Source organism: Bradyrhizobium tropiciagri, from assembly GCF_001189845.1.
GTDB classification, from domain to species: Bacteria; Pseudomonadota; Alphaproteobacteria; order Rhizobiales; family Xanthobacteraceae; genus Bradyrhizobium; species Bradyrhizobium tropiciagri.
In genome coordinates, this window is record NZ_LFLZ01000027.1 from 1 (window position 1) to 57,102 (window position 57,102).

General features: G+C 65.4%; 47 protein-coding genes and 4 pseudogenes (1 of these 51 only partly in view). 19 read left to right on the plus strand and 32 right to left on the minus strand.

The annotated features are described in order from the left end of the window. Nucleotides 1–59 precede the first annotated feature (59 nt). The 3 genes from AKN84_RS21625 to AKN84_RS21635 are packed head-to-tail and all read right to left on the minus strand — an operon-like array spanning nt 60 to nt 2,088. A complete protein-coding gene (locus tag AKN84_RS21625) occupies nt 60–704 on the minus strand; it encodes a GNAT family N-acetyltransferase (protein ID WP_050422651.1) in 645 nt (214 codons plus the stop codon). A 1-nt stretch (nt 705) separates the two neighbouring features. Then, the gene (locus AKN84_RS21630) at nt 706–1,356 is read right to left on the minus strand and encodes a 3-oxoacid CoA-transferase subunit B (protein WP_050422652.1); all 651 of its coding nucleotides are present in this window, start codon (nt 1,354–1,356) and stop codon (nt 706–708) included. Between the two features lie 24 nt (nt 1,357–1,380). Then, a complete protein-coding gene (locus tag AKN84_RS21635) occupies nt 1,381–2,088 on the minus strand; it encodes a CoA transferase subunit A (RefSeq protein ID WP_050422653.1) in 708 nt (235 codons plus the stop codon). A gap of 244 nt (nt 2,089–2,332) precedes the next feature. On the opposite strand from AKN84_RS21635, the gene AKN84_RS21640 reads away from it, so the two are divergent. The 4 genes from AKN84_RS21640 (at nt 2,333) to AKN84_RS21655 (ending at nt 7,781) form a co-directional block, all read left to right on the plus strand. Beyond that, nucleotides 2,333–4,297 (plus strand): AsmA family protein, encoded by a 1,965-nt coding sequence (locus tag AKN84_RS21640; RefSeq protein WP_050422654.1) that lies wholly within the window; start codon nt 2,333–2,335, stop codon nt 4,295–4,297. 188 nt (nt 4,298–4,485) lie between these two features. After that, entirely contained in the window at nt 4,486–5,871 is a 1,386-nt protein-coding gene (locus AKN84_RS21645) for an ABC transporter substrate-binding protein (protein WP_050422728.1), read from the plus strand. A gap of 192 nt (nt 5,872–6,063) precedes the next feature. Then, the gene (locus tag AKN84_RS21650; RefSeq protein ID WP_050422655.1) at nt 6,064–6,933 is read left to right on the plus strand and encodes a carbohydrate ABC transporter permease; all 870 of its coding nucleotides are present in this window, start codon (nt 6,064–6,066) and stop codon (nt 6,931–6,933) included. Then, nucleotides 6,930–7,781, plus strand: coding sequence for a carbohydrate ABC transporter permease (locus tag AKN84_RS21655; protein ID WP_050422656.1), 852 nt, complete (start codon nt 6,930–6,932; stop codon nt 7,779–7,781). Before AKN84_RS21650 ends, AKN84_RS21655 begins: the two co-directional genes overlap by 4 nt. A gap of 103 nt (nt 7,782–7,884) precedes the next feature. Here the strand turns inward: AKN84_RS21655 and AKN84_RS21660 are convergent, their stop codons facing one another. From AKN84_RS21660 to AKN84_RS45820, 4 genes are all read right to left on the minus strand, one after another. Beyond that, complete coding sequence (locus AKN84_RS21660; RefSeq protein ID WP_050422657.1) at nt 7,885–8,700, minus strand: ABC transporter permease; 816 nt, start codon at nt 8,698–8,700, stop codon at nt 7,885–7,887. Further along, a complete protein-coding gene (locus tag AKN84_RS21665) occupies nt 8,700–9,614 on the minus strand; it encodes an ABC transporter permease (protein ID WP_050422658.1) in 915 nt (304 codons plus the stop codon). Before AKN84_RS21665 ends, AKN84_RS21660 begins: the two co-directional genes overlap by 1 nt. Beyond that, nucleotides 9,611–10,711, minus strand: coding sequence for an ABC transporter ATP-binding protein (locus AKN84_RS21670; RefSeq protein ID WP_244485370.1), 1,101 nt, complete (start codon nt 10,709–10,711; stop codon nt 9,611–9,613). Before AKN84_RS21670 ends, AKN84_RS21665 begins: the two co-directional genes overlap by 4 nt. A gap of 370 nt (nt 10,712–11,081) precedes the next feature. Then, complete coding sequence (locus tag AKN84_RS45820; RefSeq protein WP_128971053.1) at nt 11,082–12,551, minus strand: cytochrome-c peroxidase; 1,470 nt, start codon at nt 12,549–12,551, stop codon at nt 11,082–11,084. Between the two features lie 864 nt (nt 12,552–13,415). Here AKN84_RS45820 and AKN84_RS21690 point away from each other — a divergent pair. Continuing rightward, nucleotides 13,416–14,645, plus strand: coding sequence for a tetratricopeptide repeat protein (locus AKN84_RS21690; protein WP_128971060.1), 1,230 nt, complete (start codon nt 13,416–13,418; stop codon nt 14,643–14,645). 7 nt (nt 14,646–14,652) lie between these two features. Here the strand turns inward: AKN84_RS21690 and AKN84_RS21695 are convergent, their stop codons facing one another. The 3 genes and pseudogenes from AKN84_RS21695 to AKN84_RS21705 form a co-directional block, all read right to left on the minus strand. Beyond that, entirely contained in the window at nt 14,653–16,119 is a 1,467-nt protein-coding gene (locus tag AKN84_RS21695; RefSeq protein ID WP_050422664.1) for a glycerol-3-phosphate dehydrogenase, read from the minus strand. 270 nt (nt 16,120–16,389) lie between these two features. Then, nucleotides 16,390–17,924 (minus strand): annotated as a pseudogene (locus tag AKN84_RS21700) (ABC-F family ATP-binding cassette domain-containing protein). A gap of 352 nt (nt 17,925–18,276) precedes the next feature. Beyond that, nucleotides 18,277–20,964, minus strand: coding sequence for a sensor domain-containing protein (locus AKN84_RS21705; RefSeq protein WP_050422665.1), 2,688 nt, complete (start codon nt 20,962–20,964; stop codon nt 18,277–18,279). 255 nt (nt 20,965–21,219) lie between these two features. Here AKN84_RS21705 and AKN84_RS21710 point away from each other — a divergent pair, with 255 nt between their 5' ends. Next, nucleotides 21,220–22,326 (plus strand): NAD(P)/FAD-dependent oxidoreductase, encoded by a 1,107-nt coding sequence (locus AKN84_RS21710; protein WP_347337359.1) that lies wholly within the window; start codon nt 21,220–21,222, stop codon nt 22,324–22,326. A 93-nt stretch (nt 22,327–22,419) separates the two neighbouring features. Here the strand turns inward: AKN84_RS21710 and AKN84_RS21715 are convergent, their stop codons facing one another. Continuing rightward, the gene (locus AKN84_RS21715) at nt 22,420–22,605 is read right to left on the minus strand and encodes a YdcH family protein (protein ID WP_050422666.1); all 186 of its coding nucleotides are present in this window, start codon (nt 22,603–22,605) and stop codon (nt 22,420–22,422) included. A 240-nt stretch (nt 22,606–22,845) separates the two neighbouring features. On the opposite strand from AKN84_RS21715, the gene AKN84_RS21720 reads away from it, so the two are divergent. The 3 genes from AKN84_RS21720 (at nt 22,846) to AKN84_RS21730 (ending at nt 23,755) form a co-directional block, all read left to right on the plus strand. After that, nucleotides 22,846–23,052 (plus strand): YdcH family protein, encoded by a 207-nt coding sequence (locus tag AKN84_RS21720; protein ID WP_024583705.1) that lies wholly within the window; start codon nt 22,846–22,848, stop codon nt 23,050–23,052. A gap of 199 nt (nt 23,053–23,251) precedes the next feature. Then, nucleotides 23,252–23,461 (plus strand): hypothetical protein, encoded by a 210-nt coding sequence (locus tag AKN84_RS21725; RefSeq protein WP_050422667.1) that lies wholly within the window; start codon nt 23,252–23,254, stop codon nt 23,459–23,461. Between the two features lie 42 nt (nt 23,462–23,503). Then, complete coding sequence (locus AKN84_RS21730; RefSeq protein ID WP_050422668.1) at nt 23,504–23,755, plus strand: hypothetical protein; 252 nt, start codon at nt 23,504–23,506, stop codon at nt 23,753–23,755. A 125-nt stretch (nt 23,756–23,880) separates the two neighbouring features. Here AKN84_RS21730 and AKN84_RS21735 read toward each other — a convergent pair whose 3' ends face one another. Next, complete coding sequence (locus AKN84_RS21735) at nt 23,881–24,627, minus strand: GGDEF domain-containing protein (RefSeq protein WP_050422669.1); 747 nt, start codon at nt 24,625–24,627, stop codon at nt 23,881–23,883. 145 nt (nt 24,628–24,772) lie between these two features. Here AKN84_RS21735 and purE point away from each other — a divergent pair, with 145 nt between their 5' ends. Both purE and AKN84_RS21745 read left to right on the plus strand, forming a co-directional pair. After that, nucleotides 24,773–25,261: a 5-(carboxyamino)imidazole ribonucleotide mutase gene (gene purE, locus AKN84_RS21740; RefSeq protein WP_050422670.1), complete on the plus strand. Its 489-nt coding sequence runs from the start codon at nt 24,773–24,775 to the stop codon at nt 25,259–25,261. After that, nucleotides 25,258–26,367, plus strand: a complete 1,110-nt coding sequence (locus tag AKN84_RS21745; RefSeq protein WP_050422671.1) for a 5-(carboxyamino)imidazole ribonucleotide synthase — start codon at nt 25,258–25,260, stop codon at nt 26,365–26,367. The genes purE and AKN84_RS21745 overlap by 4 nt, the downstream gene beginning before the upstream one ends. 161 nt (nt 26,368–26,528) lie before the next feature. On the opposite strand, the gene aqpZ is transcribed toward AKN84_RS21745, so the two are convergent. After that, nucleotides 26,529–27,251, minus strand: coding sequence for an aquaporin Z (gene aqpZ / locus AKN84_RS21750; RefSeq protein WP_050422672.1), 723 nt, complete (start codon nt 27,249–27,251; stop codon nt 26,529–26,531). 263 nt (nt 27,252–27,514) lie between these two features. Between aqpZ and rpsU the strand changes: the two genes are divergently transcribed. Then, a complete protein-coding gene (gene rpsU, locus AKN84_RS21755) occupies nt 27,515–27,811 on the plus strand; it encodes a 30S ribosomal protein S21 (protein WP_021078544.1) in 297 nt (98 codons plus the stop codon). A 113-nt stretch (nt 27,812–27,924) separates the two neighbouring features. Further along, a complete protein-coding gene (locus tag AKN84_RS21760; RefSeq protein ID WP_050422673.1) occupies nt 27,925–28,581 on the plus strand; it encodes a tetratricopeptide repeat protein in 657 nt (218 codons plus the stop codon). Nucleotides 28,582–28,833: 252 nt separating this feature from the next. Here the strand turns inward: AKN84_RS21760 and AKN84_RS21765 are convergent, their stop codons facing one another. The 9 genes from AKN84_RS21765 to AKN84_RS21805 all read right to left on the minus strand — a co-directional run bounded on the left by AKN84_RS21765 (nt 28,834) and on the right by AKN84_RS21805 (nt 37,912). Then, complete coding sequence (locus AKN84_RS21765; protein WP_050422674.1) at nt 28,834–29,712, minus strand: hypothetical protein; 879 nt, start codon at nt 29,710–29,712, stop codon at nt 28,834–28,836. Between the two features lie 251 nt (nt 29,713–29,963). Further along, nucleotides 29,964–30,248, minus strand: a complete 285-nt coding sequence (locus AKN84_RS21770; protein WP_028340624.1) for a cupin domain-containing protein — start codon at nt 30,246–30,248, stop codon at nt 29,964–29,966. Nucleotides 30,249–30,285: 37 nt separating this feature from the next. Continuing rightward, on the minus strand, nt 30,286–31,383 hold the full coding sequence (locus AKN84_RS21775; protein ID WP_050422675.1) for a calcium:cation antiporter: 1,098 nt from the start codon (nt 31,381–31,383) through the stop codon (nt 30,286–30,288). 53 nt (nt 31,384–31,436) lie between these two features. Then, nucleotides 31,437–32,243, minus strand: coding sequence for an alpha/beta hydrolase (locus AKN84_RS21780; protein ID WP_050422730.1), 807 nt, complete (start codon nt 32,241–32,243; stop codon nt 31,437–31,439). Nucleotides 32,244–32,553: 310 nt separating this feature from the next. Beyond that, nucleotides 32,554–33,951, minus strand: a complete 1,398-nt coding sequence (locus AKN84_RS21785) for an NAD(P)(+) transhydrogenase (Re/Si-specific) subunit beta (RefSeq protein ID WP_050422676.1) — start codon at nt 33,949–33,951, stop codon at nt 32,554–32,556. A 45-nt stretch (nt 33,952–33,996) separates the two neighbouring features. Beyond that, complete coding sequence (locus AKN84_RS21790) at nt 33,997–34,314, minus strand: proton-translocating transhydrogenase family protein (RefSeq protein WP_016841609.1); 318 nt, start codon at nt 34,312–34,314, stop codon at nt 33,997–33,999. A gap of 11 nt (nt 34,315–34,325) precedes the next feature. Then, on the minus strand, nt 34,326–35,450 hold the full coding sequence (locus AKN84_RS21795; protein WP_050422677.1) for a Re/Si-specific NAD(P)(+) transhydrogenase subunit alpha: 1,125 nt from the start codon (nt 35,448–35,450) through the stop codon (nt 34,326–34,328). Between the two features lie 142 nt (nt 35,451–35,592). Next, complete coding sequence (locus tag AKN84_RS21800; RefSeq protein WP_021078552.1) at nt 35,593–35,745, minus strand: aa3-type cytochrome c oxidase subunit IV; 153 nt, start codon at nt 35,743–35,745, stop codon at nt 35,593–35,595. Between the two features lie 250 nt (nt 35,746–35,995). Beyond that, a complete protein-coding gene (locus AKN84_RS21805; protein WP_050422678.1) occupies nt 35,996–37,912 on the minus strand; it encodes a M3 family oligoendopeptidase in 1,917 nt (638 codons plus the stop codon). A gap of 142 nt (nt 37,913–38,054) precedes the next feature. Between AKN84_RS21805 and AKN84_RS21810 the strand changes: the two genes are divergently transcribed. From AKN84_RS21810 to AKN84_RS21820, 3 genes are all read left to right on the plus strand, one after another. Next, on the plus strand, nt 38,055–39,545 hold the full coding sequence (locus AKN84_RS21810) for a sigma-54-dependent transcriptional regulator (RefSeq protein ID WP_050422679.1): 1,491 nt from the start codon (nt 38,055–38,057) through the stop codon (nt 39,543–39,545). A 306-nt stretch (nt 39,546–39,851) separates the two neighbouring features. Continuing rightward, complete coding sequence (locus tag AKN84_RS21815; RefSeq protein ID WP_050422680.1) at nt 39,852–42,101, plus strand: L,D-transpeptidase family protein; 2,250 nt, start codon at nt 39,852–39,854, stop codon at nt 42,099–42,101. Between the two features lie 265 nt (nt 42,102–42,366). After that, nucleotides 42,367–43,968: a peptidoglycan L,D-endopeptidase MepK gene (locus AKN84_RS21820; protein ID WP_050422681.1), complete on the plus strand. Its 1,602-nt coding sequence runs from the start codon at nt 42,367–42,369 to the stop codon at nt 43,966–43,968. Nucleotides 43,969–43,998: 30 nt separating this feature from the next. On the opposite strand, the gene AKN84_RS21825 is transcribed toward AKN84_RS21820, so the two are convergent. The 3 genes from AKN84_RS21825 to AKN84_RS21835 form a co-directional block, all read right to left on the minus strand. Continuing rightward, complete coding sequence (locus tag AKN84_RS21825) at nt 43,999–45,762, minus strand: adenylate/guanylate cyclase domain-containing protein (protein WP_050422682.1); 1,764 nt, start codon at nt 45,760–45,762, stop codon at nt 43,999–44,001. Between the two features lie 143 nt (nt 45,763–45,905). Further along, nucleotides 45,906–46,178, minus strand: a complete 273-nt coding sequence (locus AKN84_RS21830) for a DUF2312 domain-containing protein (protein WP_050422683.1) — start codon at nt 46,176–46,178, stop codon at nt 45,906–45,908. 175 nt (nt 46,179–46,353) lie between these two features. Beyond that, nucleotides 46,354–46,656 carry a DUF1244 domain-containing protein gene (locus AKN84_RS21835; protein WP_050422684.1) on the minus strand — a complete coding sequence of 101 codons (303 nt, stop codon included), beginning with the start codon at nt 46,654–46,656 and terminating at the stop codon, nt 46,354–46,356. Nucleotides 46,657–46,854: 198 nt separating this feature from the next. Here AKN84_RS21835 and AKN84_RS21840 point away from each other — a divergent pair, with 198 nt between their 5' ends. Both AKN84_RS21840 and pyk read left to right on the plus strand, forming a co-directional pair. After that, nucleotides 46,855–47,469 carry a DUF1036 domain-containing protein gene (locus AKN84_RS21840; RefSeq protein ID WP_050422685.1) on the plus strand — a complete coding sequence of 205 codons (615 nt, stop codon included), beginning with the start codon at nt 46,855–46,857 and terminating at the stop codon, nt 47,467–47,469. Next, entirely contained in the window at nt 47,466–48,902 is a 1,437-nt protein-coding gene (gene pyk, locus AKN84_RS21845; protein WP_050422686.1) for a pyruvate kinase, read from the plus strand. The genes AKN84_RS21840 and pyk overlap by 4 nt, the downstream gene beginning before the upstream one ends. A 12-nt stretch (nt 48,903–48,914) precedes the next feature. Here pyk and AKN84_RS45830 read toward each other — a convergent pair whose 3' ends face one another. Both AKN84_RS45830 and AKN84_RS21850 read right to left on the minus strand, forming a co-directional pair. Further along, on the minus strand, nt 48,915–49,343 hold the full coding sequence (locus tag AKN84_RS45830; RefSeq protein ID WP_128971061.1) for an OsmC family protein: 429 nt from the start codon (nt 49,341–49,343) through the stop codon (nt 48,915–48,917). A gap of 102 nt (nt 49,344–49,445) precedes the next feature. Beyond that, nucleotides 49,446–50,117, minus strand: a pseudogene (locus AKN84_RS21850) (TetR/AcrR family transcriptional regulator); the annotation flags it as partial. 445 nt (nt 50,118–50,562) lie between these two features. Here AKN84_RS21850 and AKN84_RS21855 point away from each other — a divergent pair. Beyond that, entirely contained in the window at nt 50,563–52,065 is a 1,503-nt protein-coding gene (locus tag AKN84_RS21855; protein WP_050422687.1) for a hypothetical protein, read from the plus strand. A gap of 184 nt (nt 52,066–52,249) precedes the next feature. On the opposite strand, the pseudogene AKN84_RS45835 reads toward AKN84_RS21855, so the two are convergent. The 5 genes and pseudogenes from AKN84_RS45835 to ybgF form a co-directional block, all read right to left on the minus strand. Further along, nucleotides 52,250–52,381 (minus strand): annotated as a pseudogene (locus AKN84_RS45835) (ABC transporter substrate-binding protein); the annotation flags it as partial. 46 nt (nt 52,382–52,427) lie between these two features. Next, nucleotides 52,428–52,841, minus strand: a complete 414-nt coding sequence (locus tag AKN84_RS21860) for a DUF3052 family protein (protein WP_050422688.1) — start codon at nt 52,839–52,841, stop codon at nt 52,428–52,430. 12 nt (nt 52,842–52,853) lie between these two features. After that, nucleotides 52,854–54,775: pseudogene (gene ftsH, locus AKN84_RS21865) on the minus strand (ATP-dependent zinc metalloprotease FtsH). A gap of 259 nt (nt 54,776–55,034) precedes the next feature. Continuing rightward, nucleotides 55,035–56,069 carry a tRNA lysidine(34) synthetase TilS gene (gene tilS, locus AKN84_RS21870; RefSeq protein WP_050422689.1) on the minus strand — a complete coding sequence of 345 codons (1,035 nt, stop codon included), beginning with the start codon at nt 56,067–56,069 and terminating at the stop codon, nt 55,035–55,037. Nucleotides 56,070–56,120: 51 nt separating this feature from the next. Beyond that, nucleotides 56,121–57,102, minus strand: the 3' portion of a protein-coding gene (gene ybgF, locus AKN84_RS21875) for a tol-pal system protein YbgF (protein WP_050422690.1). Its footprint extends 65 nt past the window's final position; the window shows 982 of its 1,047 coding nt (coding positions 66–1,047); its start codon lies beyond the right edge, outside the window; the stop codon is at nt 56,121–56,123.

Sequence of the window (57,102 nt, forward strand, 5' to 3'; positions counted from 1 at the left end):
CGCCAGGACGACGGCGGTGTATGTGGCCACGACGTACCCCACGTTGCCGTGTGCCCGCCTCAAATCGCCCGCGCAAACCTGCGAAAGCCCGGCGCGCCGGTCAGCGCCTCGAATGCCGCATCGCGCTTCTCTTCGGCGAAGGCAAAGCCGGCCTTGGTGTAGCAGCGTTCGGCCGCGTCGTTGCCGATCACGAACGAGATCGACGCCCGCGCAAAGCCGGCGGTCCTGCCGTCGGCAAGCGCGCGGCCGATCAGCGGCTGCACCAGGCCGTTGCCGCGATAGGCTCGATCGGTTGCGACATGCTCGATCAGCCAGTCGCCATCACCGCCCTGCACCCAGCAATTGCGGGCATAGCTGCCGCGCGCCACGATGGCATCGGCATCGATGCCGAGCTGCGCCGCCACCTCCTCGATCGCCGCGCGTGCCGCAACGACCGTTCCGGATGCCGGCATCGCGCACAGCGCGGCGGCCGGGACGCCATCGACCTCGGCGATCAGGAAGCGGGCGACGTGATACCATGATTTCACACGCGCAACGGCGAGCCGCGCCATGAACGCCAGGCACTCCGGCTCGGGACGATCGAGCGCGATGTCGATCCAGCCGCGCGGCAGCGGGCCGCGCTGCGCGGCGAGGACAACACGGGCGACGAAGCCCGCGTCGTCGGATCGTGCGGGACGGATCGAGGATCGTCCCGCGTCAATCATCTCAGGTGTTCTTCAGCGCGACGCGGAATTCCGCCTCGGTCTTGGCCTTGACCTCGTCGAGCGTGACGCCGTCGGCGAGCTCGATCAGCGCCATGCCGTCCTTGCCGTGCTTGTCGATGGTGAACACCGCAAGGTCCGTCACCACCATGTCGACCACGCGCTCGCCGGTCAGCGGCAGATTGCACTGCTTGAGCAGCTTGGGGCCGTCCTTGGCGGAATGCTCCATCACGACCACGACGCGCTTGACGCCGGCGACGAGGTCCATGGCGCCGCCCATGCCCTTCACCATCTTGCCGGGGATCATCCAGTTGGCGAGGTCGCCGTTCTGGGCCACCTGCATGGCGCCGAGGATCGACAGGTCGATATGGCCGCCGCGCACCATGCCGAAGGAGTCGGCCGAGGAGAAATAGCTGGTCGAGGGCAATTCGCTGACGGTCTGCTTGCCGGCGTTGATGAGGTCGGCATCGACCTCGTCCTCATAGGGGAACGGGCCCATGCCGAGCATGCCGTTCTCGCTCTGCAGGCTGACGTCGATGCCCGCGGGGATGTAGTTCGAAACCAGCGTCGGGATACCGATGCCGAGATTGACGTAATAGCCGTCGCGCAACTCCTTGGCGGCGCGGGCGGCCATCTGTTCACGGGTCCAGGCCATGAGGCTCTCCTGAAAGATTGGGTGTTAGGCGGCGGGCCGCGGACGGGTGTTGCGGAACTCGATCCGCTTGTTGGCCGAGCCGACCTCGATGATGCGCTTGACGAAGATGCCGGGGGTATGGATGTGGTCCGGATCGATCTCGCCGGCCGGCACCAGATGCTCGACCTCGGCGACGGTGACCTTCGCGGCGGTCGCCATCATCGGGTTAAAGTTGCGCGCGGTCTTGCGGTAGACCAGATTGCCGGCGGTGTCGCCCTTCCAGGCGTGCACTATGGCGAGGTCGGCGAACAGGCCGCGCTCCATGATGTACTTCTCGCCGTCGAATTCCTTCACTTCCTTGCCTTCGGCGATCAGCGTGCCGACGCCGGTCTTGGTGTAGAAGGCCGGGATGCCGGCGCCGCCGGCGCGGATGCGCTCGGCCAGCGTGCCCTGCGGGTTGAACTCGAGCTCGAGCTCGCCGGCGAGATATTGCTGGGCGAACAGCTTGTTCTCGCCGACATAGGACGAGATCATTTTCTTGATCTGGCGCGTCTCCAGCAGGCGGCTGAGGCCGATGCCGTCGACACCGGCATTGTTGGAGACGACGGTGAGGCCCTTGACGCCGGAATCGCGGATCGCGTCCGACAGGGTCTCGGCGATGCCGCAGAGGCCGAAGCCCCCCGACATGATCATGATGCCGTCCTTGAGGAGACCATCGAGTGCCGATTTGGCGTCGGGATAAACTTTGTTCATGCAGCGAATACCTGATGGAGGGCGCGGAACGGCTGTGACAATGCGGATTATTAGGCGAAATCTTCGCAATGCGTCAATCACGGCCCCGTGCGGCGACGGGCGGCAGCCGGCGGCGTCAACATGGCCTTGAAAGCGTCAAGAAAACCCTTCAAGTTGCGTGGGTTGGCAGGGGCCGCCGGCGAGCGCCCGCTGTGTTCGACGACGACCCGACAAAACTCAACCCGACCCGGATATGTCATTGACGATGGCCCAAGGAATAAAGCGCCTGGGGATGCCGATCGCGGCGCTTTTCGGCCTGGCGCTGGTCGGGCTGGTCGGAACGTCGTGGTTCCTCAACCGGGACGCGCTGCAGCGCGCGGTGGAAGCGCAGATTCGCGCCGTGACCGGGCTCGAGCTCGTCGTCAACGGGCCGATCGACGTTTCGGTGTTTCCCGGCAGCTACGTCTCCTTTCACAATGTCGGGCTGAAGGGCGCCGATACCGTCGGTCCAGCCTTGCAGGTCGACGTGCTGACCGCCAACCTGCGGCTGCTGCCGCTGCTGCTGCGGCGGTTCGAGATCGCCGACGTCATGATGCTGCGCCCGCATATCCGTGTGGTGCGTGACGCCGCCGGCGACAGCAATTGGACACCGTTCGTCGAGACCATCGCCAAGGCGATGACGCCCGGCGCCGAGAATCAGGTGTCGTTCTCCGAAATCCGGATCCAGGACGGCGAGCTGAATTACCAGGATGGGACCAACAACATCTCCGAAAAGCTCGGCGATATCGACCTGTCGCTGGCCTGGCCGTCGATCTCGCGTTCCTTTGCCGCAACCGGCCAGTTCGACTGGCGCGGCGAGCGCGTCGACGGCTCGATCAGCGCCAGCGATTTCGTCGCGCTGCTGTCGGGCGACCGCTCCGGCCTCAAGGCGCGGCTCGCCAGTGCGCCGCTGAAGGTTGCGTTCGACGGAACCGTCGCCAACCGCACCAGCCTGATGATGGAAGGCACCGCCACCATGGACTCACCGTCGCTGCGCAACGCGTTGCGCTGGATGGGACAGGCGCCGCCCGGCGGCGGTGGCGGCTTCGGCCGCTTCGCACTGAAGGCCCGCGCCAATGTGGTCGGCGGCTCGGTCGCGCTCACCAACGTCAATGTCGAGCTCGACGGCAATGTCGCCGAGGGCGTGATGACTTACGCCAATAATGGCCGGCAGTCGCTGCAGGCGACGCTTGCCGCCGGCAACCTTGACTTCACGCCCTACATCTCGACCTTCCGCCTGCTGGCCAGTGGCCAGCGCGACTGGAACAGGCAGCTGTTCGACCTCTCCTCGCTGTCGTCGACCGATCTCGACATGCGCCTGTCGGCGGCCAAGGTGACGGTCGGCCCGTCCAAGCTCGGCCGCACCGCGTTCGGCGCCAATCTGCGCGGCGGCGCGCTGGCGCTCAGCGTCGGCGAGGCGCAGATGTATGGCGGCATCGCCAAGGGTTCGTTCGCGATCGCGCGCTCGGATGCGGTCGCGGACGTCCGGGCGCAATTCCAGTTCACCGATGTCGATTTGCAGGCCTGCGCCAGCGAACTGTTCGGCATCAACAAGCTCTCCGGCCGCGGCAACCTCAACGTCTCGCTGACGGCCTCCGGCTCGAGCCCGTTCGGGCTCGCATCGTCGCTGGACGGCACCGCCACGCTGAACGGGCATGACGGCGCGATCGCCGGCTTCAATGTCGAGCAGCTCTTGCGGCGGCTGGAGAAGCGGCCGCTGTCCGGCGGCGGCAATTTCCGCTCCGGCTCGACGCCCTATGACAACCTCAACATCTCGGTGAAGTTCGCCGACGGTGTCGCGACTGCCGACGACATCCGTGTCGAGAGCCCCACGGCGAAGATCACGCTGACCGGCACCGCCTCGGTGCCGTCGCGCGAGTACGATCTCAAGGGCGTCGCCAGCCTGACCTCGGCATCTGCCGGCGGCAACGGTTTCGATCTGCCCTTCGTGATCCAGGGCCCGTGGGACGATCCGCTGATCTTCCCCGATCCGGAAAGCCTGATCCGCCGCTCGCCGGCATCCGCCCCGCTGCTCGACGCGGTGAAGGATCGCAAGACGCGCGATGCGGTGCGCTCGGTGATCGAGCGCTTCACCGGCGGCGGCGCGCGGCCCGCGGCCGCGCCCGATGCCGCGGCCGGCGCACCCGGCAACGGAGCCGCGACAGCGGCCGAGAACGCCAAGTCCAACTGACGACGCCGAACTGAAGACGTCGAACTGACCGATCCATTCACTTTCCGCATGGATGCACCGGGACTGATCCACGCTCCCGCCGCGTACCCCTACAGAAGTCGTCGATCCGGCATCTTTATCGGGTCACGGGCATGCGCTAGTGTTTTCTCCAACCGGTTAAAAAAGCCGGCCTCATGAGGGAGAACAACGTGAGATCCAAGGTTATCGGTGCGCTATCGATTGCGGTCGCTGCGGTCGGCCTGTTTGCCGCAACTGCACCCGCTCTGGCCCAGGGCAAGACGATCACCGTCTGGTGGGGCAAGGGATTTTACAAATCCGAAGACGACGCGCTGCTCGAGACGATCAAGAAATTCGAAGCCAAGACCGGCATCAAGGTCGAACTGTCGCAATACGCGATCCAGGACATGATTCCGAAGACGGTCGCCGCGCTCAATTCCGGCACCGTGCCCGACGTCGCCTATTCCGACACCTACGATGTGCAAGCCCAGGGCAAGTGGGCCTTCGAGGGCAAGCTGGAGGATCTCTCCGACATCATGCTGCCGATGAAGGACGCCTTCGCGCCGAACACGCTGGAAGCGGCGCTGCTCTACAACGACGTCACCAAGAAGAAGTCCTATTACGGCTTCCCGCTGAAGCAGCAGAGCATGCACGTCCAGATCTGGGGCGACATGCTGGAGAAGGCCGGCTTCAAGGCCGCCGACATCCCGACCAAGTGGGAGGACTACTGGACGTTCTGGTGCGACAAGGTGCAGCCGGCGATCCGCAAGGCGACCGGCCAGCGCATCTACGGCGTCGGCCAGCCGATGGGCGTGGAATCCACCGACTCCTTCCAGTCGTTCTACACCTTCATGGACGCCTACCACGTCAAGCTGGTCGACGATGACGGCAAGCTCCTGGTCGACGATCCCAAGGTGCGCGACGGCCTGATTCACGCGCTCAAGGACTACACCGACACCTACATCAAGGGCTGCACGCCGCCCTCTTCGACCACCTGGAAGGACCCGGACAACAACGTCGCCTTCCACAACAAGACGATCGTGATGACGCACAATTTCACGATCTCGATCGCGGCGAAGTGGTTCGAGGATTCCACCAACCCGGCGCTGACCGACGCGCAGCGCGCCGCCGGCAAGCAGGCCTATGAGCAGGACATCATCACGGCGTCGTTCCCGAAGGCGCCGGACGGCTCGACGATCCGCTACCGCTCCGACGTCAAGACCGGGCTGATCTTCGCCAACGCCAAGAACAAGGCGGAAGGCAAGCAGTTCATCAGCTTCCTGATGCAGGAAGACAACGTCCGGCCCTATATCGAGGGTGCGCTCGGACGCTGGTTCCCGGTGACCAAGGCCAGCCAGGCGAGCCCGTTCTGGCAGGCCGACCGGCATCGCAAGGCGGTGTGGAATCAGTTCACCGGCGGCACCACGCCGTTCGACTTCACCAAGAACTGGAAGTTCACCATCCTGAACAACGAGAACGTCTGGGCCAAGGCCATGAACCGCGTCGTCAGCGAGAAGGTGCCGGTGGAGAAGGCCGTCGACGAACTGATCGCCCGTATCAAGCAAGTCGCGGGGTGATGTAAGCGATGACCAGCGCTCCTGATGCTTGCCCCGTGTCGTCCCGGCGAAAGCCGGGACCCATACGCCGCGGTGGCAGTTTTGGAGTAAGCTGGTCGACGGCTTTCGCGCAACGGCCGGGACCTGTGGTTATGGGTCCCGGCTTTCGCCGGGACGACGACGTAGGCGGCATCCTGCTCCAAGAGTAACCGAATGGCGATCACACTCTCCGCATCCGACGCCCCCTCGCCACCACTGTCGGCGCGGCTGTCGCCGCCGCAGGTCTGGGGCATCGTGCTGCTCGCGCCCTACCTGCTCGTGTTTCTCGCCTTCGTGGTCTATCCGGTCGGCTACGGCCTGTGGCTGGCGCGCCAGCCGGCGAGCTATGTCGCGCTGTACAACGACCCGATCTTTGCGCGCGCGGCGGTCAACACGCTGATCTTCCTGGTCATCGGCATCAACATCAAGATGCTGATCGCGCTGTTCCTGTCCGGCTTCTTCGCCCAGCAGCGGCCCTGGATCAGGTGGCTGTCCGTCATCTTCATCCTGCCCTGGGCGGTGCCGTCGATCCCGACCATCCTCTCCGTGCGCTTCATGCTCAATCCCGAATGGGGCGTGGTCAACCAGCTGATCTTCAAGTTCACCGGCGATGACGGTCCGAACTGGCTGAACGATCCGGCGGTCGCGCTCGCGATGGCGATCGGCGTCCACATCTGGAAGTCGCTGCCGTTCTGGACGCTGATCCTGCTGACCGGACGGCTCGCGATCTCGCACGACCTGTACGAGGCCTCCGACGTCGACGGCGCCAATTGGTGGCAGAAATTCCGTTACATCACCTGGCCGTCGATGCAGACGCTCTACATCACCTGCACGCTGCTCTCGATGATCTGGACGCTGGGCGACTTCAACAGCGTCTATCTGCTCACCGGCGGCGGCCCCGCCGACCTCACCCACGTGCTGTCGACGCTGGGCATCCGCTATCTCAGGCTCGACCAGCTGTCGCTGGCGATGGCCTCGATCGTCTGCGCGATGCCGTTCGTGCTGCCGCTGGTCTATTTCATGATGAAACGGTTGTCGCGATGAAGCTGCCCACCCTCCGCGAAGTCGGTACCGAAGCCAAGCTGCTCTTGATCGGCATCCCGGTCTTCATCTGGACCATGATTCCGATCTACCACATGTTCGTGTTCGCGATCTCGCCGAAGGAGGACGCGTTCACCGGCAAGCTGTGGCCGACGCATCCGACGCTGCACAATTTCTCGATCGTGTTCCACCAGCAGCATTACTTCCTGCGCGACTTCTGGATCCAGTTCTGGAATTCGACCGTGATCGCGCTCGCGGTCGGCGCGCTGACCTTGTTCGTCGCCACCGCCGCCGCGTTCTCAATCTCGCGGCTGCGGGTGCCGGGCGGCCGCGCCGTGATGAACATGGCGCTGTTCACCTACTTCATCCCGGCGGCGTTCCTCGCCGTGCCGATGTACCGCACCATGGGCAGCTATGGCCTGCTCAACAATCACTGGTCGCTGATCCTGGCGATGGTGACGATCGCCGCGCCCTACGCGATCTGGGTGCTGAAGCAGGCCTCCGACAAGCTGCCGGTCGAACTGGACGAAGCCGCGACGATGGACGGCGCCACCACGCTGCAGCTGTTCCGCCTGGTCTATGTGCCGCTGATGATGCCCTCGCTGGTCGCGGTCGGCACCTACGCGATCCTGCTCGCCTGGAACGAATATCTCTACGCGTTCCTGCTGCTCTCAAAAGATACAGACATCACGCTGCCGGTCGCGCTCGGCAACTTCCTCGCCGCCGACGATTCGCCGTGGGAGCTGTTGATGACCACCGGCTTCATCTATGCGCTGCCGCCGGCTGCGGTCTACTACGCGTTCAAGCGCTACATGGTCGGCGGGCTGACCGCGGGCGCCGTCAAGTCGTGATCTCCATAGTCCCTCGTCATTGCGAGCGAAGCGAAGCAATCCATATCGCAGCGAGCGGAGAAATGGATTGCTTCGTCGCTGACGCTCCTCGCAATGACGGTCGTCAGAGCGGCGCGGCGCTTTCGCCGCGCGCGTTCGACAGTCTCGAGGCGAACGAGGCGATCACGATGATCACGGCGATCAGCGCGATCACCAGCGTGCAGATGGCGTTGATCTCGGGCTTCACGCCGAGCCGGACCTCGGAATAGATCCGGATCGGCAAGGTCGCCGAGCCCGGCCCGGTGGTGAAGCTCGCGATCACGACGTCGTCGAGCGACAGCGTGAAGGCCAGCATCCACCCCGCGACGATCGCCGGCACGATCAGCGGCAGCGTCACCATCAGGAACGCGCGCACCGGATCGCAGCCGAGGTCCATCGCGGCTTCCTCCAGGCTGCGATCGAGCGCGGAGAGGCGCGACTGCACCACGACGGTGACGAAGCACATCGTCAGCGTGGTGTGCGCAATCGTCACGGTCCAGAATCCGCGCTCGGCATTCAGCGCCACGAACAGCAAGAGCAGCGACAGGCCGGAGATCACCTCGGGCATGACCAGCGGCGAATACAGCATGCCGGAGAACAGCGCCCGCCCGCGGAACCGCTCGCCCCGCGCCAGCCCGACCGCTGCCAGCGTGCCCAACAATGTCGCCAGCGTCGCCGACACCGCGGCGACAGACAGGCTCATCCACGCCGCCTCCAGCATGGCGCGATCGCTGAAGAACTCGCGGTACCAGCGCAGCGACCAGCCACCCCACACCGTCACCAGCCGCGAGGCGTTGAACGAATAGATCACGAGGATGACGATCGGCAGATAGAGGAACGCAAGCCCCACCGCCAGCGAGGTCATGTTGAAGCGCGTGAGCCTGGTGACGGTGTGCGCCATCAGCGGTTCGCCTCGAGCTGCCGCCGTTGCAGGCGGTCATAGAGCACGAGCGGCGGCACCAGCAGGAGCAACAGCGCGACCGCCGCAGCTGATGCCACCGGCCAGTCCTTGTTGGTGAAGAACTCGAGCCATAGCGTCTGCCCGATCATCAGCGAATTGGAGCCGGCGAGCAGATCAGGGATCACGAATTCGCCGACGATCGGGATGAAACAGAGCAGCGCACCGGCGCCGACGCCCGGCAGCGACAGCGGGAACGTCACCAGCCAGAACGCCTGCCGCGGCGAGGCGCCGAGATCGCCCGCCGCCTCCAAGAGCGACGCATCCATCTTCGAGAGCGTCGCATAGAGCGGCAGGATCATGAACGGCAAATAGGAATAGACGATGCCGAGATACATCGCGCTGTCGGTGGACAGCCAGACCACAGGCGCGGAAACAATGTGCAGCGTCAGGAGAACCTGGTTGAGCAGGCCGTCATGCTGCAGGATGTTGATCCAGGCATAGATGCGGATCAGGAACGAGGTCCAGAACGGCACGATCACCAGCATCATCGCCACCGCCTGCCAGCGCTGCGGCAGCCGCGCCATGCCATAGGCGATGGGATAGCCGATCAGCAGCAGGATCAGCGTCGAGGTCACCGCGACGACGAGGCTGCGCAGATAGGACAGGATGTAGAGATTGTCCTGAACCAGCAGGCGGAAATTGTCGAACGACAATTGCGCAAAGGCAGCGGCCAGCGCCGCGCGACCTTCGCTGAAATCGAACACCGGCGTATAGGGCGGCTGCGCGATCGCGGTCTGCGACAGGCTGATCTTCAGCACGAAGCCGAACGGCACCAGGAAGAACAGCACCATCCAGAGATAGGGCGCGATCGCGGCGAGCCGCGCCGGCCGGGCGAAGATGCGGCGCGCGCTCATTGCTCCAGCACCAGGCAATCGTCGGCGGTGAACCACGCAACCACCCGCTGACCGGCGAGATAGGCATCGACATCGAGCCGCGCGGTGTTGGCCATCGACGAGCGCACCACGGCGCCAGATTCCAGCTTCACCCGGTAGCTGGTGATGCCGCCGAGATAGTTGACGTCGATGACGGCGCCCTCCAGCCGGTTGATCGCCTGCGATGCGCCCGCGTCGGTTGCCGGCGCGCGGCGCGACAGCTTCACCTTCTCGGGCCGGATCGCGACGCTGACGGCCTCCTTGGTCACCGGCGGCCACAGTTCGCTGACCGCGAGCGTGCCTGCTTCCGTGGTCGTAACCGTCAGGCGGCCACGGTCGCGGGCGGTGACCTGGCCGCTGAACAAATTGATGTCGCCGACGAACTCGGCGATCCAGCGCGAGGCCGGCGCTTCATAGAGATTGCGGGGCGTGGCGACCTGCACCAGACGGCCGGCATCCATCACGCCGATCCGGCCGGCCATCGTCATCGCCTCTTCCTGATCATGGGTGACGATGATGAAGGTCATGCCGAGCCGGCGCTGCAGCTCCATCAGCTCGCCTTGCGTGCCCTCGCGCAGCTTCTTGTCGAGCGCTGCGAGCGGCTCGTCGAGCAGCAGCACCTGCGGCCGGCGCGCCAGCGAGCGCGCCAGCGCCACGCGCTGCCGCTGTCCGCCGGAGAGCTGGTCGGGCTTGCGCTTCTCGAGCCCCTCGAGCTTGACGAGCGCCACCATCTCCGCGACGCGGGTCGCGATATCCTTGCGCGCCATGCCGGCGCGCTTCAACCCGAATGCGATGTTGTCGCGCACCGACAGGTGCGGAAACAGCGCGTAGTTCTGGAACATCATGTTGACGGGCCGCTCGTGCGGCAGCACCTGGGCGATGTCGTTGCCGCCGAGCAGGATACGGCCCTCGTCCGGCGTCTCGAAGCCGGCGAGCATCCGCAGCAGCGTGGTCTTGCCGCAGCCGCTTGGGCCGAGCAGCGCGAAGAACTCGCCGGCGCGGATATCGAGCGAGAGCTTGTCTACCGCGCGGAAATTCCCGAACGACTTGGCGACGCCCTCGATCCGCAGCAGCGGCATGTCCGGGACGGCCGGTTCAGGCAACGGCTTTGCCGCCTCCGCACTCGCTTCGCCCGATGTCACGTCAAGAAGCCCCGATTCCCCGCAAGGTCCAATCCTGGCGGCAAGCTAGCGGCGGATCGCCACCGGCTCAACCGCCTCACGGACATCTCCCGCAATATTGTCGGCGTCCGCGCCTCCGCCGGGGCGTGTACTCACCAAGGCGTTGCGTCGGCTTTGAGGTACAAACCGGAAGACACTTGCTTAGTCTGGACCTTACCGCTTTTGACCCGAAGCGGTCATCCTTGACGGCGTGTAAAAACAATATTCGAAATCGTTCGGGTTTGATCTCCCGTGCGTGACGGTACTCATCCTCAGTTTCCGACTAATTCTACTTTGCGTACCCATCCGTCAGTGTCTGCATGAACGCAACCAACGCGTCCTCTTCCTGGTCGGTTAACCCCAGATTTCCGGTCTTGCTCTTGTTCATGTTGTCGGTGTTTTCGGGCGCTGGCCAACAGCCGGTCCCTTCGCGGGGGTCTTGAGGTGCGCAGCGCGGCAACGCGTCGCGCGTGTTGTAGAAATGCACGATCTGCTTCAGGCTCTTGAAATAGCCATTGTGCCCATAAGCTTTGACGAAGTCGGGCGACGGTCGCTTGTCGACATTGCGCAGGGTGGGGACCCGGAAACGACCTCGATTATCCGACGCCAGTGCTTTCCAGCGGGCATCAACGGCGGATGGTTCGCTGAGCGGATGCCCGCCGGAAAGAAAGGCTCCGACACCGCCGTCTACGAACGATGAGCCATTCTTGTTGGCGACGTAGCCGCGCGCGTCGGGCAGGTTCTCGGAATAATATGGAAGCTCCGGGTTGGCGGGCGTACCGATGTTGCTCGCGGTGAAGTCCGTGAAGAGCGGGTCTTCGCCGGGACCGCCGTCACGGTGACATTCGTTGCACCGGCCCTTGCCCCGGAAGACTTCGTAACCTTGTTGCTCCTGTGGGGTGAACTGCGTCTTTCCGGCCAGCACAGCGTCGTACTTCGAGGTGAACGCCGTGACTTCATGCGAGGCTTCGTAGCCGGCGATCGACTGCGCCATCTGATCGAACGTCGTGGCCGCGCGGCCGCGATCGACATGGCTCAGATGTACAGGCGCCGGATCACCGGGAGCTGGTGGCCCCGGAGTATTGCAAACGTCCTCTACGTTTACTGGCCAATCGATCGCAAAGGCCTGTGCACCCCAGACGGCTTCGAACAGGCCGCGATAGGGGCGTTGCGAAGCGCGGTAAACGGAGCAAGCAATGTCGGGCAGGCCCATCTCGGTCGGATTGGTGGGTGGGCCTTCGGCTTGCTCGGCCGCGGGATTGCCAAGGCGGCGACCGGTCGCTCGCATGTCCCAGAAATTACCTCCAACGAGATCGCCCTGCGCCTCGTTGTAGTGCAGTACCGGAGCCAGGGGCGCATAAGTATGCGTCTGGGGCTTCCGTTCGCTGAACCGCGTCCGCACCGATCCAGGATATGAGCCGGTGGTCCGGTTGAGTTCCGAAATCGGTCCCGTCAATCCCGTTTCGGGCATATGGCAGAACGCGCAAGCTTCGTTGCGATTGACCGAGAGTTCCTTGTCGAAAAGCATCAGCTTTCCGAGCAATTCGATTTGCTGCACCTGATTATCCGGAGCGGTGGTCAGTCGCTTCAATGTATCCGCTTCGATGCGGTCTATTTCGGCTTCGACCCGGGCGATCTCGACGAGGGCCGCGGGCGATAACGGTGGGGCGCTCTCGCGCGCGGGCGGAGTTGCCGCCGCCAGGACGGCTACGGCAGCTATTCCGGCAGAAACCGCCAATCCCCTGTGCAACAATCTCATAGCTAGAGCCCCTTGCCGTTGATCAAATACGGTTCGCGTTTCGCCGCAGGACTATATCGGTTTGTGTGCGTCAGCACTCGTTCGCCGACGTGCGAAATCCGTGTGAGAAATGTTGTTTCCAACCTCGAAGGCTGGTTTGAAGCTTGAGCTGGTCAGCACGTATCTGCCGTGCGACTTCGTGAAGGTTTGCTGGAGGCAGCCCGAAGAGGTGCAGAGCCGTCGCTGCCCATTGCATTGAAGCAGTGAATAATCCAGCCGGACAACATTCGAATTGTTGGCGTAAGTTGCGAAATAGTGCCGGGCCTCGGTGTCGGGCCCGCAACGGGATACGACGGCCTGCCGTATCTCCGGTGGCAACAGTTCGACACGTTCGGCGCTCCAGGGAGGATCGGCCGGAGCAACCGGGGTCCCGTTCGCCGGTGAAATCGAGGCCAATATGGCGAAGCAGAGGTAAGGAATTCTCATCTTCTCCGATAATTACACTATACGGTATAGTTTGCATATCCGGAGCGGGTCCTGTCAAGCAGGCGCCGTTCCGGCAGGCGGGTCGAATCCAGCGCTCAGGAGCTGGATGCCCGTGGAGCGATTGTTCAGCTTGAATGGTCCGCCGTTGAGGCGCTCGAGTGTGTAAGGCAAAGGTCGGGTTGTGGCCCAACTCGGACCTCCGGCGATATCAGCTCTTGCGATGCTGTTGAGGGCTAAGCAGACGTAAGCCCCGAAGGGGCTCGTTGCCTTTATGAGCACATGCCCTAGACTTCGCGGCCAAACTCGGGAGGACAACCGATGATTTGCGACCGCTACGGCCTGCCGCTGACCACCACCTCGGACCGCGCCGCCGCCTATTATGTCGACGGCGTCGACCGCATGCTGGCGGCGCTGCACGGCGCCGATGCGGCGTTCGAGGCGGCGATCGCCGAGGACCCGGATTTCGCGTTGGCCCATCTCGGCCGCGCCCGCGTCCATCAGCTCAACATGGAAGGCGCCGCGGCCCGCGCCAAGGCCGGCGATGCGCGGCAGCGCGCAGCGGTCGCGACCCCGCGCGAGCGCCAGCACATCGAGATCATCGCATCCGTGATCGAGGGCCAAGGCAAGAAGGCGATGACGGCGGCCGAACAGCATCTCAGCGAATATCCGCGCGATGCGCAGATACTCTCGCTGTTGCTCGGCGCCTTCGGCCTCTATGCCTTCTCCGGCCGGTCCGACCATGACGCCGCGCGGCTCGCAATCTCCGAGCGTTACATCAATGACTATGGCGACGATTGGTGGTTCCTCACCTATCTCGGCTGGTCGAAGACCGAGGCCGGCGACCTCGTCTCGGGCCGCGCCGTCACCGAGCGCGGCTATGCGCTGAAGCCGGAGAACGCCGGCGCCGCGCATGCGGTGGCGCATGCGCTGTTCGAGCAGGGCGACGCGGCGGAAGGCCGCAGCTTCCTCTCCGCCTGGCTGCCGGCGAATGATCGCACCAGCTTCCTGCAGGGCCATCTCGCCTGGCACCTCGCCTTGATCGCGATCGAGGAAGGCGACGCCGACAGCGCGCTCGGCATTTACGAGCAGCACATCAAGCCGGCGGGCCGACCCTACCCGCCACTGAATATCTACACTGACACGGCTTCGCTGCTGTGGCGGCTGTCGGTCGCCGGTAAGACCGGTCTCGAGGCCCACTGGCAGGATGTTGCCGCCTATGGCGACGGCTACTTCCCGAAGGCCGGCGCGCATTTCGCCGACGTCCACCACGCGCTGGTCGCGGCCACGACCAACAATGACGCGCTCGAGGCGCGGCTCGCCGAGATGGCGGCGCGCGACGCCGACGGCAAGCTGGCGCCCGGCCCTGCCGCGATCGGGCTCGGCCGCGGCATTGCCGCCTTCGCCGCCGGCGACCATGACAACGCCGTGCGCATCCTGGCGCCGCTGATGCCCGAGCTGGTGCGGATCGGCGGCAGCCATGCGCAACGCGAATTGTGGGAGGACACCTTCATCGTGGCGTGCCTGCGCGCCGGTCAGGGCCGGCAAGCAACAAGCTTGATCTCGGACCGGCTGCATCGCCGTCCATCGCGGCGCGACCTCGCCTGGTCACAGGAGGCCGCGCGGCAATAGCCGATTCTCAATCCGGCTTTGCCATGAACGCCGCGAGCGCATCGCGATCGGCTTGCGGCATGGTCAATCCGAGCTTGGAGCGGCGCCACAGCACGTCGTCGGGAAAGCGCGCCCATTCCTTGCGCATGAGGTAGCGCACCTCGGCGCCGGTCAATTCGGGACCAAAGGCGGGGCCGAGATCGGCCTTCTGCTTCGCATCTCCCAGAACATCCCTGACGTTCAGCCCATAGGCGGCCACCAGCCGGCGCGCCTGGTCCTCGCCGAGGAAGCGCCAGCGGTCGCGGGCGATGTCGACCTCGGTCTCAAAGCGCTGCCAGGCGAATTCGCCGCCGGGCAGTGGTGCGGTCGCGGTCCAGCGCGGCGTCATCGGATAGAACCGCGTGAACTCCGACACCGCCCGCTCGGCACGACGCCGCGCGGTGGTCACGTCGCCGCCGAAGATCGTGAGCAGCGGCGCCCTGCCGCGCCTGTAGTCGAGCGAGGCAGCACCATCGCTCCTCTGCCGGCGCGCGGATGCGACGACGGAATTGGCGCTGGAAATCGTTCGCAGCACATCGGCCGGGGTGATCTGCTCGCGAAAATAGCGATTAGCCGCGTCGCAGAGATAGGCCACCTCACGCACGCCCATGGCGACGATGGCGGGATCGCCCTTGAAGGCATGACTGACGCTGCCGATCAGGGTGAAGTCGCGCTCATAGGGACTGGCGAAGATCAACTGTCCGTCGGAGTTCTGGAACGCATAGACATTGTCGCAATCGAACAGGCGGCGCACCACGATCTGGCTGATCTGCACGGTCGCGAGCTGCGGCGCCGGCACCCGCAACACGGTCTCGGCGACGGAGGCGGTCCATGCGCCTGAGGCATTGACCAGCGACCGCGCCGTGATCACCCGCCGATAGCCGCGGTCGATCGCAACCAGCCGCCAGGTGCCGCCGCGCTCGGCCCGGGTCACGCGTGCGCCGGTGCGGATCTCGGCGCCGCGCGCCGCCGCATCGACGGCGGTCAGCACGACGAGCCGGGAATCGTCGACGACGCAGTCGGAATATTCGAACGCGGTTCCGAACGGCCGTTTCAACGCATTGCCGACCGGATGGTGGGTGACGTCGAGTGTCGTCGAGCGCGGCAGGCCGCTGCGCGAGGCCAAATGCTCATAGAGCAGCAGCAACGACCGCAAATGCCACGGCGGACGTTCCTCGGCATGCGCCGGGATCGCGAAGCGCATCGGCCGCACCAGATGCGGTGCGATGCGCAGCCAGACGTCGCGTTCCCTGAGCGCCCTGCGGACACGGAAGAACTCGCGCCGTTCCAGACCGCCGAGGTCGCCGTGGACCAGCCGCGGCGAGGCCTGCGACGCGCCGGAGCCGAGATCGCCCTGCTCCAGCAGGATCACGCGCAGGCCGCGGCCGGCCGCGTCGCGAGCCACGCTCGTGCCGTTCAGGCCACCACCGATGATCGCGACGTCATAGTCCGCCATGCACGACGCCTATCGCATTTCAATGCGAACGAAATACGTGCTCGCAGAAAAAATGCGCGAAGGAGGTGCGCTCCCTCTCCCGCTTGCGGGGGAGGGCTGGGGTGGGGGCTCTCTCCTCGAGTCACATTGTGGATGGAGCCCCCACCCGCATCGCATCTTCGATGCGACATAGCCGAAGCTTCGCTTCGGCGTTCTTCAAGGACGGTCGCCGAAGGCGACCTATGCTCCCCAGCAAACGGGACAGGTGTAGCCGACGTGCCGCGAGACCAATCAATCTGACGTCATCGTGCTCGCACCGACTGAAGCGAAGAAGTGTTCGGGCCCGTCGACCTCGATCAGCTTCTTGCCTTCGATCACCCAGAACCGGTTGGCCACCGTCCGCACGAACTGGCGGTCGTGCGACACCAACAGGCAGCTCGCCTGCTGCTCCATCAGTTCCTCCTCCAGCGTCTCCTGGCCCTCGATGTCGAGGTGGTTGGTCGGCTCGTCGAGCAGATAGAAGTTCGGCTGCGTGAGCCGCAGCACCAGCATGCCGAGACGGGCCTTCTGCCCGCCCGACAGCCGCCCGATCGGACGGCCCTGCATCTCGATCGAGAGGCCGGCGCCGGCGAGCAGGCCGCGGGCACGCTGATCGCCGACCTCGAAGCGCCGCGTCAGCATGCGCATCGGCGTGTCGCCATCCCTGAGATCGGCCAGCGCCTGGTCGCAATAGCCCAGCATCAGCGCCTCGGTGGCCCGGATTTCGGCGGCCGCCTCGGGGGTCTCGATCGCCAGCCGCAGCGCCGCGACGAACCGGGTCTTGCCGGCGCCGTTCGGCCCGAGCAGCGCGATCCGGTTGCCCTTGCAGATGAACTGCTGGCCCGTCCTGAATAGCTGCCGGCCGTCGGGGGTGGCGATCGCAGCGTTGTTCAGCCTGATCAGCACCTTGGCATGGGTGTCGCGGTTGGCGAGCGGATCGTGCCGGCCGAGCGTTCCACATGCGCCGGCCTCGCCGTCTCCTCCAGCCTCTCCGCACGCTGCTTCAATTGCCTGGTCTTCGACAGCAGGAGGTCGCTGCCGGAATTGATGCCGAGGTTGTTGAGCTTCGCGGCCTGCTGCCGGAGCTGACGGACGGTCTTCATGTCGCGCTGATAGCGCCGCTCGTCGGAGGCATCGAATTCGTCGACCGCCGCCTGCGCCGCGGTGTAGGGCAACGCGAACAGCTGCGACCGCTCCGGGCGCAGGAACAGCGTCCGGTTGGTGGTCGCGTCGAGGAAGGCGCGATCGTGGCTTGCGATCACCACCGGCATCTCGCGCGGCAGCGCGTTCAGCCAGGTCTCGAGCCGGGCGATCTTGGCGAGGTCGAGATGGTTGGTCGGCTCGTCGAGCAGCAATATGTCGGGCTCGGTCACCAGCACGCGGGCGAGCAGCGCAAGCCGCAGCCAGCCGCCGCTCAGCTGCTTGAGCGGCCGCGCCCACAGTTCCTCCGGCACCTCCAGCGATTGCAGGGCGACGTCGACCCGCCAGCTTTCGCTGCCGCGTTGTTCGCCGGGCAGCGCGTCGAGGACGGCGGCGTGGAACGCCGTGTCCAGCAGGCTCAGTGGCGCGTCCTGCTCGACATGGCCGACGGTCAGGCCGCGCGCGCGGGTGATGTCGCCTTCATTGGGCTCCATCGCGCCGGCGATACAGCGGAGCAGCGTGGATTTGCCGCGGCCGTTGGCGGCCACGAGGCCAATCCGGTCGCCGGCATTGACGGCGAAATTCAGTTCGGAAAACAGCGGCGCGTTCAGCGTCACGCCGAGATTGCGTACATTGATGAGGGACACGATCAATTCTCTGGTCTTGCCGGCGATCACGACGACATCGCGAGGCATCCAGCCATCGGATGTGCGTGTCGAAGCGCGGCGAGGGATTTGAGTGCAGGCACGAACGCTCAAACGTTCGACGCCGCACGGCCACGAAGGGCAGACCAGGAAGAGATTTTAGGCGAGTTTCCGGTCAGCCCTGCAAACGCATTTGCAGGGCGTTGACGGGGCCACGCTTGAGGTGGGGATCGTTGAATCGCGCCACGACGCAGCCCTCCTTTCTCGGAACACATGTTGTGGTGGGTCGAGATTTAACCGGACGTGCCACGGATGGCAAGCGCAGCCGGCGGAGCCGCCCGAGGTACAGGCCCGTCTAACCAGCTCTACGCACGGTTTCCGCCAGGTGGTCGCCGCCGACCAGCGCGGCAAATTGACCGATCGGGGCCGGCCGGCCGATCAGATAGCCCTGCACCGCATCGCAGCCTTCCTCGGCGAGGAAGCCGAGCTGCGCCTCGGTCTCGACGCCTTCGGCGACGATCGACATTTCGAGGCCATGGCCGAGATCGATCACCGCGCGCACGATCGCGGCCGATTGCGGATTGCGGCCGAGATTGATGACGAAGGCGCGATCGATCTTGATCTTGTCGAACGGAAACGCCTGCAGATAGCTCAGCGAGGAATAGCCGCTGCCGAAATCATCCATCGAGATGCGCACGCCGAGCGCCTTCAGCCGCCGCAGCAGCGACAGGCCGCGGTCGAAATCCTCGATCAGCACGCCCTCGGTGATTTCGAGCTCGAGGCGGTCGGGCGTCAGCCCGGTCTCGAGCAGGATCGAATGGACGAGGCCGACGAGGTCGCCGTGGGTGAACTGCGCCGGCGACAGGTTGACGGCGACCTGCATCGGCACCGCCCAGGAGGCCGCCTCGCGGCAGGCCTCGCGCAGGATCCATTCGCCCATCTCGACGATCAGGCCGCTTTCTTCCGCCAGCGGAATGAAGTCGCTGGGCGGCACGAAGCCGCGCACCGGGTGGTGCCAGCGCGCCAGCGCCTCGAAACCGATGATCTGGCTGCCCGCAACGCTCGCGCCCGCCGCCGCCTGCGGCTGGTAGTAGAGCGACAATTCGCCGTTCTTGATCGCGACCGACAATTCCTGGTGCAGCACGCGGCGATCGCGGATCTGCTGGTCCATCTCGGGCTCGAAGATCGAGATCGTGCCGCGCGACTTTGCCTTGGCGCGGAACAGCGCCGCGCCCGAATTGGCCAGCAGCGAGGCCGCGTCGGATCCATTGGCGGGGAATACCGCGATGCCGGTGGTGAGGCCGGTGCGCACCGACTTGCCGTCGATCAGGAAATCCGCACCCAGCGCCTCGGCGGCCTGCTCGGCCAGCGCAATGCCGGCGACGGGCTGCTTGCCGTCGATGATAAGGCCGAATTCGTCGCCGGACAGCCGCGCGACCACGCCGCCGCGCGCCACGGTCTGCAAACGCTGCGCGACCTCGATCAGCACCTTGTCGCCCATCGCATGGCCGTAGACGTCGTTGATCTCCTTCAGCCCGTCGAGGTCGACGCAGAGCACGGCGAACTCCTCGTCGGTGCCGTCGCAGGCCTCGATCATCTGGGTCAGCGCCTGCAGGAAGGCGGCGCGGTTCGGCAGATCGGTCAGGCCGTCATGATAGGCCATGTGCGCCATGCGCGACTCGGTCTGGCGCCTGTCGGTGACGTCCTCATGGGTCTTGATCAGATATTGCGGCTCGCCATGATCATCGAGCACGGTCATGCGGCGGGTCAGGAACAGCCGCAGACCATCCTTGGTCGAGATCGGGTGCTCCTCGGCGATCATGCTGCGCTTGCGGATCGCGGCCTCGTCGCGGGCGATGATCAGCTTGGCTTCGCGCGCGTTGAAGATGTCGGACGCGGTCAGGCCGGCGGCATCCTCGCGGCGGCGGTTGAGGATCGTCTCGGCGCTGCGGTTGGCCAGCAGGTAGCGGCCGTCGCTGACGCGCTGCACGATCAGCGAGACCGGGATGTTGTCGACCACGAGCTCGAGGAATTTCTTGTTGTTCTCGAGCTCGCGCGACAGCGAGCGGCGGTCGGTGACGTCCTCGAACAGCGCGATCAGGAACTCCGGCTCGCCAGCCTCGTTGCGGGCGATCACCCGGTTCGACGCCAGGATGCGCTTCTCCGCACCGCGTTCGACGAAGAATTCGCTGCGGTGATAGCCTTCCGGCGCGTCCAGCGCCGCGCGGTCGGCCGTGTCGATGCTGAGCGCGGTCTCGGGACGGAAGATCTCGTCGGCGCGCTTGCCGACGATGTGATCGCGCGAGAACCGCGAGAAGCGCTCGAACGCGCGGTTGGCGAAGATGTAGCGGCCGTCCTCGATGTTCTTGGCCGCGACGCAGACCGGGACGTTGTCGAGCACGGATTCGAGGAACTGCGTGGTCGAGGCCAGCTTGCGCGACAGCTTGCGCTGGTCGGTGCAATCGAGATGGGTCGCGACCGAACCGCCGTTCGGCAACGGAAAATATTTCACCAGCACCGACTTGCCGCCCGGCAGTTCGGTGACCAACCCCTCGGGCGCTGCGGCCCTCGCAAAGAAATCGTCGACGCTGACGTCGAGCACGCCGCGGCTGCGGCGCAGCTCCAGCAGCTCGGTGCCGGTCATGTGGCGCCGGATGTCGGCGCGCGACAGGCCGTAGATGTCGAGATAGCGGTCGTTGCAGAACACGATGCGCCCCTGCGCATCGGTCATCACCACGCCCTGGTTCAGATGGTTGAGGGCCGACGACACGAAGGCGTTGCGCCGCAATTGCGCGCGCTTGACCCTGCGCAGGGCGGAGAGCACCCAGAGCCCGACCGCACCGAGGAAGGAGGCAACCACCACGCTGCCGATCAGGAGTTCCCAGACCACGCCGGGATCGAGGTCACCGAGATAGGTCGAGGGCGCGAAGGCGGCCGAGGCGGCCCGGGCTGCACTGAACGGCACGACGGCGGCGATCAGGCAAAGGACGGCCCTTGCCGGAATCGAATTCTTCCCGCCCGCCTGCCACTTCCTGCCAGCCATCGATCACCCGCGGATTTCCCCGGCGAGTGTCCGGCTCCGGCGGTTTGGATCGGGTAAACGCGTACGGATGCAACTGGACAATGCGAGTTAATTTACGGCAATTGCCCTGACATGATTAATGCTCCACTAACGCGGCATGGCTCCCCGACAATTTGAGATGGCCCAACCACTTGCCCGGAACGAGCGGATCGGCTGAACGATGTTGGCGGCCATGGCCAAGGCGTGGCTGCGCGAAAATATTCGGACCTGAAGGACGTGATGGACAGGGTTGATTGCGTGATCGTCGGTGCGGGGGTGATCGGCCTCGCCGTGGCGCGCCGGCTGGCACAGGCTGGCCGCGAAGTGATTGTGATCGAGGAGACCGATGCGATCGGCACGGTGACCTCGTCACGAAACAGCGAGGTGATCCACGCCGGGATCTACTACAAGGCCGGCAGCCTGATGGCGCGGATGTGCGTCAGCGGCAAGCGGGCGCTCTACCGCTACTGCGCCGAGCACGGCATCCCGCACAAGAATTGCGGCAAGCTGATCGTTGCCACCACGCCTGCGGAGACCGAGAAACTGCAGTCGATCCGCTCGCATGCCGCGGCCAACGGCGTCGACGACATGCAGCTGTTGTCCGGCGAGGCGGCGCGCGCGCTGGAGCCGGCGCTGAACTGCGACGCGGCGCTGCTGTCGCCCTCGACCGGGATCATCGACAGCCATGCCTACATGCTGGCGCTGCGCGGCGACGCCGAGGCGGCCGGGGCGGCGTTCGCGTTCCATACGCCGCTGCTCCACGCCAGGGCGACGGCCAACGGGTTCGAGATCGAGGCCGGCGGCGCAGCGCCCATGACGCTCGCCTGCGATCTCCTGGTCAATGCCGCCGGCCTCGGCGCGACGGCGGTCGCGCGCAGCGTCGAGGGCATGCCGATCGCGTTGATTCCAACCGCCTATTTGGCCAAGGGCAATTACTTCAGCTGCAGCGCCAAAGCGCCGTTCTCGCACCTGATCTATCCGGTGCCGGAGCCCGGCGGGCTCGGCGTCCATCTGACGCTCGACATGGCCGGACAGGCAAGGTTCGGCCCCGACGTCGAATGGATCGATCACATCGATTATGCGGTCGATCCGGCCCGGGCCGACCGGTTCTATCCGGCGATCCGGAAATACTGGCCGACCCTGCCGGATGGCGCGCTGATGCCGAGCTATTCGGGAATCCGGCCCAAGATCGTGCCGCCGGCGGTGGCAACCCAGGACTTCCTGATCCAGGGCCCGGCCGATCACGGCGTCGCCGGCCTGATCAACCTGTTCGGGATCGAGTCACCAGGGCTGACGTCGTCGCTTGCGGTCGCCGACCATGTCGGCGCGCTGGTGCAGCTCTGAGCAAATGCAGCATAGCCTCCCGGGGGACGCGCGCTTTGGCGCTCATCCCTCGGTGAAAGGCCAGATTATTTGCGAATTTACAGGGGGACCGGCTTAGTGGACCGTGTCGTCGGCGGAAAGTCTCAACCGCTCGATTTGATCCTTGACCATCAGCTTGCGGCGCTTCAGCTCGCAAATATGCAGGTCGTCTACTGAGGGGTGAACGAGCGCTTCGTGCAGTTCGTTCTCGAGTATTTTGTGTTTACGCTCCAGCTCAACGAGATGGGCCTGTATCGCCATTGCGAACTCTCCTCGGTGCGTTAAACCTCAGGTTCGATCCGGACTCCTGAGTGTACACAAGTGGGCGGTACTGTCGATAGGGGACGCGAAATGCCGCATGCACTCATTTCGGTTTATCTGTAACCAATCGTGATTGTGGAACCGGTCCGGCTTGCGCGGCGCGCGCGCAGGGAGGATATTCCGGTAAGCGGCTGCTTCGGCCGCAACAACCTCATCGTGCTTACCAGTTAATACACAACCATGAACGATCAGGATGAGCGCGAACTCCTCGCCGAGCTTGCGCGTCTGCAACAAGAGCACCGCGACCTCGATGCCGCGATCGACGCGCTGCATCAGTCGCCAGCGCCGGACCTCCTGATGCTGCAGCGCCTGAAGAAGCGGAAGCTGCAATTGCGCGACCGCATCGCCTTCATCGAAGATCAGATCACGCCCGACATCATCGCCTGACGCGCGCCGATGGGTTCGGCGGCCCGCCGGTTCAGGTCGACCCGTGGGTTTTCCCCGTCATCCACAGCGCCTCGTTGCCAGCCGCCTCGTTGGCTTCACGTTCGCGGCAACGGACGCGCGCGGTTTTCGCCGCTTGACTCCAAAAGAACAAAATAAGAACATGCCGATCCAGCCGCCAGCCATCAGAGGGAGTTTCGCCATGTCCGCACCGCCGTCCCTGCCCGAGCACAGCCACTACGAGAAGGCCTGCGACCAGGCGATCGCGATGTGCGACGGCAACCTGCGCAGCACCATCAAGGCGCTGATCATGGCCAACGAATATCTGGAAGCCGAGCTCGAGGAATTGCAGGCCGCGATCACGGCCGGCTGCGTGCCGGCGCGAAGCCATGCGGCCAGCGACGCCGCCTGATCCTTGTCCTGACCTTGGCCTGACCTTCAAGGGAGCACAGCAATGGCGGACGTGACCTATTACGTGGCACTGCCCTTCATGCAGGACGACGACGGCACGCCGGTCGCCGGCAGCGCCGAGGAATGCCAGAGCTCGGCGATCGCGCTGCGCCGGGCGGAGACGATGTCGCGGATGCCCGGCAGCATCGGCGCCGTCGCGTTCAGCCGCACCGGTGATCCCGCGATCGGCGAATTCGGCGATGCCAAGCTGCTCCGCGCTTACGGCAATGTGCCGGAAGATCTCAGCGCGCTGTAACCGCTAGGGATGATGGGATCAGGTTAAGCTGGAACGGCCTCGAAAGTTCACCTCTCCCTTGGGAGAGGTGAACCGAGACCGCGCCAAGCCGATTCAACCAAAACTCATCCTGCTCTGGATTCTCCTTAGGATTCATGGCGCCGCTGCGCCTTGCGCACATACATCGCGCGATCAGCCTCATCGAGAACGCGATCGATATCCGAATGCGCGGTGAGGATCGCGACGCCTGCGGAGGCGCCCGCGGAGACGCGGCTGTCACGGAACACGAAGGTCAGGCGGTCGATCGCATCTTCCAGCGCAGCCGCCTTGGCACGCGCATCGGTCTCGCTGAGATTCCACAGCAGCACCGCGAACTCGTCGCCACCGAGACGGCCGACCACGTCGGAGGCGCGCACCTGGTCCGATATCGCGGCAACGATCTTCTTCAGCACCTCGTCGCCGGCCGCGTGCCCAAAGGCATCGTTGATCGGCTTGAGGCGATCGACGTCGAGCACGATCAGCGCGCCGGAGGCCTGATAGCGCTTGATGAAGGAGAGCGAACGGACGAGCTCGCGCTCGAAGCCGCGCCGGTTCAGGATGCCGAGCAGGAAGTCGGTCTCGGCCGAGGCCTGCAGCTCCTCGATCCGGGCTTGCGCCCGCGCCAGTTGCGCCCGCAACCGGCGGATGGTGGATTTGTCGCCGGATGCGACCGCGCCTCGCGTAGAAGCTCCGGTTCCAACCGCTTTGGTTCCAGCCCCCTTGCTACCAGTCCCCTTGCTTCCAGCGCCCTTGCTTCCAGTCCTGCCCGGCCCCGGTTTGCGCGCGGCGGCCGCGCCTTTGCGTCGTTTTGCGGTCCCTGAGGCGGCCGCCTTCGTCTTCTTCTTCATGCGCATCCTTGTTGAGGCCTGCTTATGAAGGCTTGCCGGGATTCACCAAGACAGGATAGTCCATTCTAACTCCCTTGCCACGCCTTGGATGAGAGCCGGGCCGTCCCTATAATCGGCCTATGCTTTTGGATTCCTGCACAGAATTGAAGAGATGACCGCTCCGATCGCCATCATCATGGGAAGCCAGTCCGACTGGGAAACCATGCGGCATGCCGCCGAGACCCTGGCTGCGCTGGGTGTTGCCTGCGAAACGCGCATCGTTTCGGCGCACCGCACCCCGGATCGGCTCTATGCCTTTGCCAAGGACGCCAAGGCTGCCGGGCACAAGGTGATCATTGCCGGCGCCGGCGGTGCCGCCCATCTGCCGGGCATGACGGCCGCGCTGACGGAGCTTCCGGTGTTCGGGGTTCCCGTCGAGTCGAAGGCGCTGTCGGGCGTCGATTCGCTGTACTCGATCGTGCAGATGCCGGCCGGCGTCCCGGTCGGGACGCTGGCAATCGGCAAGCCCGGCGCGATCAATGCCGCATTGCTCGCGGCAAGCGTGCTCGCGCTCAGCGATCCCGCTCTGTCGGCCCGCCTTGCCGCCTGGCGCAAGCAACAGACCGATGCGGTCAAGGACCATCCGGAGGGCGCGGCGTGACGGCTTCGAACCTCGTGAAGCTGAAGCCGGGCGACACAATTGGAATCCTCGGCGGCGGACAATTGGGCCGGATGCTGGCGATGGCCGCGGCGCGCCTCGGGCTGCGCTGCGAGGTGTTTTCGCCGGATCCGGATTCGCCCGCCTTCGATGTCGTGCAGAAGGCAACCTGCGCGGAATATGCCGACGTCGAGGCGCTCGAACTGTTCGCCAACGACGTCGACGTCGTCACCTATGAATTCGAGAACGTCCCAGCCGCGACCGCGATGGTGCTCGCCGCGCGCCGCCCGGTGCTGCCCGCGTACAAGATCCTCGAGACCACCCAAGACCGGCTGATCGAGAAGGATTTCATCTGCAAGCTCGGCATCGGCACCGCCGATTATGCCGACGTCTCCTCGGTCGCGACGCTGCGCGCGGCGATCGAACAAATCGGCCTGCCTGCTGTCATCAAGACCCGCCGCTTCGGTTATGACGGCAAGGGCCAGGCCATCATCCGCCCGGGCGATGACATCGAACGGGTCTGGGAGGATCTCGGCACCAAGTCGGCCATCCTCGAGGCCTTCGTGCCGTTCGAGCGCGAGATCTCGGTGATCGCGGCGCGCTCCGCCTCGGGCGAAGTCGAATGCTTCGACGTCACCGAGAACGAGCATCGCGACCACATTCTGAAGATCTCCCGCGCGCCGGCCGCGATTCCCGAGGCCCTTGCCGCGCAGGCGCGCGCAATCGCCGAGAAGATCGCCACTGCGCTCGACTATGTCGGCGTGCTCGCGGTCGAATTGTTCGTTGTCCCCGGCAACGGCAAGGCGGCGACGGTGCTGGTCAACGAGATCGCACCGCGCGTGCACAATTCCGGTCACTGGACGCTCGACGGCGCTTCGATCTCGCAGTTCGAGCAGCACATTCGCGCCATCGCCGGCTGGCCGCTGGGCAAGCCGGTGCTCCATGGCGAGGTGGTCACCATGACCAACCTGATCGGCGACGACATCCTGAGCTACGAGCAGTGGCTCACCGTTCCCGGCGCCACCGTGCATCTGTACGGCAAGGGCACGCCGCGCCCCGGCCGCAAGATGGGGCACGTCACCGAAGTGACGCCGCCCCGCAAGCCGTGAATTCTGCTGGAGCGCGATCGCGCTCTGGCGCATCGGGATCGTGGCGACCACGATCCCATTAGAGCATCGGCTCTGATTGAAATCGATGCTCTAGTTTTGTGCTTTGACGCGTTTTCTTCACGCGAACCGGCGTCCACTTCGCTCGAAAACGCTCTAGCCGATCACGCAGTCTTGACGCCGGCGACGATGCCGGTCGGCTCGTCGCTGAGCCAGCGATAGATCACGCCGCCGAGCGCGCCGCCGATCAAGGGCGCGACCCAGAACATCCAGAGTTGCGCCAGCGCCCAGCCGCCGACGAACAGCGCCGGACCGGTGCTGCGCGCCGGGTTCACCGAGGTGTTGGTGACGGGAATGCTGACGAGATGGATCATCACCAGCGCGAGGCCGATGGCGAGCGGCGCGAAACCGGCAGGCGCCTTGCCGTGCGTCGATCCCATGATGATGAACAGGAACATCATGGTCATCACCACCTCCATGATGAAGCACACCACCATGCTGTACTGGCCCGGTGAATGCGCATCATAGCCGTTGGAGGCGAAGCCCTTGCTGACATCGAAGCCGGGCGCGCCGCTGGCGATCACGTAGAGCAGGCAGGCCGCGATGATCGCGCCGGCAACCTGCGCGATGATGTAGGGCAGCACCTGGCCGCCGGGGAAACGCCCGCCCGCGGCAAGCCCGACGGTCACCGCCGGATTGAGGTGGCAACCCGAGATATGGCCGATCGCATAGGCCATGGTCACCACGCTCAGCCCGAAGGCCAAAGACACGCCGACCAGGCCGATCCCGACCTGCGGAAAGCCTGCCGCGATGACCGCGCTGCCGCAGCCAGCGAATGTGAGCCAGAACGTACCGATCAGCTCGGCTGCATACTTCTTCATATCCATGTGCGATCTCCCCTATTTCCAATGCCCGGGTCATCCAAAACGCCGGGAGCGGCCCTCAACCGGGCGCCAAATCACCCAAATCAGGGCCGCACCATGCATTTTCGCCCCATTTCGTGGCTTTACTAGGCCCGAAAGTCACTCGACCGGTGGACATCTGCGCGTTTGTCTGATACATGCGCGCGCCTAGGGTTAAGAGGCAGGCCTTTTGCCGCCCCTTCACCTCGCCAGAATTCCGAACCGATCAATTCAAAAGAGGATGCCGCGTGCAGGTTCTCGTCCGCGATAACAATGTCGACCAAGCCCTGAAGGCGCTGAAGAAGAAGATGCAGCGCGAGGGCATTTTCCGCGAGATGAAGCTCCGCGGTCACTACGAAAAGCCCTCTGAGAAGAAGGCTCGCGAAAAGGCCGAGGCCGTGCGCCGCGCTCGCAAGCTGGCGCGCAAGAAGCTGCAGCGTGAAGGCCTGCTGCCGATGAAGCCCAAGCCGGTGTTCGGCGCTGGTCCCGGTGGCGACCGCGGCGGCCGTCCCGGTGGTGCTGGCGCTGGTCGCGGCCCCCGCTGAACCGTTTTGCCGATCTGGAAGTCTAACAGCGCGGGCCTCGGGCCCGCGTTGTCGTTTTGAAGCAAGCCGCGTTCCGGGGTTCCCATGCAAGATTACCGGCAAGAGCATTTTGCATGACGGATGCTCCGGCGCCCCGCCCGCTCTTTCTGGCACCACCGCGCCGCCGCCGCGCGCCGCAGCTCATCATCGCAGTAACTCTCGGCCTGCCGCTTGCGGGCTGCTCCTTCGACCTCGGTTCATGGGGCTCGGACGACAAGCCGAAACCGGCCGCCACCGCCGACAAGCCGGCTGCCGACACCATCACGCCGCAGGATATCAACAGCGCCAGGGATCACGCCACGCGCGGCCAGGTGCTGGCGCATTCCGGCAAGGTCGACGAAGCGCAGGCGGAGTTCGAGCAGGCACTGACCTCCGACCCCTACAACATCCAGGCGCTGTACGGCCGTGGCCTGATCTATCAGGGCCGCGGGCAACATCAGCAGGCGATCGACGATTTCACCGCGGCCAGCGGGCTGTCGCCGCAGAAGGCCGAGCCGCTGGTCGGCCGCGCCACCAGCTACCTCGCGCTCGACAAAGCCAAGCAGGCCGCCAGCGACCTCGATGAGGCCGTGCAGGCCGATCCCAACAACGTTGCAGCGTGGAACGCCCGGGGGCAGGCCTATGAGCGGCTCGGCGACAAGGCCAAGGCGGCAGCGTCCTACAATCGCGCGCTGGCGCTGCGGCCGAATGACGGCAGCGCGCGCAGCGGGCTGGCGCGCACCGGCGGCTAAAGCCTGATGAGATCAGGTTGAGCTGTAACGGCGTCGAAAGTTCACCTCTCCCTTGGGAGCGGTCGATTTGCGCAGCAAATCAGGTGAGGGGTGACGGTCTATCGAGAGAGCAGAAGCCCTCACCCGGATTGCACTGGACGATCCTTCGCATCGCCAGGCGCCATCCGACCTCTCCCCGGCGGGGAGAGGTGAACCAAGACCGCGCCAAGCCGATTCAATCAAAACTCATCGCGCTTTACTTCAGCGGGACGCTTACTTCGGCAGGACGGCGTGGAACATCGACTTCATGCCGGAGAACATGTCGTCGGTCACCGAGCTGCGCTCATTCTTCGGCGCAGCCATAGCCGCGTCGGCGCGCAGGTCGAGCGGCGCCTGGATCACCGGGACCGGAATGTCGGCCGGCGGCGTCAGCCGGTTCGAATCCTGCGCATTGGCGGCGTAGGGCGGACGCGGCTGCGAGGATTGATCGGCATTGTCGCTGGACGGGTTCGACACCATGATCGGCGGCGGCAACGGCCGGATCGCCGACGAAGCAGTGGGGCGCTGCGCGTCGGGCAGGCGGGCAACATCGGTGCGCTGTGCATCCTGGGCACGCGCGGCTTCCTGCGGACGCTCCTTGCGCAGCCGCTCGATGGCGGCGCGCGCCAGATCGTTGGCGTCGCGGTTTTCTTCCGGCGTGGCGGCGGCCTCGACTGGCGCGGCCGACGTGGCGGGCGCGGCCGGCTGCGGCGCGGCGGGCGTCACCTTTGCGACAGCCTTCGACGCCGCCGGGTGATGGCGGGTGTCGGCGGGGATGCTCGCGGTATCGGCCGGAGCGTCAGACTTCTGGTCGGCGGATTTCTCGGCGGGCTTCTCGGTGACGGTGGCCTTCTCCGACGCCGACCGCTCGATCAGCGTGCGCTCGGACATGCCCTTGGCCTTCACGCCGGCTTCCGGAAGGCTGCTGACCACGGTGGCGGGCTTGGCAGCGGCTTTCGGATCGGCTTTGGGATCAACGGTGGCGGTCAAGGCTGCGGCTGCCGGCGCGTCCGGCTTGGCCACGATGTAGTGATTGACGATGTACGCCCCGATGATGGTCGCTGCCACCGAGGGTAAGATGTCCATCACAAATTTCTTCAGGTAACTCAGCATGACCTGCCACTCCCCACCCCGTTATTTCATGCTGGAACTTTGAGGCACATTCAGGGATCAACTGCGTCGGATCGGTGGCAAACCCCCGTTCCGACGTCACCTTTGGTGTCACTTTGGTTTCAGCCGGAGGCGCCCCCTGCGTAGGCCGCATCCACCTCCTAATTCATCGTGCAGCCGTTAACGGGTTATGAATTTCCACAGCCGCGCCGACTCGGACCTGCCATTCTGCGCGCGCAGGGTTACCGCCCGCATCAGGGCTTGAGTTCAACCTCCAGGAACACGATCTCGCTGGCGGTCTCGTTGAGCACGTCGTGCTGGACCCCGGCCTTGCGGAAATAGGACTTGCCGGCCCCGAGCTGCGCCTTCGAGCGCTCGCCGTTCGGCGCCACGATGGTCATCTCCCCGGCCGTGATCGGAACGATGACGTAATCCATCTCATGGGTGTGGTGGCCGGTGGCGCTGCCCGGCGCGAGCCGCCATTCGGTCACGCGAACCTCCGCCGTATCCACCTGCACATCCGATTTGGCGCTGAGCATCGTCATTTTCTCCGAGTTTCTTGTTTGAGCGGATCATCTACGGCACGAAAACCATGAACACGAACACCGCGAACACCACCATGTGAACGAGCCCGAACAGGATGTTGGTACGGCCGGTTCCGAAGGTGAGCATGCTGACCATGAAGGTGAGCAGCAGGATCAGCATATGCTGGTTGCTGAGCCCGAGCACCAGTTGCTTGTCGAGCACATTGGCAGCAAGGGCCACGGCGGGAACCGTGAGCCCGATGGTCGCGATCGAGGAGCCGAGCGCGAGGTTGATGCTCTTCTGCAGGTCGTTCTTGCGCGCCGCCGCCACTGCCGCAACGCTCTCCGGCAGCAGGATCAGGGCCGCCACGACAAGGCCGGCAAAGGCCGGCGGCGCACCGATCTTGACGGTGACGACGTCGACCACCAGCGAGAATTTCTTGGCCAGCAGCACCACCGCCAGCAACGACACCAGCAGCAGGGCCACGCTGATCGCGGTCATGCGATCCGACATCACCTCGCCATGCGCCGCCGCCTCATTGGCGCCGCTGACGAAGTAATCGCGGTGGCGGATGGTCTGGGTGTAGAGGAATACCGCGTAGAGCAGCAGGGTCACGACGCTGATCACGGCGAGCTGGGCCGTGGAGTAGATCGGGCCGGGCGCAGTCAGCGTGAAATTCGGCATGTCGAGCGTGATGGTCGCGAGCACGAACAGCACGCTGAGGTAAAGGTTGGCGCCGGTGATCTGGAAATCCTGCTCACGGTAGCGGATGCCGCCGATGAAGATGCAGAGCCCGACCAGGCCGTTGCAGACGATCATCACCACCGCAAACACCGTGTCGCGCGCCAGCGTCGGCGCCGGCGTGTCGCCCAGCATGATGGTGGAGATCAGCGCCACCTCGATGATCGTCACGGCGAGCGTCAGGAGCAGCGTGCCGAACGGCTCGCCGATCCGCTCGGCGATCATCTCGGCGTGATGGACGGCCGCAAACACGGTGCCGAACAGAATCACCAGCAGCACGGCCGCGAACACCCAGCCGGCGGCCGACGGCGCGAAGCTGTAGCCGGAGGCCGAGACCGCGGCAAACAACAGCACCGCCAGAACGGGATACAGCCAGGCCGATCGTGGCATCGGTCCGTGTGCGCTCATCGTGGGGTCCCCTCACTTCGATGGGACGATTATGCGATAGACAATCGCCGCCGTCAGCCTCTTGCGGCGTCGATGAACCGCCGCGCGGTCGCCATCCCACCGAAATCGTCGAGATTGTCGTGCCCGCCGCCGGGCAGGCGCACGAACTGCTTGGGCTCATGGGCGAGGCCGAACAGGCGCTCGCCGAACCCGATCGGGATCACCGGATCGTCGGTGCCGTGGATGATCAACAGCGGCGCCGTCACGCCTGTGATTCGCCGGTCGGAGTGGAATTGATCGCGCATCAGCAGGCTGATCGGCACATACCAGAAGTGCGCGCCGGCGACGTCGGCCGTCGACGTGTACGGCGCCTCCAGGATCAGTTTGCCGACGGGGTGCTCGGCGGCGAGCGCGACCGCAACGCCGGTGCCGAGCGAGAAGCCCCAAGCCACGATCTGCTCGGCGCGGTACCGCGCGGTGGTGAACGCGTAAGCCGCTGCGGCATCCTGCAGCAGCCCCTGCTCGCTCGGAGATCCGCTCGAACCGGCGTAGCCGCGATACGACAGCGCCACCAGCCCGGTGCCGTCGGCGATGATGCCCTTGAAGCGCGCCACGCGGCCAGCAAGGAAATCGCCATTGCCGGGAAAGAACAGCACGACGGGCCGGCCCGGCTTCGCCGGCACATGCCAGACGATGACCTTCTCGCCGTCGGTGGTTGTCAGCACGTGCTCTTCGGCTTCGGGAAGGCCGGCGGCTGCCGGCGCGGTGCGCCCGACCGGCGGGATCGGAAACAGCAATTCGCGCTGCTTGACGTACAGCACCGCAAGGCCACCGAGATAGACGACCGCGGCGACGATCAGCAGCCATTTCAGGATCGTCAGAACCACGCGCAAATCTCGCCTGCAGCTCTAGGTTTAGTGTGTCGGGTAATGTGAGACCCCATTGCTACTTTGCATGGGGTTGTTTTCGCAGTTTTGAGTCCCGGCCTTGGTCTTCAGTGGCCGCCGAGGTCGGCCTGCGCCTGGAATTGAGCAGCTTTTCGACCTCGAGCCTGATGCTGTCGGGAATGGGCCGGCAAGCGCAAACATTCGCATGCGTCACATGCCACCTGATGCGCTGCTCGCGCGTGGCCCGCGGCGGCATGCGATGTTCTCGATGCCACTCCCGGTTCAGCGCCATTCGCCGCCCGCCTTACATCGCCTTGACGATGTTCTCGGTCACCTTCTTGGCGTCGCCGAGCAACATCATGGTGTTGTCGCGGTAGAACAGCGGGTTGTCGATGCCGGCATAACCCGAGGCCAGCGAGCGCTTAATGAACATCACGGTGCCGGCCTTCCAGACCTGCAGCACCGGCATGCCGTAGATCGGCGAGGTCTTGTCCTCTTCCGCCGCCGGGTTGGTGACGTCGTTGGCGCCGATCACGAAGGCGATGTCGGCCTGCGCGAACTCGGAGTTGATGTCCTCGAGCTCGAACACCTCGTCATAGGGCACGTTGGCTTCCGCCAGCAGCACGTTCATGTGGCCGGGCATGCGGCCCGCCACCGGATGAATGGCGTATTTCACCTCGACGCCTTCCTTCTTCAGGAGGTCGGCCATCTCGCGCAGCGCGTGCTGGGCCTGCGCCACCGCCATGCCGTAACCGGGCACGATGATGACCTTGGAGGCGTTCTTCATGATGAAGGCGGCATCATCAGCCGAGCCGAGCTTGGCGGGCTTCTGCTCGCCACTGCCGCCGCCGGCGGCCGCGGTCTCGCCGCCGAAGCCGCCGAGGATCACCGAGATGAACGAGCGGTTCATCGCGTGGCACATGATGTAGGACAGGATCGCACCCGACGAGCCGACCAGCGCGCCGGTGATGATCAGCGCCGAGTTGCCGAGCGTGAAGCCGATGCCGGCCGCGGCCCAGCCGGAGTACGAGTTCAGCATCGAGATCACGACCGGCATGTCGGCGCCGCCGATCGGGATGATCATCAGCACGCCGAGCGCCAGCGCCAGGATCGTGATCATCCAGAAGTCGAACGCGCTGCCGGACAGCACGAGGCCGACGATGAAGAACACCAGCGCCAGCGCCAGCACGATGTTGATGATGTGGCGGAACGGCAGGATGATCGGCGCGCCGCTCATCCGCGCCGACAGCTTCAGGAACGCGATCACCGAGCCGGTGAAGGTCAGCGCGCCGATCGCGACGCCGAGCGACATCTCGACCAGGCTCTGCGGATGGATGTTGCCGGGCGTGCCGATGTCGAACGCTTCGGGCGCGTAGAACGCACCGGCGGCGACCAGCACAGCGGCCATACCGACCAGCGAGTGGAACGCGGCGACGAGTTCCGGCATCGAGGTCATCGGCACGCGGCGCGCGATCACGGCGCCGATGCCGCCGCCGATCGCGACCGCGAGAATCACCAGCAGCCAGGCCACGCCGCCGGCCGGCGGATGGCTCGCCAGCGTGGTGCCGACGGCGATCGCCATGCCGATCATGCCGAACATGTTGCCCTGGCGCGACGACGCCGGGCTCGACAGGCCGCGCAGCGACAGGATGAACAACACCCCCGCCACGAGATACAACAGTGCAGAGAGATTGGCGCTCATCTCAGGTCCCCCCAAAATTCTTACAACACCCCGAGGTGGTTGCCGTTACTTGGCTTTTTTCTTGTACATCGCCAGCATGCGCTGGGTGACCAGGAAGCCGCCGAAGATGTTGACGCAGGCGAAGATCAGCGCGACGAAGCCGAAGCCGCGGGCCCAGCCCGAACCGCTCGACACCATGCCGACGCCGACCGCGAGCAGCGCGCCGACCACGATCACCGACGAGATCGCGTTGGTCACGCTCATCAGCGGCGTGTGCAGGGCCGGCGTCACCGACCACACCACGAAATAGCCGACAAACACGGCGAGGACGAAAATCGACAGCCGGAACACGAACGGATCGACGGCCTGCGCGAGATGCTCCATGGCTTCTCTCCTTACTTCGGCTGGAAGTTGGGATGGATGACGGCGCCGTCCTTGGTCAGCGCGGTGGCCTTCACCAGCTCGTCGTCCCAATTGACCGCGAGCGCCTTGTTGGCCTTGTCGACCATCGTCTCGATGAACGAGAACAGGTTGCGTGCGTAGAGCCCCGAGGCCGAAGCCGCGACGCGGCCGGCGACATTGGTGTAGCCGACGATCTTGATGCCATCGGTCTCGACGACCTCGCCGGGCTTGGCGCCTTCGACATTACCGCCGCGCTCGACCGCGAGATCGACCAGCACGGAGCCCGGCTTCATCGATTTCACCATCTCGCCGGTGACGAGCTTCGGCGCCGGACGGCCCGGGATCAGCGCGGTCGTGATCACGATGTCCTGTTTCGTGATGTGCTCGGCGGTAAGCTGAGCCTGCTTGGCCTGGTACTCCTTGGACATTTCCTTGGCGTAGCCGCCCGCGGTCTGCGCGTTCTTGAACTCCTCGTCCTCGACGGCGAGGAACTTTGCGCCGAGCGATTCCACCTGCTCCTTGGTGGCGGGGCGGACGTCGGTCGCGGTGACGACGGCACCTAACCGCCGCGCGGTCGCGATCGCCTGCAGGCCGGCGACGCCGACGCCCATCACGAACACCTTGGCGGCCGGCACGGTGCCGGCGGCGGTCATCATCATCGGGAAGGCGCGGCCGAAGGCTTCGGCGCCCTCGATCACCGCGCGGTAGCCGGCCAGATTGGCCTGCGAGGACAAGACGTCCATCACCTGCGCGCGGGTGATGCGCGGCATCAATTCCATCGCGAAGGCGGACACGCCGGCATCGGCCATCGTCTTCAGCGCGGCCTCGTTGCCGTAGGGATCCATGATCGCGATGACCAGCGCACCGCGCTTGTATTTGGAGAGTTCGGAGGCCTCGGGCCGCTTCACCTTGATGATGATGTCGGCGTCCTTGAGCGCATCGGCACTGACGGTGGCGCCCGCCGCGGTGAGCTCCGAATCAGGCAGGCCCGACTTGATGCCGGCGCCGGGCTCGACCGCGACCTCGGCGCCGAGCGCCTTGAACTTCTTGATGGTGTCCGGCGAAACCGCAACCCGCGGCTCGGACGGATCGATTTCCTTGGCAACGGCGATCTTCATGGGCCCTCCGGCGGCGCGAGCGGCGCACGCGTCTTCAAACTAGCGTTATTTTCGCCAGATTGGATACCCCGGTTTTTACAGCCGGGTTCAACAGGAATTCCGGCACCGCCGCGGGACGGCGGCGCCGCTAGCCGATCAAGGATCAGACCAGGAAATAGGCCATCAGAGCGAGGAGGATGGCGACGCTGATCGTGCCCCATTTGACCAGCATGAGAAACCCTTCATAGGTCTGCTCATGCGCCACGTAATCGTTGCCGTCGGCGGTCGTATAGGCCACTTCGCTATGGTCTGCCATCGCTGTCCCCAGTCAGAAATTCGCGTTCTGCGAGCCATTACCGCAAACGGATTGGCAGGGCAACGGCGCGGTCCCTATCGGGTGATTTGGAGCGCAAATCGTCCCCGATTCACCCCTCGAGCGACGGCCCTGCGGCCGCCCCTCGGGCAAGATTGATCTCCCAAGCGCAGGCGTCATGGCATGGTCATGCCGTGAGGCGCAAAAAGCGCCGAACGAATCTGTCTGGGGCAGGCCGGAAGGCCGATGGGCCTCAGCCCATCGCCTCCAGCTCGTCGATCATGCCGGCGATCACGGACAGGCCGCCGTCCCAGAATTTCGGGTCCTTGGCGTCGAGCCCAAACGGCCGCAGCAGTTCGGAGTAATGCTTGGTGCCGCCGGCGGCGAGCATGTCGAGATAGCGCTCGGCGAAACCCTCGGACGCATGCTCGTAGACCGCATAGAGCGAGTTCACCAGGCAATCGCCGAATGCATAGGCGTAGACGTAGAACGGCGAGTGGATGAAGTGCGGGATGTACATCCAGAACGTCTCGTAGCCCGGCTTGACCTCGATCGCCGGCCCGAGGCTCTCGCCCTGCACGCTGAGCCAGAGCTGGCCGATCCGTTCCGCGGTGAGCTCGCCGTTCTTGCGCTCGGTGTGAACCGCGCGCTCGAATGAATAGAACGCGATCTGCCGCACCACGGTGTTGATCATGTCCTCGACCTTGCCTGCGAGCAGCGCCTGGCGCTGTTTTGCGTTCTTGGTCTGCGACAACAGGCGCTTGAAGGTCAGCATCTCGCCGAACACGCTCGCGGTTTCCGCCAGCGTCAGCGGCGTCGGCGCCATCAGCGCGCCGTTCTTCGCCGCCAGCACCTGGTGCACGCCATGGCCGAGCTCATGCGCCAGCGTCATCACGTCGCGCGGCTTGCCCTGGTAATTCATCAGCACGTACGGGTGCGCCGACGGCGTGGTCGGATGCGAGAACGCGCCCGGCGCCTTGCCGGGACGGACCGGCGCATCGATCCACCGATCATCGAAGAAGCGTTCGGCGATCTCGGCCATCCTCGGCGAGAAACCGTTATAGGCCGACAGCACCATGTTGCGCGCCTCGGGCCAGGCGATCGTGCCGGTCGCCGCGAACGGCAGCGGCGCGTTGCGATCCCAGTGCGGCAGCTTCTTCTTTTTGAACCAGCCGGCCTTCAACGCGTAATAGCGATGAGACAGCTTCGGATAGGCCGCGCGCACCGAGGCGACCAGCGCATCGACCACCTCGCGCTCGACGCGGTTGTTGAGATGGCGCGAATCCGCGACGTCCTGGAAGCCGCGCCAGCGGTCGGAGATCTCCTTGTCCTTGGCGAGCGTGTTGGTGATCAGCGCGAAGGTGCGCTCATTGTCCTTGAAGGTTTTGGCCAATGCTTGCGCCGCGGCCTTGCGCTTGTCGCCCGCCTTGTCCTGCAACAGGTTCAGCGTCGGCTCGATCGCCAGCTCCTTGCCCGCGACCTTGAAGCGCAGGCCGGAGATGGTCTGGTCGAACAGCCGGTTCCAGGCCGCGTAGCCGCTCTGTGCCTTTTCGTGGAAGAGCTGCTCGACGCGATCCTCGAGCTGGTACGGCTTGTCCTTGCGCAGATCCTCGATCCACGGCCGGTAGTGGCCGAGCGCGGGTTCGGCCATTGCGCGCTCGATCACATCATCGTCAACGCGATTGAGCTCGAGCGAGAAGAACAAGAGATGCACCGACGCCGCCGTCAGCCGCTCGGAGACGTCGCCGTAGAATTTCGAGATCGCCGGGTCGACGCTGTCGCCGGCGTGGACCAGGCCGGCATAGGAGCCGAGACGGCCGGCCAGGTCGTCGATCGCCTCGTAGCGGCGGACCGCCTCGGCGAGCCACTTTCCGCCGCCTTCCCTGGCGGTATTTTCGGCGAGCTTGCCCTTGTAGTCGGTCTCAAACGCGACGCAATCTGCATCCATTTTCTGCAGGTCGCGTGCGACCTCCGGGGCATCGATACCGGCGTAGAGATCAGCCAGATTCCATTCGGGAAGCTTGCCGGTCTTGCTGGCTGCCGTTTTTGCCGCCGGGCCGCCTGCGGTGGATTTGCGTTGGGCACCCGTCTTGCGCAATGCGGCTTCCTTGCGGAGGGCGGCCTTGCTGACGGCAGTCTTGTTGGACGCAGTTTTGGAGCGCGAGGTCATCTTGTTCGTAACCTTGGTTCAGTCGGAAAGATGTCGGCGGCGGCGGAATAAGGGCGGGTTGGCAACGTTTAAGAGTGCGTTAATCGGCATCGGCGACATTGCCCCGATTCGAGACAAATAATCGTAGCGTGCGGGGAAAACCATGGCTGCCACCATTTTGATCGCCGATGACGACGCAGTACAGCGTCGTTTGGTTGAAAACATGGTGCAGAAGTGCGGCTATGAGCCCCTCGTCGTGGACAGTGGCGACGCGGCGGTAGCGGCCCTGACCGCATCCGAGACGCAGGCGATCGATGCCGTCGTGCTCGACCTCGTGATGCCGGGCCTCGACGGTCTCGGAGTCCTCGCAAAGATTCGTGAAGCTGGTTTGAACGTCCCGGTCATCGTGCAGACCGCGCATGGCGGCATCGACAATGTGGTGTCGGCGATGCGCGCCGGTGCCCAGGATTTCGTCGTCAAGCCGGTCGGCTTCGAGCGGCTGCAGGTGTCCCTGCGCAACGCCCTCAACGCCTCGGCGCTGAAGGGCGAATTGCAGCGAATCCGCCACAGCCGCGAGGGCCGGCTGACCTTCTCCGACATCATCACCCGCAGCGAGGCGATGGCCGGAGTGCTGCGCACGGCGCAGAAAGCGGCATCCTCGACGATTCCCGTGCTGATCGAGGGCGAGTCCGGCGTCGGCAAGGAACTGTTCGCACGCGCCATCCACGGCAGCAGCGAGCGCAAGGCCAAGCCGTTCGTGGCGGTGAACTGCGGCGCGATTCCGGACAATCTCGTCGAATCGATCCTGTTCGGCCACGAGAAGGGCGCCTTCACCGGCGCTACCGAACGCCACCAGGGCAAGTTCGTGGAGGCCCATGGCGGCACGCTGTTCCTCGACGAGGTCGGCGAATTGCCGCTGGCGACGCAGGTGAAACTGCTGCGCGCGCTGCAGGAAGGCACGGTCGAGGCGGTCGGCGGACGCAAGCCGGTCAAGGTCGATGTCCGCATCATCTCGGCGACCAACCGGAAGCTGCTCGATCTCGTGAAGGCCGGCCAGTTCCGCGAGGACCTGTTCTATCGCCTGCACGTGCTGCCGCTGACCATTCCGGCGCTGCGGCAGCGGCGCGAGGACATCCCGCATCTGCTGCGGCATTTCCTGGCGCGGTTCTGCGCCGAAGAGAACCGCAACATCACCGGCATCAGCGGCGATGCCATGGCGCATCTGGCGCAGCTCGATTGGCCCGGCAACATCCGTCAGCTCGAGAACACGGTGTATCGCGCCGTGGTCATGAGCGACGGCGACCAGCTCGGGCTCGCAGACTTCCCGCAAGGGCCGACGCATCCGGTCCCGGACGGAAAGTCCCTGCAGGGCGAGCCGCTGGTGGTGTCGCCGTCCACGGCGCCTGCCATGATCTCCGGTAATGAAATACCAGTCGCGACTGCCCTCCCGACCGCTGGCGGCCTCTCGATGCTCAATGCCGCGGGCGAGGTGCGCCCGCTAGAAGATCTCGAGAACGAGATCATCCGATTTGCGATTTCGCATTATCGCGGACAGATGTCGGAGGTCGCGCGCCGTCTCAAGATCGGCCGCTCGACCCTCTACCGCAAGCTCGACGAGGCCGCGGCCGACACGCGCGCAACCGACGCCGGTTAAGCCCTGGGGCCGCCGAGGCCGTACCAGGGAACCTTTTGAACCGTGTCGTGGCGGTGACAGACAAAGGCTGTGCCGCGTGGCAAAAACGCACAGCCCGAGCGAAATCAGCTGCTTCGAGGTCAGTTTGTCGTGAGTTGCCCCGCATGGCGCTGGCTGCATAAGAGGGGCAAATGTATCGTCTGCGTTAATTGCGTGCAGGCATACGAGTCGTTTGAGAAGCCGGCGCTTTCGCGCAAGCTATGAAACCGGATGTCGATTTGAACTGTTCCAGATCTGAAGGGGCAGTTCCACCCAGGGGGTGTGAAAATGCGTGACTGTTCGAACAACCGTCGAGGATTTGACCGCGTATTGATGGCCGTCGCGGCGACCTTCCTCACGGTGTCCGCGAGCTCGGCCTTCGCGCAGGACACGCCTCGCTCCAGTGCCTCGGAACTTGCGATCGACGCCGCGATCCCGCGCCCCGAACCGGCCAACATGCCGCCGCCCACCGCGAGCGATTTCAAGCCCGACACCACCGCCGCGCTGCCCGATGCAGCCAAGCCGGCCGACGCAAAGCCCACCGATGCAAAGCCTGTCGACGCGAAGCCGGCAGAGCCGAGCGCGACGGCTAAGGCCGTCGAGCCGAAGCCCGCCGATGTCGCCACCGCGCCGGCGACGAAGCCCGCCGACGCGCCGAAGGCCGATGCACCAAAGACCGATACCGCGGTCGCGCCGCCTGCGGCAGCGCCCGCCCCTGCCACCGCAACGGCGCCCGCCGCAGCTCCGGCTCCCGCGACGGCCGCAGCTCCCGCGACCGAGCCCGCGAAGGCCGCGAGCAATGTTGCCGCCGAGGATCAGCCGGTCGCTGACAAGCTGCGCGACCTGCTCGCCAACAAGTCGCTGCGCACCTTCGATCGCAAGAACGAGCGCGCGGCCGCCGAGAAATTCTATTCGGCCCGCGAATATGCGCCTGTGTTCACCAAGGCCGGCAAGCTGACCGACGCCGGCAAGGGCGTCATCGCCCGCCTGAAGGACGCGGCCGCCGACGGCCTCGATGCATCCGACTATCCGGTGCCGGATTTCGCCGCCGCGACGACGCCCGATGCGCTGGCCGACGCCGAGCTGAAGCTCGCGGCCAGCATGCTGGACTATGCGCGCCAGGCTCAGAGTGGCCGCATGCACTGGTCGCAGGTGTCGGCAGACATCCTCTATCCGGAGCACCCGATCGATCCGGCGGAAGTGTTCACGAATGTGACTTCCGCCAAGGACGCCTCGGCTGCGCTCGACAGCTACAATCCGCCGCAGAAGCTCTACAAGGAGCTGAAGAAGAAGCTCGCCGAGCTGCGCGGCCAGGGCGACGGCCCTGTCATCATGATCGCCGACGGCCCGGCGCTGAAATATGTGCCGGCGCGCAAGAAGCAGGCCGCGGTCGAGATGGATGATCCGCGCGTGCCCGACCTGCGGGGCAAGCTCGGCGTCACCGAGAATGCCGACAGCACGAAGTATGATGCGACCGTCGCGCGCGCGGTGGAGAGATTCCAGAGCAGCGTCGACCTCAAGCCGACGGGCGTGCTCGACGAGCGCACGGTGAAGGCGCTGAACAATCCGAAGCGCGACCGCCAGATCGACACCGTGATCGTCAACATGGAGCGCTGGCGCTGGCTGCCGCGCCAGCTCGGCGCCGCCACTGTCGGCAACGCCTATGTGATCCTCAACATCCCGGACTACACGCTGAAGGTGATGCAGAACGGCGCGCAGGTCTGGACCACGCGCGTCGTGACCGGCAAGCCCGGCCAGCACGCCACGCCGCTTCTGACCGAGACGATGAAGTACATCACGGTCAACCCGACCTGGAACGTGCCGCCGTCGATCATCTACAACGAGTATCTGCCGGCCCTGCAGCAGGATCCGACGGTTTTGCAGCGCATGGGCCTGAAGCTCGAGCGCAACCGCGACGGCTCGATCCACGTCTCGCAGCCGCCCGGTGAGGCCAACGCGCTCGGCCGCATCCGCTTCAACTTCCCGAACAAGTTCCTGGTCTATCAGCACGACACGCCGGACAAGTACCTGTTCGCGAAGGACGAGCGCGCCTACAGCCATGGCTGCATGCGCGTGCAGAATCCGGATCAGTACGCATCCGTGCTACTCAACATCACCGAGCCGAACCAGCACTACACGCCGGAGCGGATCCGCAGCATGTACGGCTCGAGCGAAGTCGATCTGAAATTCCCGACGCCGATCCCGGTCAACATCACCTACCAGACCGCGTTCGTGGACGACGCCGGCAAGCTGCAGATCCGCAAGGACGTCTACGGCCGCGACGCCACCATGCTGTCGCTGCTCAGGAACAGCCGCGGCAAGGATCTCGAAACGGTGGTGGCGCATGCCCAGCCGAGCTATGCGCGTCCGCCGAGCAGCAGCCTGCCTCCGGGCGTCAATGTCGCCGGCGACAACAGCGGCTTCGGGTCCTCCGGACCGAACTTCTTCGAGCGCCTGTTCGGAGGGTTCGGACAGCCGGAGCCGCAGCCGGCCCGCCGCGGTCAGGCCCAGCAGCAGCGCCGGGTGATCACCCGCTAATCTGCTTCGCGGCCCGATTGCGATAAATTTTGAAGCAAAATCAACGATCTCGCTCAAAAAGCGAGATCGTTTACGTTAACCATTCCCGGTGCCAGCCGGGGGACTGGGCTATCTTTTGCCACACTCGCCCAGTTAGTTAAGCCTAACTTGGGGGCGGGTCGGTAAACCTCGGTTAACCCTCCCGCTTTAAGAAAGCGTTCACCGTCTTCCGCAGGGGGTCTGCGAAAGGTGCCGACCGAACGCTCGTCGACTGGGTGGGCTCATAGTGCTGGCTGTCTTCGCACGCCGCTACAATCCGCTGTCGTTGCCTAAGGCCGGGTACCAAGTCGGCCTGACCGCGCTATTGCTGTTGGCCGGCGCGGGATCGGTGCATGACGCGACCGCGCTGAACCAGACCCGCACCCTCTCGTTCCACCACACCCATTCCGGCGAAGACCTCACCGTCACCTTCAAGCGCGATGGCCGCTACGATGAAGCCGCGCTGAAGCAGCTCAACCACTTCCTGCGCGACTGGCGCTCCCAGGATGAGACGGTGATGGACCGCCATCTGTTCGACATCCTCTGGGAAGTCTACAGCGACGTCGGCGGCAAGCAGCCGATCCAGATCATCTCCGCCTATCGCGCCCCCGCCACCAACGCCATGCTCCGCCGCCGCTCCTCGGGCGTCGCGCGCCACAGCCAGCACATGCTGGGGCATGCGATGGACTTCTTCATTCCGGGCGTGCCGCTGGAGCAGATCCGCTTCGCCGGCCTGCGCCTGCAGCGCGGCGGCGTGGGCTTCTATCCGACCTCAGGCTCGCCGTTCGTGCATCTCGACACCGGCGGCATTCGCCACTGGCCGCGGATGACCCGCGAGCAGCTGGTCAGGGTGTTCCCCGATGGCCGCACTGTCCATGTCCCGACCGACGGCACGCCGCTGAAGGGCTATGAGCTCGCCAAGGCCGACATCGAACGCCGCGGCAATGGCGACGATGCCGCTGTGATCAGCAAACCGACCCTGTTCGCGAAGCTGTTTGGGGTCGGCAAGTCGGGTGACGATGAAGACGAAGGCGCGGCCAGCGTGAACGACAAGCCCGCAGCCGCGGCCAACACCGTAGTTGCCGCCGCAGCGCCCGCCAAATCCGCCGATCCGATTCCGCTGCCGCGCGCCAAGCCGCAATTCGCCGCCGCGATCCAGCTCGCCGCCGCCGACGCGCAGCTGGTTCCGACGCCGAAGGCGAGGCCTGCGATGCAGGTGGTGCAGACCGCCGAGAATACCGAGCCGCAATCGCCCGCCGACATCATCAATGCCCGCGGCTTCTGGGGCGACGATTCGGCGGCGCCGAAACAGGCATCGGCCGCGCAGATCGCCGCACTGAAGGCGCGTGAAGCGGTTGGCGGCACCGATCCGCAGACCACGGCCAGCACGACCGAAAACTTCAACAAGGCGCTCGCCTATGCGCCCGCTGCATCGTCACCGGTCGATCGCGCCAACATCGTCGCAGCGACCGCCCCGATCCTGCGCAATGTGCGCCCGACGCGCAACGCGGCGGCGCCCAGCACCGAGATCAACACCGTCGTCGCAAAGGGCGCGCCTGGCCAGGGCGTGATCACCACGTCGGCGCGGATCTCGGCCGCCAAGGGTAACGACGTCTGGATGCGCGTGGTGATGCTGGCGCCGAGCGCGAGCAATGCCATGCTGACCACGGTGCTCGGCGACACCGACATGAACATGATGCGGGCTCATTTCGTGAAACCGCAGGCCGCGGTCGCCATGACCTTCTCGGAAGATCCGATGATGGGCATGACCTGCGACCACTTCTCGGGCTCGGCGACCGCCCCCCTGACCACCCAGTCCTTCGTGCTGCGCACCGCCGCGCTGCGTTGAGCCTCTCCGACACGATCACTTCATGAGCCGTTACGCCGGCAGTCCTGCCTTGAGCAGGCCGGCCTCGTAGCGCGCCCGGTCGGGCGTGCACTTGTAGTGCTGGGTTGCCAGATGGGCTGACACCGAGAAGGCCGGCTCGCGCTTCAGCACCTCGGCCGCATGGGCTGTGGCCGCAACCGCGTTGCCCATCTGCGCCAGGGTCGCGGCGAGGAAGGCGTGATGGGTGTGATCGGGCCGCGTGATGCGAGAGAACGCCTCGGCGGCGTCGGCGTATTTCTCGGCGCAATAGCAGGCGCGGCCGAGATGGCTCCAGAAGCGCTCCGGATGGAATGGATTGAGGCGCATCGCCCGCTTGATCCAGTCGATGCCTTCCTCCGGCCGTCCGAGCCAGGTCAGGAGCTCGCCCTGCTGCACGACGACGAGGTCGTAGTTCGGGTTGAGCGCGAGCGCGCGCTCCTGGTGGAAGGCTGCCTTGTCGTGTTCGTCGCGGTTGAGGTTCAGCGCGGCGAGGATCCGATGCACGTCGCTGTCATTGTCGTCGAGCTTGAGCGCGATCTCGAGCTCGGCGGCCACCTGCGCAAAGGTCGCGTCGCGGTCGTCGCACCAGTTGTAGACCCAGGTCTGGCCGAGCACGCAGGCGCGCCAGGCGTGCGCGTGGGCGTAGTTGGGATCGAGCACGATGGCCCGCTCGAGCAGGCGCTGCGCTTCCGCATTGTCGTCCCGCTCCGAGCGATGATGCAGCACCTTGGCGGCCAGCACGCACTCATAGGCCGCCATGTTGTCGGTCGGCTTGCGCTTGACGCGGTCGTGAGCTGCGGCCTCGACACGTCCCGGCAGGATTGCCACGATCGCGCGCGTCATCTCGTCCTGGATGGCGAAGATGTCGGCGAGCTCGCGGTCGTAGCGCTCGGCCCAGACGTGCCGATCGGCCTCGGCGTCGATCAGCTGCACCGTCACGCGGATCCGGCCGCCCGCCTTCCGCACACTGCCCTCCAGCACATAGTCGACCGCGAACTCCTTCGCGACGTCCTGCACCTTCACAGCCTTGCCCTTGTACACGAAGGTCGAGTTGCGCGAGATCACGAGCAGATCGTGGAAGCGCGACAGCTCGGTGATGATGTCCTCGGTGAGCCCGTCGGCGAAGAATTCCTGCTCGGGATCACCGCTCATGTTGGCGAGCGGCAGCACGGCGATGGAGGGTTTCTTGGCGACGACAGGGGCGGCCGCCGCATTCGGCTGACCGGTCGTGGATTTGGCGCCCGATTCGAAGTGGACACGGAAAACCCGGATCGGGCGCACGATGTTCTTGACGGTCTGGTCGCCGAGATCCTCGAAGCTCAGATCTTCCAGACGATCGCCGACCTGGTCGCGGACCGCGCCGGAAATGCAGATGCCGCCAGGCTCGGCCAGCGTCTCCAGCCGGGACGCGACATTGACGCCGTCGCCGAAGATGTCGGCGCCGTCGACGATCACATCGCCGAGGTTGATGCCGATGCGAAACTGCATCCACCGCGCCGGCGCGACGTCGGTGTTGCGCTTGGCCATCCGGCTCTGGACCTCGGCCGCGCACAGCACCGCATCGACGACGCTGTGGAATTCGACCAGCATGCCGTCACCGGTGGTCTTGATGATGCGGCCGCGATTTTTGGCGATGGCGGGATCGATCAGCTCGATTCGATGGGTCTTGAGGCGCGCAAGGGTACCCGTCTCGTCAGCCTCCATCAGGCGGCTAAAGCCGACCATGTCGGCGGCGAGGACCGCTGCGAGCCGGCGCTCTGGTCCTGGCACGTCCATCTGAACGATCTGCCCGGTTACCTCGTCGCCAAGTCTAGCAAATCCCGGGATGTCACCCAAGCCTCGACGGAGGCGCGGCAGGAGCCATCGGGAGTACCCTCGGCGGACCGCCTGACGGCGTCAGGCCAGCCCGGCCGGCCGCCTCACAGCATGCCGAGCGCCTGCATATAGGTCTCCAGGATGGTCTCCTGCTCCTGGCGCTCATTGGCATCCTGCTTGCGCAGACGCACGATGGTGCGCAGCGCCTTGACGTCGAAGCCGTTGCCCTTGGCCTCGGCGTAGACGTCGCGGATGTCGTCCGAGATCGTCTTCTTTTCCTCTTCGAGCCGCTCGATGCGCTCGATGATCGACCTGAGCTGGTCCTTGGCAAATCGCGTTGCGGGCTCGTCCTGAACGGCGGCAGACGTGGTGGCCATCGCGTACTCCTGAAATGGCAATGAAATGTCGCGCGAATACGCGCCACGCGCACCGCTTGTTGCGGGCGACCCTCGATTTTGGAGCACGTCCCGTCAAGGAAACATCGCGCTCATCCACAGCGCGCCCACAGGAGATGCTGGTGGCCGCGGAAACTGACGTCACACAGATCGGGAATTAGTGGCCGCTTTGGGCCTTCTTCATCGCCGCGAGCTGCTCCGGCGTCGCGCTGCCCTGGTACTTCGCCTTCCACTCCTCATAGGGCATGCCGTAGACCGCCTCACGGCTCTCGTCCTTGCTCACCGCAAGGCCCTTGGCGTCGGCCTCTTCCTTCATCCAGTTGGACAGGCAGTTGCGGCAGAAGCCGGCAAGGTTCATCAGGTCGATGTTCTGCACATCGGTCCGGTTACGGAGATGGCTGACGAGGCGCCGAAACACCGCAGCCTCAAGTTCCGTTCTGGTTTTGTCGTCAATGCTCATGATCGTGATCCCGGTGTGAGGCGCTCACCATATTGATATCAGGTGGGAATTGTCACAGATTTTGCCATATCGACGCGCAATACGGACCTGTCCGGCCAACACTTGCCACGGTGCCACAGCGCGGGAAACGGGCGCCCGCCCGTTGACAGTGCCTGCCGGGCACGCGAAATCGTCAATGGTCTGATATAGCTTCGCCACATGAGCCCAACAGATTCTCTCGCCTCAGCTCCTCCCCGCACCATCCGCCTGATCATGGCCGGCCTCCTGCCGGTGCTGGCGGTTGTCGCGGCCTGCCTGTGGACGAGCCCGGCGGCCGCCGATTTCCGGCTCTGCAACAACACCTCGAGCCGCGTCGGGATCGCGCTCGGCTACAAGGACGCCGAAGGCTGGACCACCGAAGGCTGGTGGAATGTGTCGTCGCGGACCTGCGAGACCTTGCTCCGCGGCAATCTTGTGGCGCGCTACTACTACATCTACGCTCTCGACTACGATCGCGGCGGCGAATGGTCCGGCCAGGCCTTCATGTGCTCGCGCGACAAGGAATTCACCATCAAGGGCACCGAGAATTGTCTGGCGCGGGGCTTTGACCGCACCGGCTTCTTCGAGGTCGACACCGGCGAGCAGCGTGCATGGACCGTCCAGCTGACCGAAGCCAACGAACAACAGCCGCAGAAAGTACCGGGAATGCCGGGCGGCGTAGCCCCGGGAAGCCCCGGGGCGATGCCGGGCCTGCCAAATCCGCCGCCGGGCGCAACGCCGCCGGGCGCGCCGGGTCTGCCGCCAGCCGCTACGCCGCCCGGAAACAAACAATGAGACGACTGCGACGAATCAAGATCCTCGCAACGCTCGGCCCGGCCTCCTCAGACAGCGCGATGATCCGCAAGCTGTTCGAGGCAGGCGCCGACGTCTTCCGCATCAACATGAGCCATACCCCGCATGACAAGATGCGGGAGCTGGTCAAGACCATCCGCAATGTCGAATCGAGCTACGGCCGGCCGATCGGCATCCTGGTCGACCTGCAAGGGCCGAAGCTGCGGCTCGGCTCATTCGCGGAAGGATCGACCCAGCTCAAGAACGGCCAGAGCTTCACCCTGGATTCCGACAAGACCCCGGGCGACAACAGCCGCGTCCAGCTTCCGCATCCGGAAATCCTCGCCGCGCTCCGCCCCGGCCATGCGCTGCTGCTCGACGACGGCAAGGTGCGGCTGATCGCCGAGGAAACCTCGCCCGAGCGCGCGGTCACGCGCGTCGTGATCGGCGGCAAGATGTCGGACCGCAAGGGCGTCAGCCTGCCCGACACCGATCTGCCGGTCTCGGCGATGACGCCGAAGGATCGCGCCGACCTGGAAGCCGCAGTGCCGGAAGGCATCGACTGGGTCGCGCTGTCCTTTGTGCAGCGTGCCGAGGACGTGATCGAGGCCAAGAAGATGATCCGCGGCCGTGCCGCCGTGATGGCCAAGATCGAGAAGCCGCAGGCGATCGACCGCCTCGCCGACATCATCGATGCGGCGGACGCACTGATGGTGGCCCGCGGCGATCTCGGCGTCGAACTGCCGCTGGAGCGGGTGCCGAGCCTGCAGAAGCAGATGATCCGGATGGCGCGCCGCGCCGGCAGGCCGGTGGTGGTCGCGACCCAGATGCTGGAGTCGATGATCCAGGCGCCGGTGCCGACCCGCGCCGAAGTCTCCGACGTCGCCACCGCGGTCTACGAAGGCGCCGATGCCATCATGCTGTCGGCGGAATCCGCTGCCGGCAAATTCCCGGTCGAGGCGGTCTCGACCATGAACCGCATCGGCGAGGAAGTGGAGCGCGATCCGACCTATCGCAGCGTGATCAATGCGCAGCGCGTCGATCCCGAGGCGACGGTGGGCGACGCCATTGCCGACGCCGCGCGGCAGATCGCCGAGACGCTCGATCTGTCGGCGATCATCTGCTGGACGTCATCGGGCTCGACCGGCATCCGCGTGGCGCGCGAGCGGCCCAAGGTGCCGGTGGTCGCGATCACGCCGAATCTCGCCACCGGCCGCAAGCTGTCGGTGGTGTGGGGCGTGCATTGCGTGGTCGCGGAGGATGCGCACGATCTCGACGACATGGTCGACCGCGCCGGCTCGATTGCATTCCGCGACGGTTTTGCCAAGGCCGGCCAGCGCGTCATCATCGTCGCCGGCGTGCCGCTGCGCGCGCCCGGCACCACCAACATGCTGCGCATCGCCTCGGTCGGACCGAAGGGCGACGCGCAGCTCTGACAAGCGCCGCGATCAGCCCTGCAGCGACGCGTCGAGCGTGATCTTGGTGTTGAGCAGCTTCGACACCGGGCATCCGGCCTTGGCCTTGCCCGCCAATTCCTGGAAGGCCGCATTATCGGCGCCCGGGATCTTCGCCGATAGCGTCAGGTGAACGGCGGTGATGGCGAAGCCGTCAGCGACCTTCTCCAGCGTCACGTCGGCCTTGGTCTCCATGTGCTCGGCGGTGAGCTTGGCTTCGCCGAGGATCAGCGACAGCGCCATCGTGAAGCAGGCGGCATGCGCCGCGCCGATCAGCTCTTCGGGGTTCGAGCCTGGCTTGCCCTCGAAGCGGCTGGCGAAGCCGTAGGGGTAATCGGCGAGCGCGCCGCTCTTGGTCGAGATCGCGCCCTTGCCGTCCTTGATGCCGCCCTGCCATTTGGCCGAACCATGGGTCGTCGTCATGCGTTGCTCCTGAGGTTGGTTGAACCCAGCCACAAGCCTACAACGCCAATGCGACGGAAGTGTTCGCCGCGAGAGCTTCGGTTCGATCAGAACCGAAGCTCTAGCGCCGACCAGCGCCTTCGCCGGGGTCGTGGCCTGCACCACGAGACCGCGGGCACGTGCATCCATCACGCCGACCGCGCGCAGCGCCAGCAGCGTCACGGTCTGCACCGCATCGCGCAGCTTGATCGGATCGTCGAGATTGCTTGGTGCCAGCGGACCGACCAGCGCTTCGTGCAGGGCGCCGAGCAAGGCGGTGGCGGCCAATGCCGTATCCTGCGCCGGCAGATGCCCGGCACGCACGGCGGCATCGATGCGCATGGCGAGCTCGCCGGAAATATCGCGGCGGCTGGCGAGGCGCGATGCGGTGACGTCGACATCGACCGGCTCGGCCAAGATGCCCCAGGCGAGCTTGCGCTGCGACAGCACGTGGACCGCGATCGTCGTTACCGCGGCGGCCAGCGCCGATGACGGCCCTGGCGCTGCATCGGCGGCGCGCCGGATTGCGGATAGCTCGTCGCGCGAGACTTCCGTGATCAATTCCGAGATCAGCTCGGCCTTGGACGGGAAGTAGCGGTAGACGGTGCCGGCCGCGACGTTGGCCCGCACAGCGACCGGTGCGATCTGCACCGCCGCCATGCCGCCCGCCGCCGCAGCATCTCGCGCAGCCGACAGGATGGCGCTGCGCCGGGCAGCCAGCCGTTTCACGACCTGATGTGTTCGCCGGTAGACCATGGCGTTCCGTCCCCCCACCGTATGCCCTGGCCGGCGCCCACCGGCAGAACACACGCGTCTTCAATGTTTTGAACGATTGATCCCGCAATCGCCTGAAGAAGTGAACAACTATTCAGACGGGATGACAAGCTGGAATTGTAAGGATTTTGCGACGGCCGCATGCGACCTCCGATTGAGCCGGCGGCCGCCCCGGGCCCGCGGGTGCCCTGAGCCCACCCGATTCAGCGACAGATCGGCAGTCGCCAACAGCACTCAGGTTCGGATCAGGCCTTCGATGGTAAACCGCGAGCTAAGATCATTGCTCGAAATCGAGGCATCTGGTCTCGCGCAGACCCACGCGCATCGCGCCGGCATTTACCCGAATTTATCTGAGACCGTGGTCGAGTGCGCGCAACGTCGCGCGCGGCGTTGTCTCTGGATGTCCCCGGCCGAACCAAGAAAGCGCATGTCACTCTCCATCACCAGCAGCGTGAGCAGCCGTAGCTCTGTGCGAGGACTGGTGCCGCTGTGCGCGGCCGTAGGCGCCTATCTGTTTTATCTCTCCGCCGGTGAAATCCTGCTGCGCGATTCCGACACGGAATGGCAGATCAAGGTCGGACAGTGGATCCTCGAACACGGCGCGATGCCGACATCGGACGTGTTCTCCTTCACCCGTTTCGGCGAGCCGTGGATTTCGAGCTCGTGGCTGTCGCAGGTGGCGTACGCCCTCGTCTATGGCGGCGATTGGGCCGGGCCGGTGATCCTGACGTCGATCGCGATCGGCGCGACGGTCGGGATCTTGCTGCATCTCTTGAACTCGTATTTCGATCCGGCGCGTGCGATCCTGATCGCCGCGCTGGCGCTGCTGTTGTCGACGATCCACTTCTTCGCGCGGCCGCATGTGCTGGCGCTGCCGGTGCTGCTGGCGTTCATCGGCGGCCTGATGGCGGCTGCGGATCGCCGCACTTATCCATCATGGTGGCTGCTGCCGCTGATGGCGCTATGGGCCAATCTGCATGGCGGCTTCGTGCTCGGCCTTGCGCTGATCGGGCCGATCGGACTGGAGGCGGTGTGGAGCGCAGAGCCGAGCCGCCGCCGCGAGCTCATCGTGCGATGGGAACTGTTCGGCATCGCGGCGCTGGCCGCGAGCTGCGTCACGCCCTACGGCTGGAACAGCCTGCTCGGCGCGACCAAGATCCTCAGCCTCGGCAAGCTGCTGACGCTGATCGGCGAGTGGATGCCCGCGGATTTCAGCAAGCCCAGCTTCTTCGAAGCCACGCTGCTCGGCCTGATCGGCCTGATCTGCTATCGCGGGCTGACGCTGTCGGTGCCGCGGATCCTGCTGCTGCTCGGGTTGGTCTGGATGGCGCTGAGCCATATCCGCAACATCGAGGTGTTCGCGTTCATCGCGCCGCTGGTGCTCGCCAAGCCGATATCAGAACAATGGGGGATGGCGGCCGTCACCGCCGCCCGCTTCGAGGTGCGCCGCTCGCTCCCCGTCGTCACGATCCTGGCGGCTGTCGCGATGGTGATCGGGGCGTGGATGACCACGACGATGTTTGTCGCGCAGCACCAGTTCAAATTCCTGCCGGTGTTCTGGCCCGCTGCCGCGGTCGACGTCCTCCAGCAGCACAAGGCGCAGCGCGTGTTCAATACCGCGCCGTTCGGCGGCTATCTGGTGAGCCGCGACATCAAGGTGTTCATCGACGGCCGCGCCGAGCTGTATGGCGAGCAATTCGTGCTCGACTATTACGCCGCGCTCGATGCCCGCGACGCCGGCCAGCTGCTCGACCTGCTCGACAAATACCGCATCGACGCCACGCTGCTGAGCTCGGACTCTCCGGCCGGAAACGCGCTGGATCACCTCAAGGGCTGGAAGCGGCTGTACAAGGACGACGTCGCCGTCATCCATGTGCGATCGGACGAGACGAGGGCCGGGGCGATGCCGGCGGCTACGGGTTCGAACTAACCGGCGCCGCATAGGTCCAAAATCGCATCGCCGCCCCCGTCATCCTGATGTGCGAGCAAAGCGAGCCTCGAAGGATGAATCGGCCACCAGCCGGGCCGTCGATCCTTCGAGACGCCGCTGCGCGGCTCCTCAGGATGACGGGATTAACCCCGGTGCTTAGTTCAAGCTCGTTCAACCCCAGCCTTCAATTTCCCGTCTGCAACTCGCCGAAGCGATCCCAGCTCTTGCCGTTGAAGCGCATCAGCTGCATCTGGTCCACCGGCACGTGATCGGCCGGCGACGTGTTGACCTTGATGCCCGGCAGCAGCATCGGCAATGCTACGGCGCCACGGCGGAGGCCAAGCCTATTCGCCTCAGCAATCTCAGCGCTTGCTTCGCTCTTTGACCGGGATCACGAATTTCAGCCCCGACCATATCGCATCGACGGCGCAGACCTTGATGTCGACCAGGCCGGCCGCGAGCCCGGCCTCGCGCACAGCCCTGTCGTCGAGGTCAGTGGCAACGCCTGAGCTCTTCTTCGGCCACGACACCCAGATCATGCCGTCGGGCGCGATCGCCTCCCGGTAGCGTCGCAGCCTGGCTGAGAGCCCCTTGGCTGTGGTGGCGAACAGATGCACGGCATCGAGCGGCGCCCGCGCCGTCTTCGCGATCCGCAGCTCGGCAGGCAGTTCGCCGACGATGTCGCTGTACGGGACGGACAGCCCGTCGACAAAAATACAAAAGCCCGGCTTGAGGCCGAGCTTTTGCACAATCGGTTTGCCGGAGGTGCCGGCCATGGCGGTCGAGGCTTACGCCTGCGGCTGCGGCTCCAGGCCGGTATCCGGATCGGGACGCGGGCGCGGCTTGCCGGCCGGCGGCACGGCGGAGGCGCGCGGCGTCGACGGCTCCAGCACCGACTCGCGGTTGGGCTTCTTGCCCTTCAGGAGGTCGGTGATCTCGTCGCCGGTCAGCGTCTCGAACTCGAGCAGGCCCTTGGCGAGCGTTTCGAGATCGTCGTGCTTCTCGGTCAGGATGCGGGTCGCTTCCTTGTAGCCTTCCTCGACCAGACGCTTGATCTCGGAGTCGATCTTCTGGACCGTCGCCTCGGACGCATTTTGCGTGCGCGAGACCGACATGCCCAGGAACACCTCGTCCTGGTTCTCGCCATAGGAGACGGTGCCGAGCTCTTCCGAGAGACCCCAGCGCGTCACCATCATGCGGGCCAGGCGGGTCGCCTGCTCGATGTCGGAGGCGGCGCCCGAGGTCACCTTCTCGCGGCCGAAGATCAGCTCTTCCGCGACACGGCCACCCATCATGATGGCGAGGCGCGAGGTCATCTGCTCCAGCGACATCGACAGCTTGTCGCGCTCCGGCAGCTGCATCACCATGCCCAGCGCACGGCCGCGCGGAATGATGGTCGCCTTGTGGATCGGATCGGTCGCGACGACGTTGAGGCCCACGATGGCGTGGCCGCCCTCGTGATAGGCCGTCAGCAACTTCTCTTCCTCGGTCATGACGAGCGACTTGCGCTCGGCGCCCATCATCACCTTGTCCTTGGCCTCCTCGAACTCGGCCTGCGTCACCATCCGCTTGTTGCGGCGAGCGGCGGTCAGCGCAGCCTCGTTGACGAGGTTCATCAGGTCGGCGCCGGAGAAGCCCGGGGTGCCGCGCGCGATGGTCTTGAGGTTGATATCCGGCGCCAGCGGCACCTTGCGGACGTGAACCTTGAGGATCTGCTCGCGGCCGACGACGTCGGGATTGGGCACCACGACCTGACGGTCGAAGCGGCCCGGACGCAGCAGTGCGGGATCGAGCACGTCGGGACGGTTGGTCGCCGCGATCAGGATCACGCCTTCATTGGCTTCGAAGCCGTCCATCTCGACCAGCAACTGGTTCAACGTCTGCTCGCGCTCGTCATTGCCGCCGCCGAGGCCGGCGCCGCGATGACGGCCGACCGCGTCGATTTCGTCGATGAAGATGATGCAAGGCGCGTTTTTCTTGGCCTGCTCGAACATGTCGCGGACACGGCTCGCGCCGACGCCGACGAACATTTCGACGAAGTCAGAACCGGAGATGGTGAAGAACGGCACGTTGCTTCGCCGGCGACCGCGCGCGCGATCAGCGTCTTGCCGGTGCCGGGAGGGCCGACCAGCAGCACGCCGCGCGGAATGCGTCCGCCGAGCCGCTGGAATTTGCCGGGGTCGCGGAGGAATTCGACGATCTCCTGCAGATCCTGCTTGGCCTCGTCGACACCCGCGACGTCCTCGAAGGTGACGCGGCCATGCGCCTCGGTCAGCATCTTGGCGCGCGACTTGCCGAAGCCCATCGCCTTGCCGGCGCCGCCCTGCATCTGCCGCGACAGGAAGATCCAGACGCCGATCAGCGCGATGAACGGCAACCAGGAGACGAGCAGCGAGACGAACCACGGCACGTTGTCGCCGGGCGCCTTCGCGGTGATCTGCACCTTGGCGTCATAGAGCCGCTTCACGAGCGACGGATCGCTCGGCGCGTAGGTCTGGAAGCTGGTGCCATTGTTGAAGGTGCCGTGAATCTCGGGCCCCTGAATCACGACATCGCGGACGTGGCCCTGATCGACTTCAGTGAGAAGCTGCGAGAACGAGATGTCCGAGGACGACGAGCGCTGGCCGGGATTCTGGAAAAGCGTGAACAACGCCAGCAGCAGCAGGACAATGATGACCCAGAGGGCGAAATTCCGCAGATTGGCGTTCATGGTCTTCCTTCGGTGGTCGCGCGGATCGCGGCCTCTCTCTATCCTTGGGCAGGCTCTGTGGGAATCCCCAGGGAATCCATCCCGTCGATGCCCTACAATCTAGGTGCCGCTGGGGTCGATGCCAAGGGAACCACGCACGACTATTTACCGCATCCTAGCGCGATTCCCGGTCAAAAAATGACGCAGAATCCGGTGTTTTTCCGGGGTGGTTAAGCCACCTTGCCGGATTATGACAGCGATTGAAACAATCGAACCCGGCTCAACGGGAACGTGCCCGGCGGGGCGGTGCCGGGCTGATCCTGATGCGGCCGGAGGCGACGCTGATAACCGCTCCGGCAAGCGTCTGTTTCAGCTTGGATTCGCGTTGTCCGATGGGCCCATCCAGCGCCTGATCGACCGCGGCGAGCAGGGTTTCGACTTTGCCGAGTTCGGCCGGCCCCTCATGTCCGGTGCGGTCGATGGCGCGCTTGAGCAAACGGAGGCGGATCTCGTCCGGCATCACCGCGAACAGCGCGGCGTCGAAGCCTGCGTCGAGGTTATCCTCGCTTTTCAACGCAAGATAGCGCTCGGCGCCATCGACCAGCACCTCCAGCGCGGCATTGGCCCGCGCGATCCGCGCGGCAAGCCGTGCCAGGTTCCTCGCGTCGCCGCCCTCCTCGGCCAATAGCGGCATCAGTGCGCGCAGCCGCGGTCGCGTGAAGGTCAGGTCGCGGTTGGTCGGATCGTCGGCAAAGCCGATGCGCGCCTTCTGCAGCGTTGCGATCAGCTGCGCCTTGGAGATATCGAGCAGCGGCCGCGTCAGCAGAACGCCGTCGCGCTCGGTCTCGCGCGCCATCGCCGACAGGCCCGCGACGCCGCTGCCGCGCAGCATCCGCATCAGCAGCGTCTCGGCCTGGTCGTCACGGGTGTGCGCGGTCAGGATATGCGTGGCGCCGTGCTTGCGCGCGGCTTGTGTGAGCAGACGGTAGCGCGCCTCGCGTGCGGCGGCCGGCACGCCGGTGCTGGGCTTGGATCCGTTCCAGCGCAACGTGTGATGTGGCAGGTCGAGGCTTCGCGCCAGCCGCTTGACATCGCGCGCCTCGCGAGCCGCTTCAGGACGCAGACCGTGATCGACGGTGACCGCCACCAGCCGCGGCCCTTGCGCGAGCGCGCGGCGCCAGCGCGCGGCCAGCCACATCAGCGCGACTGAATCCGGACCACCGGACACCGCAAGCACGATCGCCGGCGCGCGCGCCAGGCCTGCGAACAGGCGCTTGGCGTCCCTTGCGGGGATGGCGGATTGGTCGTCGGGCATCGCAGAACCAGCAGGTCGTGGAAAGGCCGGAAGCGGCCTCTCCTTGCCGGTTTAGCACTTCACGCGCTTCTGCTCGCGGTCAACCGCAGCTTTGACCCCGCCGGATGCGCGCGGGTACTTCCGCGTGATCTCGCCGAACGCGGCGCAGGCGGCTTCCTTTTCCTTCAGCGCCGCCAGCGACTGGCCGAGCCGCAGCAGCGCGTCGGGCGCCTTCGCTGATTTGTCGAACTTGGTGGTCACGCCGAGGAAGGTTTCCGCGGCGTCGCGATATTGCTGGCGCTGGAAATAGCTTTCGCCGAGCCAGTACTGCGAATCCGCCACCAAGGGATCGGTTGGATACTTCGTCGCGAAGTTCTTCATGGTCTCTTCGGCGAGCGCATAGTCCTTGCGCTGCATGTAGCCGATGCCGAGGTCGAACTCGTCCTTCGACGTGGCCGACGGCGGCAATGTGGTCAGGGCCGCGCTTGCGCCGGGAGCACCGCGCTGCGGGCTGGTGTTGCCGAGATTGAGCGGCTCGCCCGCCCCGCGGCCGCCGGGCGCGCCGACCGCCGCCTCGTTCTGCATCGGCATCTGGCCGCCGCCGAGCGCGCGCGGAGCGCCGGGAGCATTTGGGTTCTGGCTCGGATCGAAGGCGTCGCCGCGGCCGCGGCGGCCGGGGGCTGCCGCAGTTGCCGGCTCCTGCACGATCGGCGCGGGCGTTGCGATCTGCTGCTGGTCATAGCCGCCCTGCGGCTGCCGGCCATATCCTTGCTGTGGCTGGCCGTATCCCTGTTGCGGCTGGGCGTAGCCCGGCTGGGCTTGCGGGTAAGCCTGCGGCTGCTGCGCCGGAGGCACCGCCGCGACATTGGGCTGGCCGGCCGGAGCCTGTCCTTGAGCGCCGGGCGGCTGGCCACCAAGCTGGCGCAGCCGCTCTTCGAGCTGACGGTTGCGGTACTGCAGTTCCTCGTTCTGACCGGTCAGCTGCCGCAGCTGGTTTTCAAGCCGCTCGATCCGCATCTCGGCATCGGAATCGTCGGACTGGGCAAACACTGGT

What these genes read in the sequence shown, in the direction of transcription:
- AKN84_RS21625 (WP_050422651.1), bottom strand. Translation starts at nt 704, where the DNA reads ATGATTGACGCGGGACGATCCTCGATCCGTCCCGCACGATCCGACGAC.
- AKN84_RS21630 (WP_050422652.1), bottom strand. Translation starts at nt 1,356, where the DNA reads ATGGCCTGGACCCGTGAACAGATGGCCGCCCGCGCCGCCAAGGAGTTG.
- AKN84_RS21635 (WP_050422653.1), bottom strand. Translation starts at nt 2,088, where the DNA reads ATGAACAAAGTTTATCCCGACGCCAAATCGGCACTCGATGGTCTCCTC.
- AKN84_RS21640 (WP_050422654.1), top strand. Translation starts at nt 2,333, where the DNA reads ATGGCCCAAGGAATAAAGCGCCTGGGGATGCCGATCGCGGCGCTTTTC.
- AKN84_RS21650 (WP_050422655.1), top strand. Translation starts at nt 6,064, where the DNA reads ATGGCGATCACACTCTCCGCATCCGACGCCCCCTCGCCACCACTGTCG.
- AKN84_RS21655 (WP_050422656.1), top strand. Translation starts at nt 6,930, where the DNA reads ATGAAGCTGCCCACCCTCCGCGAAGTCGGTACCGAAGCCAAGCTGCTC.
- AKN84_RS21660 (WP_050422657.1), bottom strand. Translation starts at nt 8,700, where the DNA reads ATGGCGCACACCGTCACCAGGCTCACGCGCTTCAACATGACCTCGCTG.
- AKN84_RS21665 (WP_050422658.1), bottom strand. Translation starts at nt 9,614, where the DNA reads ATGAGCGCGCGCCGCATCTTCGCCCGGCCGGCGCGGCTCGCCGCGATC.
- AKN84_RS21670 (WP_244485370.1), bottom strand. Translation starts at nt 10,711, where the DNA reads ATGCCGCTGCTGCGGATCGAGGGCGTCGCCAAGTCGTTCGGGAATTTC.
- AKN84_RS45820 (WP_128971053.1), bottom strand. Translation starts at nt 12,551, where the DNA reads ATGAGATTGTTGCACAGGGGATTGGCGGTTTCTGCCGGAATAGCTGCC.
- AKN84_RS21690 (WP_128971060.1), top strand. Translation starts at nt 13,416, where the DNA reads ATGCTGGCGGCGCTGCACGGCGCCGATGCGGCGTTCGAGGCGGCGATC.
- AKN84_RS21695 (WP_050422664.1), bottom strand. Translation starts at nt 16,119, where the DNA reads ATGGCGGACTATGACGTCGCGATCATCGGTGGTGGCCTGAACGGCACG.
- AKN84_RS21705 (WP_050422665.1), bottom strand. Translation starts at nt 20,964, where the DNA reads ATGGCTGGCAGGAAGTGGCAGGCGGGCGGGAAGAATTCGATTCCGGCA.
- AKN84_RS21715 (WP_050422666.1), bottom strand. Translation starts at nt 22,605, where the DNA reads ATGGCGATACAGGCCCATCTCGTTGAGCTGGAGCGTAAACACAAAATA.
- AKN84_RS21720 (WP_024583705.1), top strand. Translation starts at nt 22,846, where the DNA reads ATGAACGATCAGGATGAGCGCGAACTCCTCGCCGAGCTTGCGCGTCTG.
- AKN84_RS21725 (WP_050422667.1), top strand. Translation starts at nt 23,252, where the DNA reads ATGTCCGCACCGCCGTCCCTGCCCGAGCACAGCCACTACGAGAAGGCC.
- AKN84_RS21730 (WP_050422668.1), top strand. Translation starts at nt 23,504, where the DNA reads ATGGCGGACGTGACCTATTACGTGGCACTGCCCTTCATGCAGGACGAC.
- AKN84_RS21735 (WP_050422669.1), bottom strand. Translation starts at nt 24,627, where the DNA reads ATGCGCATGAAGAAGAAGACGAAGGCGGCCGCCTCAGGGACCGCAAAA.
- purE (WP_050422670.1), top strand. Translation starts at nt 24,773, where the DNA reads ATGACCGCTCCGATCGCCATCATCATGGGAAGCCAGTCCGACTGGGAA.
- aqpZ (WP_050422672.1), bottom strand. Translation starts at nt 27,251, where the DNA reads ATGGATATGAAGAAGTATGCAGCCGAGCTGATCGGTACGTTCTGGCTC.
- AKN84_RS21760 (WP_050422673.1), top strand. Translation starts at nt 27,925, where the DNA reads ATGACGGATGCTCCGGCGCCCCGCCCGCTCTTTCTGGCACCACCGCGC.
- AKN84_RS21765 (WP_050422674.1), bottom strand. Translation starts at nt 29,712, where the DNA reads ATGCTGAGTTACCTGAAGAAATTTGTGATGGACATCTTACCCTCGGTG.
- AKN84_RS21770 (WP_028340624.1), bottom strand. Translation starts at nt 30,248, where the DNA reads ATGCTCAGCGCCAAATCGGATGTGCAGGTGGATACGGCGGAGGTTCGC.
- AKN84_RS21775 (WP_050422675.1), bottom strand. Translation starts at nt 31,383, where the DNA reads ATGAGCGCACACGGACCGATGCCACGATCGGCCTGGCTGTATCCCGTT.
- AKN84_RS21785 (WP_050422676.1), bottom strand. Translation starts at nt 33,951, where the DNA reads ATGAGCGCCAATCTCTCTGCACTGTTGTATCTCGTGGCGGGGGTGTTG.
- AKN84_RS21790 (WP_016841609.1), bottom strand. Translation starts at nt 34,314, where the DNA reads ATGGAGCATCTCGCGCAGGCCGTCGATCCGTTCGTGTTCCGGCTGTCG.
- AKN84_RS21795 (WP_050422677.1), bottom strand. Translation starts at nt 35,450, where the DNA reads ATGAAGATCGCCGTTGCCAAGGAAATCGATCCGTCCGAGCCGCGGGTT.
- AKN84_RS21800 (WP_021078552.1), bottom strand. Translation starts at nt 35,745, where the DNA reads ATGGCAGACCATAGCGAAGTGGCCTATACGACCGCCGACGGCAACGAT.
- AKN84_RS21805 (WP_050422678.1), bottom strand. Translation starts at nt 37,912, where the DNA reads ATGACCTCGCGCTCCAAAACTGCGTCCAACAAGACTGCCGTCAGCAAG.
- AKN84_RS21810 (WP_050422679.1), top strand. Translation starts at nt 38,055, where the DNA reads ATGGCTGCCACCATTTTGATCGCCGATGACGACGCAGTACAGCGTCGT.
- AKN84_RS21815 (WP_050422680.1), top strand. Translation starts at nt 39,852, where the DNA reads ATGCGTGACTGTTCGAACAACCGTCGAGGATTTGACCGCGTATTGATG.
- AKN84_RS21825 (WP_050422682.1), bottom strand. Translation starts at nt 45,762, where the DNA reads ATGGACGTGCCAGGACCAGAGCGCCGGCTCGCAGCGGTCCTCGCCGCC.
- AKN84_RS21830 (WP_050422683.1), bottom strand. Translation starts at nt 46,178, where the DNA reads ATGGCCACCACGTCTGCCGCCGTTCAGGACGAGCCCGCAACGCGATTT.
- AKN84_RS21835 (WP_050422684.1), bottom strand. Translation starts at nt 46,656, where the DNA reads ATGAGCATTGACGACAAAACCAGAACGGAACTTGAGGCTGCGGTGTTT.
- AKN84_RS21840 (WP_050422685.1), top strand. Translation starts at nt 46,855, where the DNA reads ATGAGCCCAACAGATTCTCTCGCCTCAGCTCCTCCCCGCACCATCCGC.
- pyk (WP_050422686.1), top strand. Translation starts at nt 47,466, where the DNA reads ATGAGACGACTGCGACGAATCAAGATCCTCGCAACGCTCGGCCCGGCC.
- AKN84_RS45830 (WP_128971061.1), bottom strand. Translation starts at nt 49,343, where the DNA reads ATGACGACGACCCATGGTTCGGCCAAATGGCAGGGCGGCATCAAGGAC.
- AKN84_RS21855 (WP_050422687.1), top strand. Translation starts at nt 50,563, where the DNA reads ATGTCACTCTCCATCACCAGCAGCGTGAGCAGCCGTAGCTCTGTGCGA.
- AKN84_RS21860 (WP_050422688.1), bottom strand. Translation starts at nt 52,841, where the DNA reads ATGGCCGGCACCTCCGGCAAACCGATTGTGCAAAAGCTCGGCCTCAAG.
- tilS (WP_050422689.1), bottom strand. Translation starts at nt 56,069, where the DNA reads ATGCCCGACGACCAATCCGCCATCCCCGCAAGGGACGCCAAGCGCCTG.